Source organism: Bacillus sp. B25(2016b) (genome assembly GCF_001679765.1).
GTDB lineage: Bacteria > Bacillota > Bacilli > Bacillales > Bacillaceae_G > Bacillus_A > Bacillus_A thuringiensis_K.
The window spans coordinates 4,382,349-4,438,968 of record NZ_CP016285.1; the positions used below are offsets into that span (position 1 = coordinate 4,382,349).

Genomic DNA, 56,620 nt, shown 5'->3' on the forward strand with positions numbered 1-56,620 from the left:
TGTTGACCTTGGTGATGATGGTGTCCATGATGGCCGTGTTGACCTTGGTGATGATGGTGTCCATGATGACCGTGTTGATCTTGGTGATGATGGTGTCCATGATGGCCGTGTTGACCTTGGTGATGATGGTGTCCATGATGGCCGTGTTGACCTTGGTGATGATGGTGTCCATGATGACCGTGTTGACCTTGGTGATGATGGTGTCCATGATGGCCTTGATGGTGGTGATGTCCATGATGACCGTGAACAACTTGCGGATACCCACCTATTCCTCCAGCTACAACACCTATTCCTGGTACCGGAAATCCTGTCTGCACTCCTCCAACGAAAGAAGGAAATGTAGTTGGTGCTCCTACTGGAAATCCTGTCTGTACGCCAGCTACTGATGTTGGGAAGCTTCCTGTTACTGTAGGCATTCCAACCCCTGCTGTCGAAAAGCCTCCCATTGATGTAGGCATTCCAGTTTGCATGCCAGCTACCGATGTTGGAAATCCGCCCGAGCCTCCACCCATCCAGCTCGGAATTCCACCGTATGCTTGTTGGTCAGCTCCTCCCATTAACATCATTTGTTCATAACTACCCGATCCACCTCCGAAGAAGCCATGTGGTGCATTATTGTCCATCCCTTTCATTCCTTTCACCTCTTCTACTCAATTTAGCCTACCTTTTTTATCATATTTCCTATAGAAAAATAGGTGTTTGTCTGTATGGGAATTCCGCTCTTTTATTTGTACGTAATGGAATAATTAAAAACTTAGACTAATCTAATCCAGAGATGATTTTCTACACAAAAAAGCTCAGAGCCTAAATGCTCTGAGCTTTTATTTAGCGTTAATTAGTTTGCAACAACGTTAACAAGTTTTCCAGGAACAACAATTACTTTACGAACTGTTTTCCCTTCAATTTGGTCTTGAATTGCTTCAAGTGCAAGTTGTTCCATTTCTTCTTTTGATGCGTCTTTACTCATTGTTAGTTTCGCGCGAACTTTGCCCATGACTTGAACAACGATTTCAACTTCATCTTCTACAAGTTTAGACTCATCAAATGTTGGCCAGCTTGCATATGTGATTGTTTCATTGTATCCAAGTCTGCTCCATAGCTCTTCCCCGATGTGAGGTGCAACTGGTGCAATCATTTTTACGAAACCTTCTACATATTCTTTCGGAAGTGTTTCAGCTTTGTATGCATCGTTGATGAATACCATCATTTGAGAAATCGCTGTGTTAAAGCGAAGCTCTGCATAGTCTTCTGTTACTTTCTTCACTGTTTGGTGGTAAGCTTTTTCAAGCTCTTTATTTGGTGCATCCGTAATTTTCTCACTTAATTCACCGTTCTCTTGAACGAATAAACGCCATACACGGTCTAGGAAACGACGAGCTCCATCAAGGCCATTTTCAGACCAAGCGATTGAAGCATCTAATGGTCCCATGAACATTTCGTATAGACGAAGTGTATCTGCACCGTGGCTTGCTACGATATCATCAGGGTTTACAACGTTACCTTTTGATTTACTCATTTTCTCGTTGTTTTCACCTAGAATCATACCTTGGTTGAATAATTGTTGGAACGGCTCTTTCGTTGGAACTACACCGATGTCGTATAATACTTTGTGCCAGAAACGAGCATATAGTAAGTGAAGTACAGCGTGTTCTGCTCCGCCGATATAAATATCAACTGGAAGCCATTGTTTTACTTTTTCAGGATCTACAAGTGCTTCACTATTGTTTGGATCGATGTAACGTAAGTAATACCAGCAGCTACCAGCCCATTGTGGCATTGTATTTGTTTCACGACGACCTTTTTTACCAGTCTCAGGGTCAACAACATTTACCCACTCATCAATGTTAGCAAGTGGTGATTCACCTGTACCTGAAGGACGGATGTTTTCTGTTTTTGGAAGAACTAATGGTAATTCTTCTTCTTTCACAGCTGTCATTGTGCCATCTTCCCAGTGAATTACTGGAATTGGCTCACCCCAGTAACGTTGACGACTGAATAACCAGTCACGTAGACGGTACGTTACTTTTTGATTTCCTGCGCTTGTTACTTCAAGCCATTCAATCATTTTTGCGATTGCTTCTTCTTTATTTAAACCATCAAGGAATGCTGAGTTTACGTGTGCACCATCACCTGTGTACACTTCTTTCGTAATGTCTCCGCCTTTTACAACTTCCTTCATTGGAAGATTGAATACTGATGCGAATTCATAGTCACGCTCATCATGAGCTGGAACTGCCATTACAGCACCTGTTCCGTAAGTTGCAAGAACGTAGTCAGCGATCCAGATTGGTAATTTCTCACCGTTTACTGGGTTAACTGCGTAAGCACCAGTGAATACACCAGTTTTCTCTTTCGCAAGTTCTGTACGCTCTAGGTCACTCTTCATTTTTACAGCGTTAATGTAAGCTTCTACCGCTTCTTTTTGTTCTGCTGTTGTAATTTCTGCAACAAGTGCATGTTCCGGAGCAAGTACACAGTATGTTGCTCCAAATAGTGTATCAGGGCGTGTTGTGAAAACTGTGAACTTCTCATCTGTACCGTCGATGTTGAAATGTACTTCTGCACCTTCAGAGCGACCGATCCAGTTACGTTGCATATCTTTTAAGCTTTCAGGCCAATCAAGCTCATCTAGATCTTCTAATAGACGATCTCCGTAAGCTGTAATTTTTAACATCCACTGTCTCATCGGACGACGCTCAACTGGATGTCCACCGCGCTCACTCTTACCGTCAATGATCTCTTCGTTTGCAAGTACTGTACCAAGTGCTGGGCACCAGTTTACAGGTACTTCATCAACGTAAGCTAAGCCTTTTTCAAATAGTTTTAGGAAAATCCATTGTGTCCACTTGTAATAGTTTGGATCTGTTGTATTTACTTCACGGTCCCAATCGTAAGAGAAACCTAATGATTTAATTTGGTTACGGAACGTATTAATATTATGCTCTGTAAATTCAGCTGGGCTGTTTCCAGTATCAAGTGCATATTGCTCTGCTGGAAGACCGAATGCATCCCATCCCATTGGATGAAGAACATTATATCCTTGCATACGCTTCATACGAGATAAAATATCTGTCGCTGTATAACCTTCTGGATGTCCTACGTGTAGGCCTGCACCTGATGGATATGGGAACATATCTAGTGCATAAAATTTTGGTTTTTCTGTCTCATCTGGCGTACGGAATGTTTTATTCTCTTCCCAGTACCCTTGCCACTTCTTCTCAATTTCTTGATGATTAAAGCTCATGAGATACCCTCCTTGAAATTCTATTTATTTTCACCGCCCAAAATACAAAAAACCTCTCATCCCTAGAAAGGGACGAGAGGTTATAGATTCCCGCGGTACCACCCTAAATTAATGTACAAATATACATTCGCTTAGATCCGTAACGTGGATTAACGGCAATTGCTACTATTAGTTTCACAACTGCAACTCAAAGGCGAGTTCATAACGAAACGTGGATTGACTTGCACCGACCGTCAACTCTCTAAACCAGCTTCTATTACTACTACTCCTTCTCACTGTTATTACACATATAAGTTAAGTGAACTATCCTTCACCTAGTATCTCTTAAGAGCTTACTTAAAGCGAGGACTTCTCGGTTAATCGTTACTCTTAATAACTAACGAATTCATCTTAAGACAGCCGAGCTATCTCCCTTGTTCTAAAGGTTGTTTTATTTAAATATATTCTAAAACATGTTACATGTTCCGTCAAACTAAACTGCAATTTTTTCTTCAACTGTATCTTCTACTTTTACTCGTTTATCATAAATGCTCGTTGCTATAAGCGCTATTACAAGCATTACCATGATTGCTATAAACAATACTTCCATATTGTATAAATCCACAATTGCTCCGCCAACGACCGGCCCGAACATTTTCCCTACAGTCGCCGCACTGTTTACAACCCCTTGATAAAAACCTAATTTATCTTTTGGTGCAAGTATATTTGCAATCGTTGGAACCGCAGGCCATACAAATAACTCACCAATTGTTAATGTTACCATCGCAACGAGGAACATCGTAAATTGCTGCGCTTGGCTTAACACAATGAATGACGCCGCAAAAATGAAAATCCCAATCATAATTTGCTGTTTTAAAGAACGCTTCATCCAGCGAATTAGCATACTAACAAGTGGTTGCGCACAAACGATCATTGCTCCGTTTATCGTCCATAATAAACTATAATGACGAAGACTAATGTTTAATTCTTGCATATGTGTTGCAATTGCACCTTGCCACTGTACGTATGTAACCCAGCATAAAGCATATGCTACACACACGATAAGAAGTGCTTTAAATCCAGGTGTAAGTGACCAACCTTTTTTCGTTTCGACTTCTTTTTGTACTCCTGGCTTCTTCTTGTCTTCCATACCACGGAATCCAATAAAAGCAATTAAGAAGAAAACAAAGTATAAAATAAAGTTCGCTAAGAAAATATAATCAAAACGATACGAAGCAACTAATCCACCACACGCTGTTCCAATCGCAATACCAACGTTTTGTCCAACATACATCGCATTAAATGCTCGTCTTCCGCCCTCTGGCCAAACTGTACCGACCATCGCATACATCGATGGGAAGACCATTCCAGAACCGAAGCCGATTAACGCTAGCCACACAACGTATAAAGGCCAACCGTGGAAGAACACTAGACCTAAAATTGATACAAGTGTAATCACAATCCCTACTAAAGTTGATTTATAACCGCCCCATTTATCAAATAAAACACCGCCGAGCAAGTTTCCGATTACACCAGTAAGCGAGTTAATCATTAATACCATTCCGGCCACAGATAAAGATTTTCCTAAGTGATCATGCAAATAAATTGTATTAAAAGGCCATAAAAAAGAAGCACCCGTGACATTAATAATCATCCCAGCTACTAATAGCCATACTTTCCTTGGCATAGTTTCCCCTCCTATTCTATTTTTTTCGTTCATATATATAACAGTAAAATTGTAGTCGTTTTTAAATAGGAAGGCAACTGATTAATAGTTGATGAAATTCAGATAACGGTTCATCGGTAAATGAAATTATACTGATTGCTACTTGGATTATATCAGCGATTATTAGAATATATCGGCGCAACTACAAATATATCAGCTATTATTAAAATATATCGACTTACCGACAAAAAATGACAACAGTAACAATATATAAAAGGGTGGACTGCATGAAATTTTCATGCAGTCCACCCTTATTTGTACTATCCAGCTTCTTTTTCTCGCTTCGCACGTTCTTTAGCGCTCCATTTAAATATTTTATCTAGTAAAGAATATATTCTCCCAGATTCTTTCGTTAACAAAGGTCCTAACGATGCCAATATTAAAACATACAAGGCTGAGAATGGTTTAATCGTTGCCATTAAGCCACCCGCAATTCCAATATTCGCGACGATAATGGAAAACTCTCCGCGTGATACAAGTGTTAAACCAATATTCGTAGAAGCCTTATGCGATAATCCCGCTTTACGCCCCGCAACCATTCCAGCGGTAAAATTACCGATAAGAGTAATGAAAACTGCTCCTAATGCCAACCACACTGCTCCGCCAAGTGAAAATGGATCTATACTTAAACCGAAGCTGAAAAAGAATATAGCTCCAAAGAAATCACGAAACGGAACAACGAGCTGTTCAATTCGATCACTATGCTCTGTTTCAGAAAAAACGAGTCCTAGTAATAATGCTCCAATTGCCTCTGCAACATGAATCGTTTCTGAAAATCCTGCTACAAAGAACAAAATAGCGAATATTACAATAATAAAAATTTCATTGGACGAAATATCTAACATTTTATTTAAAAATCGTGTAGCTTTTCTAGCAACTATAAAGAATAATAACATATACCCTACTGCGATTAAAATAGATGTAAGAGCACCTACAAATGACGTTGCCCCTCCGAGTACTAACCCTGAAACCACTGATAAATATACCGCTAAAAAGATATCATCAAACATAATGATTCCTAAAATTAGCTCCGTCTCTTTATTACCAGATCTTCTTAAATCAACAATTACTTTCGCAACAATTGCACTCGATGAAATTGTTATGATCCCAGCAATAATTAATGTTTCTAATAAGGGGAAACCCATTATATATCCGTAAAGTAAACCTAATATAAAATTAAGCGATATATGAACAGTTCCTCCAAAAGCGATTGATTTTCCTGATTTAATTAATTTTTTAATTGAGAATTCTAAGCCTAAATAGAATAAGAGGAATATAACGCCAACACGGCCGAGGAAGGAAATAACTTCTCCGCTTTCAATAAATCTTAAATCGATAAGCCCTAAATCTGGGGCATGGGGACCCACTAGCATGCCGAGTATTATGAGAAACGGAATAATCGAGAACTTTAACTTTGCAGCGAGAATAGCTGCAAAAGCGACTAATACTAACGCAGTTCCAACTTCAAAGATTAAAGTATCCATCGATTATGAATCCCCTCCTACTGAAAGCAACTCATTAATAATTCTTTTTACTTCATGTCTCTCGCCTGATAATACGAGCATATCACCAGCTTCAATGATAGAATCTGGACCTGGATTAAAGAATTTCTTCATATTTTTTTTCAAAATGGCAATAATCGTTACGTTATATGTGTTTCGGACATGTAAACTACCAATTGTTTTTTGTACGACTGGTGCATTATTTTCCACCTTAAACCACTCAATTGATAATCCTTCAAAAGCCATTTCAATTGTATCTAAAGCTTGTGGTCTATATACCATTCCGCCCAATATAGCTGCAATTTGTCTCGCTTCGGAATCACGAAGAGAGACGCTTGAAATACTCTCCTCATGATCAGCATCAAAATGGTACATTTCTCTTCGGCCATCATCATGAATAACGATAACCATCTTTTCATTACCTTTTGTAATCACTTCAAACTTACATCCAATACCCGGCAGTTCACTCTCTCTAATATTCATATTTTCCGCCTCCTAATTTTTTTAGTTACGGCTTTTATAAATCGACATCAATCTCCGTTTTAAAGGGCTCATCCTTTGAGATACCTAAATACTTTAGCGTCTCTGATGGAGTCGCGTGATGGAAATGTTTTTGCAATAACGCAATCGCTATCCCTCTTTTGTACGCATGAAATCCAAACGTTTTTCGCATTGAATTTGTTCCGATCTTACCAACAACTCCAACTGCTTCTGCAGCATTATGAATTACACGATACGCTTGTTGGCGCGTAATTGAATTTGGCGTTTTATTAGATTGAAATACGTAATTTTCTCTTTTAACGCCAATAGATTGTACGTAATCTAAAAGCGCTTTTTTTACTTTTGTATTTAAATAAATATCTTGTTTAAATTTTTCATCTTTCACAGGAAGAGTATAAAACTCTTTAACAGTCCCATCTTCATTTAATACATCTTCAAATTTCATACTAAGTAGTTCTGTAATTTTTAATCCTGTGTTAATTCCCATAACAAATAAAAGATAATCTCGCTGGGAGTGCTCTTTTAAATATTTTTTCATAGCCTCAATTTGGCTTATATCTTTTAATGGCTCTACAACTTCCATACATGTATTCTCCTCATCTTATGAACGGTAATTTTTTCATTATGTTGTCCATTTTACCTTATCATGCTATGAGATTTCCATGTGTTATCCATTATTTTCACAATATACTCAGGTGGTTCTGAAAATTTTCAATGTGGAAACTTACGATTGTATAAATACGTTGCGGTAAAAAATGTGGGGATAAAAGTTCAATTTCTTTCTACAAATTGGATTCCTCCTTTCCCTATCCAGCTACTTCTACTTTTAGATTACGTTACTTATTTACATTATATTATATATTTCAGTAACGTCAAAGTATTTTTTCTGAAAATAAAAAAAAACGAGCAGTTTCGCTCGGTTTTTTTTATTAATCTTCCTTAGGAAGAACAATTCCTTTATACAATTGAACTGTAATGAAGTAATAAATCGTGTAAATAACTACGAAAATTACAATTGGCACCCAAATACGGAAGTACGGATCGATTAAAATAAATCCGAAAATATTCATACCAACTAATACGTGTGCAATACCTACAATTGCTGGGAATAGGAATACTAAGAATAACTCTTTATAAATTGATTTTGTTAATAATTCACGGCGCACCCCGATTTTACGAAGCATTTGATAACGCGTAATATCTTTTGATGCACCAGAAAGAATTTTAAACATAAGACAACTTGCCATCATTGCTAAGAAAGCAATTCCAAGGAAGAAGCCCATAAATACTGTTCCGCTCGCAACGCCATAGAACATGTCGTAAGCTCGATATTTACTATCTAATCTTTCAATTGCTATATTTTTATATTTATCTAGTTGCAACTCGTCAAGTTTTTTCCATTCTTTTATGTGTGCTTCAAAATCATCTGTTTTTCCAGTAAATACAATTCCTTCTTTACCATTTACAGTATCGTACATTTTTTGATCTACAATTTTAATTGCATGATCTTCATGTACATAGAATGGCTGGATTGTTCTAAAAGCCTCATCCCATTCTTCTGGAAGTGCTTTAGCATTCGCATCTTTTTCATTCATTTCTCTAGAAACTGCACCTACTGGCAGTTCTGCTGAAACTTTCTTCGTGTTCACTAAATCCTTCATCGATTTCATCTTTGCCATATCTCTTACTAAAGGACGATTTTTCTCTAAATCTTCTTTTACATAGTAAACATATTTATTATCAACTTTGTAACGATATTCATTTTTCTCTTTAAATGTAATACCGTCTAAAACTTTCTTTTCTTCAGCTGTTGGATTATGAACAACTGAATCGTAAATTACTAAACCATCAACCATTTTTATAACGTTATTTTTAAACGCCATACCACCTGAAATTGCACCGGCTCCAAGAGCAACTAACATCGCTACTGTTGCAAGTACCTTTGTTAGGCTATTAATACGGAAATTTAATTGTGCAAATGTAAAAGCGTTAAGTCCTTTTTCACTACGCTTTTTATTACCCTTTAACTTTTTAATAAAGACTGGGAGAAGTGATCCAAACAGCATGTAAGTACCAGCTGTTGTTGTAATTAATGCAATAATGATTCCCATTTCTCTTAGTTTTTCCATGTAAATCATTGATGCATAGCCCATTCCTAATAAAATAACCGCAAGGAATGCAACTACACCTGTCATTTTTCCTTTTACCGCAACACGTTCTGTTTGTGCATCTGCATGTACAAGTTGCAGTACAGAAATACGTGATAATTTAATACTGTTCATAATTGCGGATAATACAAATAGTGCAAAGAAGAAGATGCAAGTAACAGTCATTGATGGTAAATAAAATGCTTTATAGCCTTTACCAGCAAATTCTAATTGTTTCATTAATAGCTGTCCGATACCTTCTGCAAGGCCTACTCCAACTATAATACCAATCGCAAGAGACGCAGCACCTAGTACGATTGTTTCGATAAACATAAGTAATGTAACTTTATGCTTTTTTGCTCCTAACATCATATACATACCAAACTCTTTTTGACGAAGAGATAGTAAGAAAGAGTTCGCATATAAAATATAGAAGAACGTTATAATAGCTAGTAAAAATGAACCTGCTTGGAATACAAATCCAATTTGACCAATAGTAGAATTTTCCTTAAGGAAGGCCTCATTTAACGCTAATGTTTGGAACATATAAAAAATTGAAATGGACATGACAAGACCAACAAGTAAGACGATATAATCTTTCAGCTTACTTTTTAGCCCTGACATGGAAAGTTTAAATAACATGCTCTAGAACCTCCCTTCTTATGCTTTTTGTGTGCCTAAGTCTGCAAGCACGTCTAAAATTTCTTTATAAAACTCTTCACGTGTACCGCCTCGATGAATTTCTTTATATAGCTCACCATCTTGAATGAATAAAATACGCTGGCAGTAACTTGCACTATACGGATCATGTGTAACCATCATAATAGATACGCCTTGATCTTTATTTAAGTTTGTCATCGCATCAAGTAAACTCGCTGCATTTTTAGAATCAAGCGCTCCTGTTGGCTCGTCCCCTAAAATAATTGCAGGCTCATGCACTAAAGCACGCGCTGCTGCCGAACGTTGCTTTTGCCCACCAGATACTTCAGATGGGTACTTTTGAAGTATTTCTGTAATTCCTAACATATCCGCTACTTTCTCGACTTTTGGTCCAATGTTACGTGATGGAACACCTTGCAAGGAAAGTGGAAGTGCGATGTTTTCATAAATAGATAAGTTTTCTAATAAATTAAAATCTTGGAAGATGAATCCTAACTTTTGTGAACGGAAATCTGAAAGCTCACCTTGTTTCATTTTTGTAATATCCGTACCTGCAATTTCAACAACGCCGCCCGTTGCTTTATCCAGCGTTGAAATTACATTTAATAATGTCGTTTTACCAGAACCAGATGGTCCCATAATCCCTACAAACTCACCCTCTTGAATTGAGAATGAAACACCTTTTAACGCGTGTGATTGATTCTCACCTTTTTTACCGTACACTTTTTGAACGTTTTTCACGTCTACAACTGGTTTCGTCATATATATCCTCCTACGCTTGTTTTTCCATTACCTATTTTGCGCCTTTTGGCGATGAACTGCTATTTGTTAACATTACATTTACCTTACACTTTTGTAATATAAAAAAGGTGTGCTTGTAAGCTTGGCTTTTACTATTAGTTCGTTTTTTGACACAGTAAATCGATAAATGAAATTATATCGGCGCTTTTTCAAATATATCGACGATTCTCCCACTTTTATCAGCGATTTTCAAAATATATCGACTTACCGACAAAAACTGACAATACAAATAGGCTGTTCCGCAAAAGGAACAGCCCACTTCTTTCTTTATCCCGCTTTAATGGGCAGGAAGACCCCCACTGATTAAAGTTTCACTTTATTTCTTTAAAGGTGTTACCGTCCAATACGTAATAACACGCCAAATCCATTCTAGTGGACCCATCTTAAAGATTTTCATCCAAATCATACTAAATACAATTTGAATTGCATAAATTGCGATACACACATATAACGTCTGCATGTATGTTAAGTTTCCTGCAAAGTTAAATACACTACCGGCAATTAAAATCATTGCAGTTTGTCCAATATAATTTGTTAACGCCATACGTCCATAATATTTCAGTGGTGCTAACAATGTTTGAACTGGTTTTAATTGAAGTAATAAAATTAACGCTCCAACATAGAAAGCTGAAATGATTGGTCCCACTGTAACACCAATTTTTAAAAATTGGCTTGCAGCGTCCATTGTTCCATCTTCATTCATTAGTATCATATTTACAAATGGATCAGCAGGCACGTGCCCGTATTGATACCATACAGCTACGACACTTAAAACAAACATAACACCTGTAAAAATAGCGACTTTCTTTATGTTCTGCGTGAGATTTTCAAATACACGATATTGTCCTGCAGCAAGTCCTAATAAAATTAAGCCAAGTGGTAATAGTTCTTTAACACCCATTACACTAAAAACAATTGTTAAAATAAGACCAATAACTAAGTTCACTTGTTTTTTCGCTTTATAAAATGGCAAAACGATTAACCCGCAAATTGCATATAACGTTAATGCTTCTCCAGGCTGAAACATGTAATGAATCAAACCGAAAATAAATAGTGCCACTAAGCGGCGTAGAAATAGAATGTATCCATTCTTCCCCTTCGCAATTGCTCTAGAGATAAAGATATAGAATCCTACTCCAAATAAGAATGAGAAAATTGAGAAGAAACGACCTTCTACAAATAAGTATAGAAACCTTTGATAGCTGGCATCTACTGTATTAGGATCTGGAATTTTAATGTTAAGTAGTGCAAGAATATTTACTAAAATAATCCCCAGTAGTGCGAAGCCACGAATGTAATCTAACTCATCAATTCGTTTATTTGTAATATTGTTCCCCATAAAGCAACTCCTTGTCTAAAATGTAATCCTCCCTTACTCTACTGGAAATGTGATTTTACAACTATCGGCAAACCTTACAGCAATCTTACGTTATTGTCATATAACAAAATAAAACCAGGTCATATTTCGACCTGGTTTACTCTGATTGTTTCGATTTTTGCGGTTGTCCTTTTTTACTGTTACGCTGTTTTACTTGAACAATCGGATCAAGTTCATTTGAAAACTCTGCGTTATGTCCATTTTGCGTTTTTTGCTCTGGGTTATTTTGATCTGAACGTTTCGCCATTACATTCACTCCTTATTAGTGGGGTGTAATAATCATTTGATGTTGCAATTGGCGAATTGCCATACGTGCTCTATTTAACTGCTCACGTTGCTCATCATTCGCATGTTGTTGCATCGTTTGTAAATCGTTATATGCTTGTTCTAATTGTAACTGCGCATCCGAATACTCCATCGTATTGTAATGCTCTTGTCTCATGCCTTGGTCTAATTGTTCTTTCGCATATTCCACCGCTTGTTCCGCTTGTGTAATATACGATTCAAGTGATTGACGCTCTGCCATAATTGTCCCTCCTTGCTTCAATTCCCCTTTAGTGTGTCCCTTCCATCTAAACCTTATGAGTATGTTATAATGTATTTTGTTTCATTTTGACTCGGCTTAGGAGGGAAAATAATGAAGGTTCAAAACCCTTTTCCATATACAAACGACAATAAACGTTATCATACATGGAATTACCATTTACGAAATGAATTTGGTGAAAAAATCTTTAAAGTTTCATTAGATGCTGGCTTCGATTGCCCGAACCGTGATGGTACAGTTGCTTATGGCGGTTGTACATTTTGCAGTGCTGCTGGATCTGGTGACTTCGCTGGCAATCGCCGCGATGATGTTATAACGCAATATCATGAAATGAAAGAAAAAATGCGCTCAAAGTGGAAAGACGGAAAATGTATCGCTTATTTCCAGGCGTACACAAATACACATGCACCACTTGAAGTGTTAAAAGAAAAATTCGAACCGCTTCTAGCAGAAAAAGACGTTGTCGGTCTTTCTATCGCAACTCGTCCAGATTGTTTACCAGACGATGTTGTTGCATATTTAGCGGACTTAAATAAACGCACATACCTTTGGGTTGAACTCGGACTACAAACTGTTCATGAACGAACTGCAAACCTTATTAACCGCGCTCACGATTATCCGTCTTATGTGGAAGGTGTAAATAAATTACGCAAGCATGGTATTCGAGTTTGCTCTCATATTATTAACGGCCTTCCACTTGAAGATTACGACATGATGATGGAAACAGCTCGTGAAGTTGCGAAGCTTGATGTACAAGGAATTAAAATCCACTTACTTCACTTATTAAAAGGAACACCAATGGTGAAACAATATGAAAAAGGACAACTAGAATTCCTTTCTCTTGAGGATTACGTAAATCTCGTTGTTGACCAACTTGAAATTATTCCAGAAGACGTAATTGTGCACCGTATCACAGGTGACGGTCCACCTGATTTAATGATTGGTCCAATGTGGAGCTTAAATAAATGGGAAGTATTAAATTCCATCGATGCAGAATTTGTACGCCGCGGAAGCTGGCAAGGAAAATATGCAAATGAGGAGAAACAAAAATGAAATTAGAACGTGTATTACCGTTTGCTCGCACTCTCTTGCAAACGGCAGTAAAAGAAGGCGATTACGCTGTAGATGCAACTTTAGGAAACGGCCATGACACTTGCTTCCTAGCTGAAATCGTTGGCGATAACGGAAAAGTATTTGGATTTGATATTCAAAAAGAGGCGATTGAAAGCTCAACAACTCGTCTAAAAGAAAAAGAACTTTTCGAACGTACTGTTTTAGTTCATGATAGTCACGATACACTCCTATCCGTATTACCAGAAGGTGCAAAAGGAAAAGTAACAGGCGCAATTTTTAACTTAGGTTACCTTCCTGGCGGAGACAAACATATCGTCACAAAACCGAACTCAACAATTTCAGCAATTAAACAATTACTAGAAGTAATGACGCCTCAAGGTATCATCGTCCTTGTCATTTACCACGGACATCCAGAAGGACAAGTAGAACGCGACGCTGTTCTCAAATTCGCCGAAGAACTAGACCAAAAACAAGCTCACGTACTGCGATATGGCTTCATTAACCAGCAAAATAACCCACCATTTATTGTGGCGATTGAGAAACGATAAAGTGAAACTTTAATCAGTGGGGGGAATCCCCCACTGATCATTAGTTGAACCAATCGGGCATTTATGGGCAGTTTATCTCCCAACTAACTTCTTTGCTCCAGCCGAATTTTAAGGTGGGAGTTTTACTGCCCGTTAATGCGGGGTAATATATCAACGATTTCTCGGATATATCGATTGTTCGACAAAACGTAACAAAAAAGACGTGCATTCACTGCACGTCTTTTTATTATTTTCCTATATAATGGATATAAACATTCTTAAAGGAGACGAAACAATGATTGGAATACTAGCAGGAATGGGACCAAAATCGACTGGGCCATTCGTCGATACAGTTGTAGCAAATTGCCAAACAATATACGGAGCAAAGCATGATATGGAATTTCCTCATATGATGATTTATTCATGTCCAACACCGTTTTACATGGATCGCCCTATTGATCACGGAGCGATGAAAAAAGCGATTATTGACGGAGCACAAAAACTTGAAAGTACTGGCGTAAGCTTTATTGCCATGCCGTGTAATACGGCGCATCTTTATTTTGAAGAATTACAGCGTTCGCTTTCTATCCCGATTTTAAATATAGTCGATGAAACGTTACAAGCAATTCCTGAAAATACAAAAAGAGTCGCTCTTCTCGCAACAGAAGCAACTGTTCAAGCTAGGATTTACCAAGATGGGATTGCAAAGCGTAATATAGAATACATTCATCATGAAAAATGGCAGGAAAGCATTAATCAAATTATTACTTGCATTAAATCTGGAGAGATTGAAGAAGCTCGTGAATTGTGGAATACGCTCGTTTTACAACTGAGAGATGAAATAGATAATGCAATTATCGCATGTACTGATTTGAATGTTGTGGCTAGTGAGGATTTTGTTGATTCTTCTCAATGTCTTGCGAAAGCGGTTGTTAGGATGTACTTATCAAATATAAAGAGATCTTCATAAACATAGAAAACACTCCTTCTAAAATGTGTTCTATGTTTAATAAAAATCCCACAAACTTTTAACTTTCTTCACAATTCTTTCAAAGTAATCACACTTAATCTCGCTATATTAAAATGAGGAATTTATTCATATAGGGAAGGTTAGGGGAACTGAAAGTATGAAAGTAAATCGTTCGCTTCATTACATTTTTTGGCGTTGGCATTTTTATGCTGGGCTTTTTATTACGCCGCTTCTTATTACGTTGTCACTGAGTGGCATTGGGTATTTATTTCGGGAAGAGGTTGAAGATTTAATCTATAAAGATTTATATTTTGGGAAGAGCGCCCAAACAGAATCTATTTCGATGGCTGATTCTATTTCCTTAACAGAGAAAAAATATCCACATTATAGCGTGGCAAAAATTAGCGAGTTTAATGGGGATTATAATACGAGACTTACGATTGCAAATGAGTATACGGGACAACAAAAATATGTGTATTTAGATAGCAATAATCAAATTGTCGGAGATCAAAACGCAAGTGAAACGTTTGCCAATATAATGCGGGAATTACATAGTTCTCTTTTAGTTGGTGGCACTGTCATCAACTATACTGTAGAACTTGCGGCATGCTGGACAATATTCTTAATTGTGACTGGGTTGTACATGAGTATACGCCAATTCAAAAATACACCGGTATCCAATAAGCGAGAAAAAGCAAAACGACGTCATTCTATTATCGGTATTATATTTACAATTCCACTCGTTCTGCTAGTCGCATCTGGATTGCCATGGTCAGGATTTATGGGTAACCAAATTTATAAAATCGCATCGTCGAATGAATCGCTCGGATATCCGAAATTGTATATGGCGCCGCCTGAATCAAAGGTAAAAGAATTGCCATGGGCAACAAGAAAAGCAGCTCCTCCTGAATCGGATTCAAATGAACCGAAAGCTATTTCTGTCGATGAATTACAAAAAGGAATTGAAATAAAGAAGCCATACGTTATCTCACTACCAGCTGATCCGAAAGGCGTATTCACAGTTTCGAAATCAAGCGGTTCTGGTATTACAGGTATGCATGTTGCACCAAATGAAGAAATAACAGCTTACTTTAATCAATATAGCGGGGAACTCATTTCGAAAACAGACTATCGTGATTATGGATTACTTGCACAATGGTTCACTTACGGTATCCCGCTTCACGAAGGACATTTATTCGGATGGCCAAATAAAATATTATGCTTACTAACGACATTATCTTTATTACTTCTCATTTATTACGGAGTAAAAATGTGGTTAGCAAGAAAGCCGAAAGGAAAATTAGCAGCACCGCCAAAGCAAAGAGATAAGAAAAGCATATTCGTTTTCTTTATCATGATGGTTATACTAGGCGCTGTCATGCCTTTATTCGGACTATCTGTTTTAGTTATTTTTGCGATTGAACTTCTTATATATGTATTTTCAAAAATACGCTCATAGTAAAAAAGCATTTGTACTCCCTTGTACAAATGCTTTTTTATTTACTATTTTCTTTTTTTCTACCACTTATTAAAAAGACGATATCTACTATAATAATTACGCCAATTATTACCTGGGGCACATAATCCATCATAGTAGGACCACTTGGCCTATTCATCATCATATATATTCCAGTTACAAATGAAATGGAAAGTAGCACGAGTAATGTAACCTCAATATGGTCATATAGCTTTTGAAACAATCTCTTCATTTCCGCCACCACCTTTACCATATTATAACAAAGAAAACCACTCTACATGAGTGGTTTTCTTCATCACTGCGCCGTTTTCTTTCGGTACATCTTCCCGTTCCAATAGAAGAATCGTGAAGTGAGACCTCCGTATTTTACAATGCGCCGTGCCATTTTGTGCATATTCTTTTGTGCTGATACTTTTTGGTCTGATAAATAAATACCAAGTAATCCTCGGCTTATGAGACGATGAAACTTCGCATGAGGCAAATCACCAATGCTCTTCTCTGCTTCTTCTACAAAATGTTTCATACGATCTAATATCACTTGCTCGTTTTCGTAATAACTACAGAAATTTAAATCTCCGCCTATACGGTCTTCTTCTTGATCAATGAAATAATCAAGCAAAATATGAAGTCCTTGTACGTAAGGGAAGTATCCTTGTCTAATTTTCGCAATATCTTCATCATGTAATTCATCATGAAATGCATATGCGACAAGACAGAAAATTCCAAGTGTAGAACCGGCACATGCTGAAAATTCAAACCAACTCATCTCAGGTAAGTTTTCTTTATGTGCTTCAAACCAGTTTTTCAGGCGCGGCTCTCTTTCTTCTAATTTCACGTGTTTATGAATTTGCAAATCACAATAATAACAAGCAAGTTCATGAAGAACAGGAGCAATTTTGTCATAGTGCTTCGTTTTCTTTAAAACATCTTGGCATGTTTCAACAAGTTCATCTAAATAACCACCATCATCTTGATCATCACGATAACGATAATAATTACCGCCGCCTTCTACTTCAGGTGATAATGCCATTAACATCGATTCATGCAGTGCGGCAAAATCATTTGGATCAAGTGATGTACTGCGATCACATAAATTATCTAAATAGTCGCTGATCGTTTGATACGCTACGATAAAACGAATACATTCTTCTCGGTGTTCATTTGCTAGCAGAGCTAAAATGCCACCGCCCTCACAATGAAACGTTTTATGCTCAATACTTGCGATTGCCTGACTATGAAGCTCATCATTCGGAATATGGTAGGCACGCTCTTTCCACATCGCTAGCTCATGGTGTACAACCGGAAACACATCACGGTATACTTTCGCCATGAGCGTTATGGGATTACTCGGTACGTTCACTTCTTCCTTCATCTCCTCTATTAAATGTACAAATAATGATTTATTTGTTTGTTTTTACTATATTATTGACATGCATTTCAGTAAATGACTGAATATAACTCAAAATTTCATCACGCTCATACTCATTTAATAGCTCGTGATAACAATTCGGCCATTCTTTAAAAGCCTTATCACTTATTTTAACATTATCAAACCAAGTGCGGACACGTGTTTTATCTACAAGTTTATCCTCACAAGCTTGCATTAGCAAGAGCGGAACATCTGGAAAATCATCTATTTTTTTATGAGCAATTTCGATAGACTTAATCAATTCACTATACCAACGTACTGATACTTTGCGCAAGAACAATGAATCATTCTCCATCGCGTCTCTCACTTCATGATTACGAGTTGACATTTCCACTGTAAGATTCGTTGCAAATTGCAATTTTGGAGCGATAATATTTAATATTTTTGAGGCAGCTTGAAGCGGTGCTGAAGGTCCAGTCACTACCCCTAAACATGGCGAACTTAAAATAATGCCGTCTACATCTTCTCTCTTCGTTTCTTGCATCATACGAATGACGATAAGACCGCCCATACTATGACCGAATAGAAAAATAGGTAACCGATACTTTCTTGCCTCTTTCACCCACAATTTAACTTCCTCTATGTATTCATCAAACGAATCAATATGTCCTCTATTTCTTGAAGTCGTTCCATGTGACGGAAGGTCCCCCATCACGACGTGGTAGCCGATATGATTCCACATTTCTGCAACAGCCTCGTAACGTCCGTGATATTCCATCGCGCCGTGCACAATAATGATTACAGCCTTTGCTTCCTCCGCTTCATAATTCCACATACGGACCTCCTCCATTTCACTCTTTTTCATAATTTGATACACTGAAACTAGTCTCTAGGAAAGGAAGGCTTTACATGATATATCCTTACAAAGAAAAAAATCCGAAAATTGCGAGTAGTGCTTTTATCGCTGATTATGTTACCATTACAGGCGATGTTTCCATTGGTGAAGAATCAAGTATCTGGTTTAATACAGTCATACGCGGTGATGTGTCACCAACAATCATTGGAGACCGAGTAAATGTACAAGACCAATGTACACTTCACCAAAGCCCGCAGTATCCTCTTATTTTAGAAGACGATGTTACCGTTGGGCATCAAGTTATTTTACATAGCTGTCATATTAAACAAGATGCTTTAATTGGAATGGGATCTATTATATTAGATGGTGCTGAAATTGGCGAAGGAGCCTTCATCGGTGCTGGAAGCCTCGTTTCACAAGGAAAGAAAATCCCGCCAAACACGTTAGCTTTCGGTCGCCCAGCGAAAGTCATTCGTGAGTTAACGGAGGAAGACCGTAAAGACATGGAGCGAATTCGCACACAATATGTTGAAAAAGGTCAGTATTATAAATCATTACAGAAGTAACTTTTCCAGCTGCCATTAAAGTGGCAGCATTTTTTATAAAAACTAACTTTTTCTTTACAAAACATTATTACTCCCTCAATAAAATCTTATTAAAATAAAAGCTAATATCTCCATATATATGTAAGCAAGGGAGGAGAATTTTCATGAAGGCCAGTGGACTGTATAAAATAGAATGTTACATTTTCAAAGGAATTAACCGATACTTTGATCAAAAAACATTAAATATCTTTTTCAGCAATATTACTCATATAGGTGGTGCTACTTTCTCAATCGCACTCACACTGTTCTTTTTATTTTTTGCAAAAGGGACTTTGCATCAAACTGCAATCGCATCTGCTATTTCTTTAACAATTAGCCATATTCCTGTACAAATATTAAAAAGATGTTATCCACGAAAACGTCCTTATTTAACAATTCAGGATGCGAAATATCCAGTCCACCCATTAAAAGACCACTCTTTCCCGTCTGGTCATACAACAGCCGTTTTCTCTGTCCTTATTCCATTTATTTGTTATAATCCAAGTTTATTTGTTTTTTTATTACCGTTAGCATTATGCGTCGGTATTTCTCGCATTTATTTAGGACTTCACTATCCGTCAGATGTATTCGTCGGTATGTGCCTTGGCACTTGCTCTGGCATCATCTCTTTTTATCAATTCATCCCACTTTTCACATAAAGGAGTGATATGATGAGAGTCGCCATTTTTACCGATACTTTTACGCCACAAGTTAACGGGGTTGCGAAAACGTTAGAGCGAATAACACAATATTTTCAGAAAGAACAGATCGCCTATTCTGTTTTCGCCCCTCAGCATACAGCTGAAGATAATTTCGTGGCCAATGTGAACAAGATGAGAAGTATCCCGTTAACAATATTATATCCAGAATGTCGCTTTTCTTTTCCTACTCCGCGCATTAAACGAGAACTTCTTTCCTTTAAGCCTGACATTATTCACATTGCTACACCTTTCAACATGGGACTTTGTGGATTATATTATGCAAAAAAGTTAAACATCCCAGTTGTCGGTTCTTATCATACTGATTTCGATGCTTATTTACGCTATTACAAAATCGAATTTCTCTCTAATATGCTTTGGAACTATTTAAAATGGTTTCATAGTCATATGCAAAAAAATTTCGTTCCTTCTTTTGAAACGTTACACCAACTAAAAAATAAAGGCTTTCAGGCCCTATCCATTTGGGGACGTGGTGTAGATTGCACACTCTTTCATCCATCTTACAATACAGACCTATTCCGAAAAAAATATAATATTACAGCGAAGTATGTCCTTTCCTACGTTGGACGGATTGCCCCTGAAAAAGATATTGATACGTTGCAACACCTTATCGTCAAAACAGCCCATACTCGAAATGACATTCATTGGCTCATCGCAGGAGACGGTCCTCTAGCAACAAATTTACGTGAAGCTGTTCCGAAAGCAAATGTCACTTTTACTGGATATTTACAAGGTAAAGATTTAGCTGAAGTATATGCTTGTTCTAACATCATGATATTTCCATCTGCTACTGAAACGTTCGGAAATGTCGTACTCGAATCACTTGCATGCGGTACACCTGTCATCGGTGCAAATAGTGGTGGGGTTAAAAATATTATTGCAGATGGAAAAACAGGAATTCTTTGCCCGCCCAAACATGCGGATTCATTTCTATCATCCATCCATTCTTTATTGCGAAATGAAGAGCAGCTTATACAAATGGGCATAGCTGCTTCGTCTTATGCTAAAACAAAAAGCTGGGATGAGATTTTCCGTGGGTTACTTGACCAATATGAAGAAGTCCTTCAGCACACCGCATCAGAATTACTCGCTTAAACAGAAGAACTCCCTTCAACTAGACGAAGGGAGTTTATTACACAGTTATAAATTTTAGTTTCATAAATGATACATAAGGTTAAACATTGTTTTATTTCTATATTCATTATATCAAAAATAAACATAACTAAACAGACTTGTAATAAAAACCCATAAAAATTAATATATAGTTATACACTATTTTAACTGTATAGTGATTTTAAGAAATTCCCCTTAAAATCAACTTACTCACATACCTTTATACAGTAATTGTTCCCCAATTTCTGTATACAAAAAAACCTTTCATTCATTTGAAAGGTCTTTTTGAGCCTGCACATATTCTTCTTTCGTATTCACATTTATAAACCAATCCGCATTCGCTTGTACATCTTCACCAACAATATACTTCACATTACATTGTGATAAAAGCTGGCCCATACTTCTTTTTTCTTCCTGAAGCAAAGCATAAATCTTTTCTTTCACTCGATTATGATACGCTGCAAGTAACGGTTGTTTCCTTCCATTAATAATAGGTACAACCGCATCATATTCATTGCTCGTTTGCTCTAATAAAATGGTAAACCACTCATGCGAAACATTTGGCGCATCGCAAGGCATAATAGCGTACCAATCTGCTTCTATGTATTCCATACCTGATACAATGCCGGCCAGCGGTCCATTCCCTTTATAATGCGGGATATCTTCTATAACAGGAACTTGTACGAATTGCTCTACTCGCTCTTTTATATCAGTATGGCTAATTACTACAATGTCTTGCAAAGTATTTCCCATCACTTTCACAATATGCTCAACAAAAGTAGTTCCCTTCCAAATTGCTAACGCTTTCGGCTCACCAAATCTACTCGACATACCGCCCGCTAATACAATTCCAGCACACTTACTCATTGGCGATGCAGCTCAAATGTAATATGGCCTAATTCCGGTAAAATTAATTTATTCATCGCAAGTCGAACCGCTCCGCTAGACCCCGGCATCGAGAAAACTACTTTGCGCCCAATTGTACCACCAATCGCTCTACTTAACATTGCGCTGCTTCCGATATCTTCTAAATAACTAATCATACGGAACAGCTCACCAAATCCAACAATTTCTTTATCTAATAACGCTGATACTGCTTCAATTGTGACATCGCGTTTCGTAATACCAGTACCGCCATTTGTTAATACAACATCTACATCTTCCTTATGATAACCAGCTAACACTGCTTGCTGAATACTTTCTTTATCATCTTTTACAATTTCATAAGAAGTTACTTTATGTCCCGCTTCTTTTAACAATTCATGTAATAGTTGTCCGCTCTTATCTGTTTCTTCCGTACGTGTATCGGAAATCGTAACAATCTTGCAACGCACTTCTTTTGGAGCTTGTTTTTTATGTTCAGTTACACTCATTTTTTATCTTTCCTTTCTTAAAGACTTTTCTTCATTTTATCATACATACCTTTACACAATTATGTATGAAGCCAATCATGCGCCATGATACAATATAAGTATACTAACCCACAAAAAGGAAAGTGCAATTTCTTATACTCCTAGACTACACATCTTTAGCTACTCTTTATATTTTCTACATAATAGAATTCAATTTTAAAACTTGTACTAAAAAATAGATTGGAGGTCTACATAGTATGGAACTTTATAAAAAATTAACAACAACATTCATCCTCTTATTCGTCGCTTCCATCACTGTCGGCTTTTCCTTAAAAGGCGCAATTCCATACGCTACATTAGTAAGCATTATATTCGCGACACTATTTTTACTAAGTAGTGCCTTTTGCGCAAGTAAAGCACGTCAAATGAAAGGTTGATTACATATGTTCAAGAAGAAACCAATCCTTTGTAAATCATGTGAAAAAGAAATACAAACGTATGAAAAAGCGTGGATTCATATGCCATTTCCGGCAAATGGTATGACTAATATAAGAAAGTATATTGAACTAGAAGGACACATTTATTGTAGCTCGTGTATTGAAATAATGAACAAAAACTAGTAAATACAAAAGGTGGGCTTATATTGTTTGAATCAAACCGTATCCAGTTACGAAAGTTTTCCGAAGATGATATTCTAACGTATTATAAATGGCATAATGATATAGACGTTATGAGTTCAACTACCCTTAACCTTGATAAATATTCCTTACAAGATACAGAAAAACTTTGCCAGCAATTTATTCATTCTTCAAACTCTAAAAGCTATATCATTGAAGAAAAAGCTACGCATCTTCCAATTGGTATTACTTCTTTAATTCATATTGATTCGTATAATCGAAACGCTGAATGCATTATTGATATTGGTAAAAAGGATTACTGGGGGCAAGGTTATGGGAAGGAAGCTTTCACTTTATTATTGAATTATGCATTTTTAGAATTAAATTTACATCGCCTTTCTTTACGAGTATTTTCTTTCAACGAGAGAGCAATTAAATTATATAAATCACTCGGTTTTCAACATGAAGGAACTTGTAAAGAAGCTATATTCCGCAACGGCACTTGGCATGACATTGAACTCTTCGCTTTATTCCAACGTAATTATAAATAAAAAAAGCTTTGCGCTCACTGCGCAAAGCTTTTTTTCATATATTATAGACCAGCTTGCTCTTTTAAAGCTGCAGCTTTGTCTGTACGTTCCCATGATAGATCTACATCAGTACGTCCGAAGTGGCCGTAAGCTGCTGTTTGTTTGTAAATTGGGCGACGTAAGTCTAGCATTTTAATAATACCAGCTGGGCGAAGATCGAAGTTGTTACGAACTAGTTCTACTAATACGTCTTCAGATACTTTACCAGTGCCGAATGTATCAACTGAAATTGATACTGGTTGTGCTACACCAATTGCGTATGCAAGTTGTACTTCTGCTTTTTCAGCAAGACCAGCTGCTACGATGTTTTTCGCAACATAACGAGCTGCATATGCTGCAGAACGGTCAACTTTCGTTGCATCTTTACCAGAGAATGCACCGCCACCGTGACGAGCGTATCCACCGTAAGTATCAACGATGATTTTACGTCCTGTTAAACCAGCATCACCTTGTGGTCCACCAATTACGAAGCGGCCAGTTGGGTTAATGAAGAATTTCGTTTCTCCATCGATTAATTCTGCTGGTACTACAGCTTTAATTACGTGCTCTTTTAAGTCGCGATCGATTTCTTCCCATGTAACATCTGGGTGATGTTGTGTAGAAATTACGATAGTATCAACACGTACTGGTTTACCATTTTCATCATACTCAACTGTAACTTGCGTTTTTCCATCCGGACGTAGGTATGATAACGTATCATCTTTACGTACTTCAGTTAAACGGCGAGCTAATTTGTGAGCAAGCGAGATTGGAAGTGGCATTAACTCTTGTGTTTCATTACATGCGAAACCAAACATTAAACCTTGGTCTCCTGCACCAATTGCCTCAATCTCAGCGTCAGTCATTTGACCTTCGCGTGCTTCTAGCGCTTGGTCAACACCCATAGCGATGTCAGCAGATTGCTCATCGATAGATGTTAAAACTGCACAAGTTTCTGCATCGAATCCGTATTTTGCGCGTGTGTAACCAATGCCTTGAATTGTTTCACGAACGATTTTTGGAATATCTACGTAAGTAGAAGTCGTAATTTCCCCCGCTACCAATACTAAACCAGTTGTTACAGTTGTTTCACAAGCTACACGTGCATTTGCGTCTTTTGATAAGATCGCATCTAAAATTGAATCAGAAATTTGGTCACAAATTTTATCTGGATGTCCTTCAGTTACAGACTCAGATGTGAACAGATGACGTTTTTTTGTCATGTGGTAAACCTCCCTACAGTAATTGTATATATTGTACGGAACTCATCCTTAATTTGCCACAGATTGCGACATACATTTATTCTCCCACACAAGCATACAGAAAAACCTTTCCTACTTTATATAGAGGAAAGGTTTAATTTGCTACTTGCATACTGCTTTTTGCCCTTCGCTCTTATCGTTCGAGACCTGTAGCCTCGCACAGGTTTTAGCACCTATTCACCTGCATTTATCAATACAAGTGAGGTTGCTGGGCTTCATCGGGCCTGTCCCTCCGCCAGCTCGGGATAAGAGAGTATCCGTCCCAACCTATACTAAAGAAATGATATTCATTTGTCAATTAATATTCACATTTTCGTGAAAGTTTTTCTCAATGCGCCTAAAATGAAATATTAATAAGGAAATAATGTATTCACACAAACAAAAAGAAATAAATAGTATACATTATTTATATAATTGTGTTATACTCTTGTTGGGGATTACGAGAAATATTTCATTAAATGAAAAGGATGGTATATAAATATGAGTACTGTGAATGTCCAAATTGGTTTACATGAATTATTGAACGGAAGCAATGCACAGATTCAACTAAGTGTTCCGCAATTAGTGGAAAAAGTATTAATGCGAAATGAAGGGAAATTAACTTCTACTGGTGCCGTTTCTGCTTCAACAGGAAAATATACAGGACGTTCTCCTAAAGATAAATTTATTGTGAAAGAAGCATCGGTTGCTGACAAAATTGCTTGGGGAGCTGTAAACCAACCGATTTCTGAAGAACATTTTAATAAATTATATACTAAAGTTTTAGAATACTTAAAAGAAAAAGAAGAGTTATTCGTCTTCAAAGGATTTGCAGGCGCTGACCGCAATTACCGCCTACCAATTCAAGTTATTAATGAATATGCATGGCACAATTTATTTGTACATCAATTATTCATTCGTCCAACTGAAGAAGAATTAACAACTCATGAGTCAGGGTTCACAATTGTTTCTGCACCGAACTTCAAAGCTGATCCAGCTGTTGACGGTACAAACTCTGAAGCATTCATTATGGTTTCATTCGAAAAACGTATTGTACTAATTGGTGGTACAGAATACGCTGGAGAAATGAAAAAATCAATCTTCTCTATTATGAATTTCTTACTACCTGAACAAGATATTCTTTCTATGCATTGCTCTGCAAACGTAGGTGAAGAAGGTGACGTAGCACTATTTTTCGGTTTATCTGGAACAGGTAAAACAACTTTATCTGCTGATCCAAACCGTAAATTAATTGGTGATGATGAGCACGGTTGGTCTGATAACGGTGTATTCAATATTGAAGGCGGTTGCTACGCAAAATGTGTAAACCTTTCTCACGAGAAAGAACCACAAATTTTCGATGCAATCAAATTTGGATCTGTTTTAGAAAACGTTATCATTAATGACCAAACGCGTATCGCAGACTACAACGATACTACTTTAACAGAAAATACTCGTGCTGCATACCCTATGCATGCGATCGACAATATCGTACTGCCAAGTGTTGCTGGACACCCAAATACCATCATTTTCTTAACTGCTGATGCATCTGGCGTATTGCCTCCAATCAGTAAGTTATCAAAAGAACAAGCTATGTATCATTTCTTAAGTGGTTACACTAGTAAACTAGCAGGAACAGAGCGCGGTGTTACATCTCCGCAAGCTACATTCTCAACTTGCTTCGGTTCACCATTCTTACCACTTGATGCATCTCGCTACGCTGAAATGCTTGGTGAAAAAATCGAGAAACACGATGCGAAAGTATTCTTAGTAAACACTGGCTGGACTGGTGGCGAATACGGCATTGGTAAACGTATGAACTTAGGTTACACTCGTGCAATGATTCAAGCAGCATTAAGCGGCGAACTTGCAAAAACTGAAACAGCTAAACATGACATCTTCGGTCTTGAAGTTCCACTTCACGTACCAGGTGTACCTGACGAAGTGTTAATGCCTGAACAAACTTGGGCTGATAAAGCTGCTTACAAATCAAAAGCAATCGAGCTTGCAAATGAATTCAAAGAGAACTTCAAAAAGTTCGAAAGCGTTTCTGAAGATATTATTAACTTAGGCGGCCCAATCGCTTAAATTAAAAATTTCTGTTGGAATAACCCTTTACTCATATGAATAAGTGTCGTGTAAACGTAAAGTTTCGCGTACTCACCGACAAAACCCAATGCGGCTTAACGGTTACACACACTTACATAAAAAAGAAGCTTACGTGAAAACGTAAGCTTCTTTCTATATCTTATATAAAGTGAAACGTTAATCTCTTGATCTGTGACTTAAATCATAAAATGGCATGCCAACATCTATAATTTTACAGAAAATTCACTTTATATTTATTCGTTTTTAGTTTTTTTATGATACAATTTACATATACAGGAAAGGGTGAGACCTATGAAAAATTTTTCTCGTACAGGAAAAATTTTATTCAGTTATGGAGCGATTCAAGTTTTTTGGGGACTTGTAATGCTTAACGTTAATTTATTTGAGCATACAAGTGAAACGATAAAATATATTATTCTAATTACCGGAATAGTTTGCTGTCTTATATCCAACTTTTTTAAAGAAGCTAAGAGTCATACTAATACGTAATTTCATGTTAACTTATTGGAAGCAGAAACCTGTATTTTATGTAAAGTTATGCTTCCTGCTGTACTATCCATCACTGAATCACTTATCCCAGAGTAAACCCATTTCAACAGAGACAAATCATGGCTTCGAACATATAAATTATATCCCTACTCACTACATCTCTCGGGTTTCACATCACATGGGGCTAAAAAAGGCCCTGACCGCTTCTATCCGTGGCTGGATCATCTATTCCATCTAAAAAGAATTCTTTTATCTTTTTATCTTTTTTAGCTCTTTGTTAGTTCTTTCTCATCTTTCATGCTATAGTAACCTAAATTCACAACGATTAAGAAATAACCACCCATAATCCCTACTGCAAACGCCCACATAACCATGTGGTGCTCAATTTCGTACATAATAATAGCACCCAAAATGGCAGCTGCAAAACGGTTAAACATACCGAGTGTCGGTGCTTTCGTCTTCTTTACAATACTATCTCCAAGCTTCTCAATTCTTCTCCCTAAAAGCCAAACGCAATACATACTTACAATAAGCCCAATTCCAGCGCCTAAAAAGTGTGCTGAAAACGGTGTTAACATCCATCCTAGTAACAAAATACCTAGTATATAATACGATTGGATTTTAAATGATCTTAGTGACATACTAATCATGCTGTACCTCTCTTCATTCGTTCTTATCTATCCAACAAAAAATTTCTTTCAAATTCATATTCCTTAAATCCATTTCATTTAAATTAAAAACAACATAAACAGTATGTTTATGTTGTTTAAATGTTTTTAGAAAATAATATTATACAAGATTTCAAACATCATATTCTCATATTTTGTGACGGTTTTTCAAACTTTTTTCGTCCATTTATGAAAAAAATGATATCAATCTATGAACATACGGATATGATGTAATAAGCACACAAATAAAGGGGGCGTCTAATGATTTATTTTTTAATGGCTCTCATTCACCTCATTATCCCTGCACTTATTGGACTTTCATTGTATTGGTACACGAAAAATCATAGCATTTTTTACGCTGTCCTCGGTGTTCTTCTTCCAGGTATTATTCTTATTACACTCTTCCGTATTCCATTTTTAAACTTAATTCCACTTATTACTGCTATCTTATTTCTCATCTTCTTACCAAAAATAAAAAAATAGGAAAGCAGATCATAGGTGATCTGTTTTCCTATTTTGATATAGGTTCCCCTGCAATAGAATGAACTTTTCCTTTCTGGGATTTCACAAACCATAGACCGACAAAAATGATAATTCCACCGATGATCTGTTGAAACGATACATATTCATTTGCCCAGAAAGCTGCAAATAAAACAGCTACAAGCGGCGTTATATACATATATACCATCGTATGTGACGCTCCAATTTTTTGAACACCAACATACCACATTACTAGACCAAATACTGTTACAAAGAAAATAGAATATAGTAAAGCAAATAGTGTCATTCCGTGAATAATGTGAAATGGCATGACAAACACATGCGGACCACTTAACAATAATAGCGGAATCGCACCCACTAGCGCAGACCATGCTGTAACACGTAATGCTGAATATTTTTTAATTAATGGTCCTGCTAAAACAGGATAAAGCCCCCAGCATATTGATGTAATAAGTCCAATTCCATTGCCATAAAAAGAACTAGTAAGTGAATGCCCTGCTACTAAAACTAATGCTGCACCAACAAAAGCAATCATAGAACCGATTAACTTTCGAGAAGAAAAATTTTCTTGTTTCAGAAAAATCGCAAATACAGTTGTAAAAATAGGTGATATAGAAATGAGTAAAGAGGCATTTGTAGCGGATGTATATTTGACAGTTTCCATAAATAGCGTTTGATACAGTACAATACCTACAACGCTAACGATGATTAATCTAGGTATATCCTTTCGCTCCATATAAACCGACTTTTCAATAAAAAAGGTAAGGAGTAACAGAAGCGGTGCCGCCGCCATCATACGAAGTGCAGTAAACTCAATTGCTGTAAATTCTAAAAGTCCATACTTCGCAATTGTATAGTTAATCCCCCAAATAATAACAACACTTAAAATTAATAACTCAATTCCCCATCTTCTCATGCGTATCCCCTCCGCAAAGAAGATTATACAGAAAATTCAATCACATGTACATTTCATTATGTGAAAAAATCTTCGTATTGTCAGGAGAGGTGTGCGTTATTTGGTGTATGAATTTATATCGGCGATTTTTCGAATATATCGGCGCAACTCGAATTATATCAGCGATTTTTTAAATATATCGACTTATCAACAAAAAACGACAATAATAGCAACTTATACAATAAAAAAAGGTGGTTCCAACATACATTTTGGACCACCTTTCCTTTACTACACTCGAACATGTAACTTCATATTCGGATTATAAAATTGGCTCGGACTCTTCAGCTGAAAAGTTCCTCCACCTTCATGCCAATCAACCGTTAACTTATCGTCCATAAATACAAGCTTTGTACGATCAGCGATAAAATTCATTGTGCTTGATTCAATATCCACATCGCGCTCATCTTTCTCTGCTACAGCTACTAAATCGATGATTCCGCTCATGACACAACCGCAACCCTCATTATCGTAAAATAACTTTATATATTTCGCTTCACTTGGAATCGTATCCATAATCTTTTTATATGCTGCTTCTGTTACAGTAACGTACATATGTTAATCTTCATCCTCTCTTCTCTTATCATTCATATATTGTATCACCATTTTTCTTAAAAGTTATATACAGAAAATTAAGACTAATATACAATGTATGTGATAAAGTTTCAGCAATCGAGCTTTTATGAGTAGTTCATGCAGGAGAAAGGATGTTTACTATCTGTGTTCAAACTACAACGCTATCCTATGTTATTAGGTCTATTTAGTATTTTCTTCATTTCTAGCGGAAGGCTATTACAGCATGTACTTCCCTATTCTCCTTCTATTAGCTGGATTCTAGGTTTTATTTGTTTCTTATCCGCTTCTTATTTTGCTACGAAGAATATAAACAACTCATAAAGCAAGAATCATCTTAAGGAGGATTATTAAACATGCCAGCCTTAAAAAAAATAGAGCAATCACTCGATCACTTATTTCAAATTGAAAAATACGGAAAAGATAGTGCCTTTAGTCGATTTATACCAGCCGTATATGATCCTATCAAATTTCCTTGGCAACAATTTTTTGAAGCAAATTTTGTAGATTTATTTAACGGCCTTATGATGCACGGATCTGAACATGTAACCAAAGTATTTTTAGCTGTATTCCCTACAGATGACGTTCTTGAAACATTCATTTCACAATCCACACCCGGTGATTTACTCTTTATGCACCATCCCCTTGTAATGGAGTGCGGTGATCCAATTGGAAGATCCGGTCGAGGTTTCATACCAATTCCTGAAAAATATTTGCAAGAAATAAAAGAAAAACAACTTTCTATATATACATGTCACGTACCAATGGATTTTCATCAAACGCATGGAACGAGTATTTCAATTGCAAAAGCATTAAACGCTACTGTAGTGGACGACTTTGCATATGGAGGTCCAGAACAAGAACCAGTTGGCCTTATTTGTGAAATAGATGAAACATCAACAGAAGCACTCCAAAAACATCTAAAAAAACTCTTCCAGATTCCTTACACAGACTTCGAAGGTAAACGACATGATTCCATCAAAAAAATCGCAATTATCGCTGGATGTGGCGATGTTGTATCTTTAATGAAGGAAGCAGAAGAAAAAGGTGCTGAAGCATATATTACAGGAGAAATCCATTGCCATATCGACAATGATTACGGCCGATATAAATACTCACTCATTATGGATTATGTAAAAGAAACGAATATGTCTCTAATTGGTGTGTCACACTCTGCCTCTGAATATTTAGTGAAAGAGACATTGATGTATGATTGGTTTAAAGAGAATTTTGATGTGGATGTTATTTTGCTTCCACAGGAAAAATGGTGGCTCTAACACTATCATTTTTTTAATTTATATACACAATACAATCGATCACAGAAAAATAGATAAAGTGAAACCTTAATCAGTGGGGGGTCTTCATCCCCCACTGATTATCATCCCTCACCAATCGGACTGCCCGGCAAATAGCTGAATAAATGAGAACGCACATGTACCAACGTAAATGCTTTCGTTGTGCCAGAAAACGAACCTACCAGTATTATAGCTGGAAACCTATTTTTGAGGGAGAATACAACCTCTCTTTATATTCATGCCGCAAGTGCTGTATGTTCTATTTTTCTAATTACTGATATATAGCAATTCATTTCATAAAAAAAGACCCGAGATTCGGGTCAACAAATAGAAATATAAATGAACTACAACAAATAACAGACAAAGCCATTATATATTTTTCATAGTAAAACATCCATTATTTTCTTTTTTCACTATCAATATATTATTTTTCGTTATCGTCCTCTTTTTTAGAACGTCTACCTAAGAAGAACACAAAAACATCACTTCCAAATAAGTGATGTTTTTTGTAGTTAATGCAGTGGTAACATAACCTCAACCGTCGTTCCAACCCCAACTTCACTTTCAAAACTCATTTTACCATTGTGATCTTTAATAATTTTTTCTGTAACTACTAAACCTAGACCAGTTCCTGTTTCTTTCGTTGTATAAAAGGCTTCATTTAACTTTGGAATTTTATCTTTCGGAATACCACATCCCTCATCTTTCACTTGAACGATGATTCCATCTTTTACAGTAACTTTAATCGTAATTGTTCCGCCAACTGACATTGCTTCAATTGCATTTTTGATTAAATTAAAAAAGACTTGTTTTAATCGTTTTTCATCACATGTAATTGACGGTAAGTCTTTACTGTAAATACCTTGTATGTGAACTCCTTGTTTTAAAGCAGGCTTTTCCATAACTCGAATAACATAAGAGATAATTTCTTGTACGTTATGAGTTTCTGATTCTAGTGATTTAGATTTCTCAAATCCACTAAGTTCTGTAGCAATTATATGGATCCGATCTACTTCTTGTTTCATAATATCACTATAAATTTTATCTTCCGGATGCTTGTCTGCTTGTTTATTCACAAGTTTTTTTAAGTTTGCTAAAGGTCTTCTAATCTTATAACCAATAACCGTTGCCATCTTTCCAACAGCTGCTAGTTTTTCTGTCTGTTTTATTTCTTTGTCCATCATTTCAAGCGTTCGAACGTAAGACTGAACCCTCAAAAATATAATCCAACATATGATAGTAAATACACTATATAATGCCATTGGGATTAAAACGAGAGAAGATTGAATAATGATTCCTGTAAGAGCGTACTTCCCAACAAGTATCGCTGGAACTAACCAGAAATATCTTTTATTCACAAAGATTGGTGCGAACAAAATAAAAAATACTTCTACTATATTTCCACCGTCAAATTCCGCATCGCTACCATAATAAATCATAATGTTATGGATACAATCTAATACATTATAGCCAATTAGAATAATATACTTTACCGGAAAAACATTCTTCCATTTCATAAAGTATATTCCAATGCAAAACAATACTACCATCAAAAAGTAAAGCCATAAACCTAAACCATCTTCAAACTTTCCTACACCTTCTTGCTCTCCCGCGATTAAAGGTACGATAAATTCATAGGCAAGATCATACACAAAAAATATAATAAAAAATAAACTTAAAAATACTTTCAACGCCTTTATTTCTTCATTTTTAAATATATAGCCTTTATTCATATGGTAACTCCTAGCTTTTCTTCCACTTGGATTTCAGTATTTCCACACTTCCTTGGCAAAGTAATGTCTATTCTCGTTCCAGTATTTCTTTCACTTGAAATATGTAGCTCACCAAGGTGCTCGGTGACAATTCGATTCGCTACTGTAAGACCCAGACCAATTTTATCTTGTTTCGTTGTATAAAAGGCCTCTGTAACACGGGCTAAGTTTTCTTGCTTAATACCATGACCATTATCAATTAAGCTGATCATTACATACTCTTTTCCTTTATTCTCTAATCGTAAATGTAATATGCCACCTTGCTCCATTGCTTCTAAAGCGTTTTTTATTGTATATAAAAAGACTCCTCTTATTTTTCGTTCATCGCATTCAACTTCTATTGTTTTTTCTTCCACATTAGAAATAAGCTGCACATTTAATTCATTCATTTTTTCGCGAAGAGTTGTTGTTGCTTGTAATACAATCTTTCCTAGATCATGTTTCTTATAAATAGAAGGCTTGCATGTAGCAACTTCCATCAACTCGCTTATCATATTATTCATATTTTCTATTTCAAAAATCATACGTTTATAAACAGGATCCTCTTCATGCTTCTCTCTTTGTAATTGCGTAAATCCTTTTAATGAAGCGAGTGGATTTTTAATTTCATGTCCAACCGTCGCTGCCATTTTTCCGATTACTGCTAATTTTTGTGATTCACTAGCAATCGCAATACTTTCCTTTACAGCTGAAAGATATTGTAAAAATCGGTTTAAAATGATATATGCAACTATTAACATAAGGGTATACATAATAAGGAACATAAATGCTTTTATTTCCTCTAATCCAAATAAATAAATTAAATATTTTCCTACAATAGAGGAAAGCAAAAACACATAAAATTTTTTATTTAAAAATATGGGTACAAAGAAAATGAGAATAATCTCTATTATATTTGTCGCATCAAACGCCGCCTTATTATAAAAAATATACGAAATTATATTAGCGATTTCTATCCCTATGTATGCAAATATCCATGCATATTTAACAAGGTTTGCCTTTTCTTTTTTTAGTAAATATATATTCACGCACAGTATTGCTACTCCGCAAATAACTTGCCATATTATGTTGTATCCCTTATCCATTATTGATTTATCTTCTAATACGATTGCATAAAAAATTTGATATGCAATAACAATGACATATAACACCCATAAAAGGATTTTTGCATTCCTTTCTTCTTCTTTATATGATAGAAAACTTTCTTTCACTTCAACACCCCTTCAAAATAACATCTCAAAGAATACCATTTATTATAATAAATGATTTTCACAGACAAACAAAGATAAATCGAACATTTGAGGAAAATCGTACCAAAAACGCAATATATTTAGACTATATACAGAGCATAAAATCTATGATCATTAATACGTATATTATGGAGGATGTTTTATATAGACGGCCCAAAAAGTAAAACAAAGCTTTTAGAATGGAACCTATTGATAGAACAGGGGGAGTTTTATGTTTGTTACGGTCGAGAAAGATGTGCATATTTTTGTGCAAGACGTTAATCCTGGTCCAGGTAGTAAGACTGTTTTCTTCGTTCACGGATGGCCTTTAAATCATCAAATGTATCAATATCAACTCAATGTTTTACCAGAGCATGGCTTTCGCTGTATCGCCATGGATATACGAGGAAATGGGCAATCTGATAAGCCATGGACTGGTTACACGTATGATCGATTAGCCGATGATATCGCAATTGTTCTAGAAGCACTCCAAGTAGAGAACGCTACGTTAGTCGGTTTCTCAGTTGGTGGTGCTCTTTCTATTCGCTATATGTCTCGCTATAATGGGCGCCGCATTTCTAAGCTCGCATTAATTGACGCTGTCTCCCCCTCTTTCGTTAAAAATCAAGAGTCCCCTTACGGTGTACCGAAAGAACAAGCAGATGCCCTTATTAATCAAATGTATGCTAATTTACCAAAATTTTTAAATGATGTATCTTTGTCCTTTTTCAATAGAAACTTAGGAGCTGCAACCCTTGAATGGTTTTCTTATCTCGGTATGCAGTCCGCTTCTTATGCCCTTATCAAAATTTTACAAGCAGCTGCAAATGAAGATGTAACGAAAGATTTAAATAAAATTAACGTTCCAACAAAAATCTTCCACGGCGTTCACGACCAACTAATTCCTTACAAAAGCGCTGAGCTTACGCAACAACGAATTAAAAATTCTCAGTTACATGCTCTTACAAATAGTGGTCATGGTTCACCAATCGATCAAGCGAATGAATTAAATAAAGAACTGATAAAATTTTTACATGCATAACAACTGCAATACAAGAATGAAAGTTAATATGATCGATTTTTTACAAAACATAAAATTCACAAATTTCTCACAAAAATACAAATAAAACGATTACATTTTCAAATATACTAAATGTACAAGTAATACTCCCTAAACCCAGCTTGTCTGGTTACCCCGTTAAATACTATGAAAAAAGAACTTGTATCGTTATACAAGTTCTTTTTGTTTCTTTTATTTAAAGAGGATATCTTTACTATATTGATTTCCGACGAGTAAATCATATTGGAGCATTTTATATTGCTCTAACATTTCTTTTTGTTTCTTTGTTAAATCATTGATTACTTCTCCATTTTTATCAACTTTTAATTCATCTCTAAGCACTGGTATTTCCTTGTAAAGTTCCAATAAAAATTGATAAAATGAGGATTTATTTAATCCTGCATAATCAAAAATAAGATTAGAAAAATGAATTGGACTTACTAAACCTAAATTATCATTTGGCATATCAAAGTTTGCATACATTAATAGCGGCGTTTGCGCCATCGCTAAACGTTCACTTGGTGTTTTTTCATTCGTTATATACCCATTTTCTTTATAAAAAGATTTATTGGTTCCTAATGACGGAAGATGATCTCCAAAGAATACTAATAATGTAGGTCTATCTAAATTATCTAGTTGCTCAATTAAATATTGAAGTGCCTCATCTGAACGTCTTAATCCTTCTGTATACGTCTCTAATTCTCCCTTTGATTCTTCATTTTCTAGGCCGCTAATTTCTATTAGGTTTTCACCAAATCGGCCTTCTGTAAACGGAAAATGATTTTGCATCGTAACAGCATGAATAAATGTAGGTTGTTTTTGTTTCTCTAACTCAGCAATTATCTCTTTACTCATCGCTAAATCACTAATATAATCTCCATCAATATCCACATTTTCCATCGTATCCTCTGCATTGAACTTATCAAATCCTAACACCTTATATACATCATCACGTTTAAAGAATGTGCGACCAAATGAATGAATTGCACTTGTGTAATAACCTTCTTTTTTCAACGCCGTAGGGATTGATGGAATTTCTTTCTTATTTGTAATAACTTGCTGATATGGTATAGAACCTGGCTTTAACAAACTCATTGAATAACTTGTTAATGCCTCAAATTCAACGTTCGCCGTATTTCCCCCAAATGTAGGAGAAATAGTTTGTCCACCAGGAAAGTTTTCTATATAATGATGTAAATTTGGTACAGGATCTTCACTAAAAGAAAGGTTGGTTATTTTCGTGGGATCCCAAAACGATTCACTCATTACAAAAATAATATTCGGTTTCTCTTTTTTCTTTTGATTCCCTATATTTCCACTATATTGTTTTTTTATATCGTTTGCTATTTGAAGCATATTTTCATTAGAATAATTTTTTGGTTTTTCCATAACTGTTGTATCTAAATTGCTAATAAACCCAAGTACAAAACCATTTGAAGCATAGTTTTCATTTTGATTCCACAAAACAAAATCTACACCTGATTTTTGAAATACTTTATTCATAAATGTATTCGTAAAATTACCATACGCATATAGAACAAAAATAGATCCTACTACTAATAAGGCTCTTATTCCTAGATGAATCTTTACATTTTGAATATACCTTCTCATATATATCCCTGCTACAATACAAACTACGACACTTACGATAATGATAAACATATAACTCCAGCTAAAATAGTCCATCACCATCGGTATAACTGATTGCATATGCGTAATTTGTGTGAAATCAGAAGGATATAACGGATCACCTCTGAAAATAAGCTTCAAATAATTCACAATACATAAAATGACTAACGTACAGCTCGTTAAAACCATACTTAGAAAAACCTTACCTATTAAATTATATACAAGAATATATATTACATAAATTACTACAAAACTTAATATAAACTGCATATTATAAAAGTAAATCCAATTCATTGCCTCTATGAAACTCATATTAACTTGCATGACAATATAAAATAACGCTACTGTATGAGCTAGCAAAAATAATATAAAATGCACTCGCAGGGATGCTCTAAGTATAGACATCTCTTTTTTATTGAAATGCGTAATATAAAACGTTATGCCCCATATGAAAATCATCATAACACTTAAAACAAGCTTTTGATTTAAATGATCTTTCATCATGTCTAAATTAAAAACCTTTAAAATTATAAACAGCATAGTTATTACTAATAAAGTCACCATACTACTTATAATGCTAGAAATTAATATATTTCTTTTTGGAAGATGAAAAAGTGTAGAACCATACTTCAATTCATTCCCTCGTTTCTATGTATTAATTTCACCCCGCATCGAAAAAACTATTTCTATTAAAATAACATATATTACATATTTCGTCTGCATACTTGCTTCTATCATGGATGTATTTTCTTAATATTCCCTTAATAAATAGTTAAATTTTGGCATACAAATTACTCATTATTGAAAAACCTAATTTCAATATTCTACTTTATGATATAATAACTATGTTTTGGAAATCCTTAATACTATTAAAGATTTCACATGAAAATACGAAAGAATTAATAAAAAAGGAGTTGCTCATTTTTGCTTACTAAGTTTAAGAGTTTGCCTAAAGCGGTATATGCAATTTTGGCGCTTTCTTTCCTGTTGCACGTTTTTTGTTTAGTAAAACAGCCAGGACTAGATGGAGAGTTAGTCAAAGTAACATATGGTGCAAATGATGCATTTAACTATTCGTTAACAGCTGAACAACTATTAAAACATGGTGTATTTGGTTATGTGTATTTAGAACCTAGTGAGGTTCCAGGGAAAAATGCATATATCACACCAGGTCAGCCATTACTATTAGCTGGCGCTATGATTATTTCTGATATTACATCCATTCCTTACTATTACGTAGCAACTGTTATTAACATGATCATGAACCTTTGTACAGTACTATTAGTATTCTTAATAGGAAAAGAATTGTTCGAAAAAAACATTTATGGAATTGTTGCAAGTATTTTATATGCTATTTATCCAAGTAACTATACATACTTCCGTACATTGCTAACAGAAGTTCCATCCATATTCTTATTGGCGTTATGTGTATATGTATTTGTTCTCGCATGGAAATACAATAAAACGAAATTCCATATATGGTTTGGAATTGTCGTTTCAATTTTACTTATGTTCCGTCCAAATCCAGCTCCAATGATGCTCATTCCTGTTCTTGTTGTGTTATTTACATATGGATTTAAAGACTCCATTCGAATCGGATTGTTATGGTTTATCGGACCGTTCTTGATTATTGGCGCATGGGTTGTTCGTAACTATTTAGCGCTCAACCAATTTATTTTATTCTCAACCCAAGGTGCAGATCCACTGATTGCCGGTGCAGATCCATTTAATAAAATTGGCTATGAAAATATAGTAAATGAAATGAGAGCTAAAGGCTTAGATGACAAAGGTGCATACGCAAAAGAATTAATCAAGAATGGATTTAAGACGGACTTCACTTATTGGTTCTCTTGGTTCACTGTCGGTAAAACAATTGAGTTATTCAAAACAGCTCCTGCTGTAGACCAATACCGTATTCATAACTTTATGCAACTATGTCATAGAGTGTTTATCATCGGTACATTCTTGAGCAGCTTCTGCCTCATGCTAAATTCATTTAAACATAAACGCGTTATGATGCTAGTAGCAAGTTCTATTATTTACATTATCTTCTCAAACTTATTCTTAGCAATTAACCGCTACGGATTTTTCATTAATCCTCTTATGTGCTTAATTCTTGCATACGGATTAATTCACATTGTGCAGAAGCTTCCATTCTTCCGCACTAACCAAGCATAATAAGAAAGAGGTCGGCCACAGATGGCCGACCTCTTTCTTATTATCCAACACTTTGCACACGGCCAATTTGTACATTCTGTAATCGTACTTTAATTCCGTATGTATGTGTTTCTGTATTTGTCAAAATCTCTTTCACAACACCAGATACTGTTTTACTTATAAATGCAAGTTTTTGATAACTATTACTATAACGAAAAGAGAAAATGATTAGCATGTATATTATATAAAAGGAAGCAGCCATATTTTCCATACGATACATACGAGTACTATAATTACAAAATCAAAAAAATCTAATCTTGGACCTTTTTTCATATTCATATGTAAACACATATGAAACCATTTTATTTTTGTATATTTATGGATGTTTTTCTTTGCAAATCGGTAAATAAGTATTTGCATGATAAAAAATCCGGCTACAAAAATAAATAATACGATGAGAAATCCAATCACAAAATTCTTCCTATTTTTGTAGCGTTTTTTCTACTATCCGATTTTTCAAAACCCACTCTTCAAACTGGGCACTTCCAAATTCCCAGCTAAGATCGCGAGCATGTACAGAAAAAACGTAATGACCAGCATATTCATCCATAAACCTACCTAACTCTACATCGTCTTTCTGAATACCGTATACTCCAAAATTAAAAAACACATCCCATACGTCTTCATTCTTCCTCTTATAAGCAATCGATTCCATATCACATTCTGTTCCGAAATAATCAAGATGTAAATGTACGCTATCCTCATATTCGTACTCCATTTTATCACCCCTTATATTTGTACTTCTTTATCACCAGAAAAATTCCTTCTGTCTACACTCACATATGGGCACTTACCTACATATCATGCTTGTAGAGTGACTTCTAGGAGGTGTTATATAGTGAAAAAATTAATAGCTGTTTTTTGTATCACGTTACTAGCTGTTTTCACATTTACTGCTTGCAGTAGTAAAAAAGAAGGTACAAAAGAACAAACTCAAAATGTTCGAGTCGGCGAAGTTACCCACTCTCTCTTCTATGCCCCGTTATATGTCGGGATTGAAAAAGGATTTTTTAAAGATGAAGGATTAAATGTTGACCTCCAAACAACAGCGGGCGGAGATAAAACGATGACGGCCCTATTATCTGGCGGGATTGATATTGCTCTCGTCGGTTCTGAAACATCTATTTACGTTCATCAACAAGGCGCAAAAGACCCGATTATTAACTTCGCACAACTTACACAAACAGATGGAACATTTTTAGTTTCGCGTAAAAAATTAGACTCTTTTAATTGGAATGACGTAAAAGGTGTTACGTTTTTAGGACAGCGTAAAGGCGGCATGCCACAAATGGTTGGAGAATACGTTTTAAAGAAAAATGGCATTGATCCTCACAAAGACACAAACTTAATTCAAAACATCGAATTTGCTAATATTGCAAATGCCTTTGCATCTGGTACTGGAGAGTTTGTACAGCTCTTTGAACCGACTGCAAGTATACTTGAGAAAGAAGGTAAAGGTTATATCGTCGCTTCATTCGGAAATGAATCTGGTACTGTTCCTTATACAACGTTCATGGCGAAAGAAAGTTTCTTAAAGAAAGATAAAGCTGCTGCTGAAAAGTTCACACGTGCGCTCTATAAAGCACAGCAATGGGTTGATACACATAGCCCAGAAGAGATTGCTAATGTTGTTTCCCCGCTATTTAAAGACACTTCAAAAGACATTACAGTAAAAGTAATTGAACGATATAAAAAGCAACATTCTTATGCGACAAATCCACTATTAGATGCGGAAGAATGGAAACAGCTCCAAACGATTATGAAAGACGCTGGTGAATTACAAAAAGAAGTCCCACATGAAGCGCTCGTCAATACAAAAATTGCCGAAAGCGTTATTAAGAAATAGAGGCGAATTGTATGAGTTTTTTACAAATACGTAACGTTTCTCACTGCTTTTTTGCAAAAGAGAATGCCAAACTTATTCTCGAAGATATGAGCTTACAAGTGGAAGAAGGCGAATTTATTTCTATACTCGGCCCAAGTGGTTGCGGTAAAACAACGCTCCTCTCAATCATTGCTGGACTACTTGATCCAATTGACGGTATCGTCTTTTTAGATGGTGAACCGATTACAACGAAAACTTCATCTATGGGATATATGTTGCAGCAAGATTACTTATTCCCGTGGAAAACTATTGAAGAAAATATTATGCTTGGACTTCATATTCGAAAGATTTATGATGAACAGATGAAAAAACATACTTTAAATCTTTTAAAACAAGTCGGTCTACATGGGGTAGAAGGACAATATCCTCGTGAATTATCCGGCGGTATGCGTCAACGTGCCGCTCTCGTTCGAACGTTAGCGACTAATCCGAAAATTTTATTACTAGATGAACCATTCTCCGCACTCGATTATCAAACGAAGTTAAAACTAGAAGAACTCGTTTTCAATTTACTAAATAAATATAAGAAAACATCATTACTTGTTACTCACGATATTGAAGAAGCGATTGCGATGAGTGATCGTATTTATTTACTGCAAGCGAATCCTGGAAAAATCGCGAAAACCTTTATCGTCCCGGAAAGTATTCGTTCTTTATCACCATTAGAAGCACGCCATCACTACGATTTCCCAGCCCTCTTTCAAGATATATGGAAGGAGCTGGAACGACTTGGATAATATAAAACAACTACATGAAAAATTTCGAAAGAAAGAACGCAGGCGTGCTTGGATTGCTCGCTCACTACAGCTTTTACTACTTATTCTTTTCTTTGCACTATGGGAAATAGCTAGCAAAAAAGAATGGATCGATCCTTTACTCTTTAGCTCTCCTTCGAGTATTTGGGATCTCTTCTTAACGAAATGGATCGACGGTTCACTTTGGGTCCACATATGGACGACATTGCTGGAAACAGGATTAGGCTTCATTCTTGGAACGGTACTCGGTGCTATTATTGCCACGTTTCTTTGGTGGATGCCACTTCTAGCCCGCGTACTTGATCCTTACCTCGTCGTCCTAAATGCAATGCCAAAAGTTGCACTCGGTCCAATCATCATCGTTATTTTCGGTCCAAACATTTCATCTTCTATCGCAATGGGAGTAATCATTTCCATCATCATTACCATTCTCGTTATTTACAGTGCATTTCAAGAAGTCGATTCTAACTATATAAAAGTAATGAACACATTTGGCGCAAATAAATGGCAATGTTATAAGCAAGTCGTCCTCCCTGCCTCCTTTCCAGCAATTATCTCAACGTTAAAAGTAAATGTTGGTCTATCCTGGGTCGGTGTTATTTTCGGTGAACTTCTCGTTTCCAAACAAGGACTTGGCTACTTAATTAGCTACGGATTCCAAGTCTTTAACTTCACACTCGTTTTACTTAGCGTACTACTCACATGTGTTCTCGCAACTCTTATGTATGTATTTGTCGAGGCATTTGAAAAAATTCTAATTGGAACAAGAAAAAGAAGCTGACTCAAAACAGTGCGCTATAGTCAGCTTCTTTCTTTTACCTTTTATCACACATTTTCGTTTCATTTGTAATGTTTCCATCCGCAACCGTAACTGTATGAAAACAGTCTTTCACACGTACTGTAACGACATTATCTTTTCGATCTATCACATGATAATCATTAAACTTTTCATTCAAAGCACTACGAATTTGCTCCCCTTCAAAAATCGGAAAACCGTGAGACATTACCCAAATGAGACCAGCAACAGCAAGAATCGTTTTCATACGTTTCATTACCTCCTCGAGAGTAAACTTATAGTCCCTACAACACGCGCATTATAATTGTGTCTAAATTGTGACATTTTTATACTAATTCTATTTTATACCGCCAGTTCCTTCTTCTTTTAAATAAAAATACATAATTTTCAATTTTATCAACATAAGAAAAAACGCAAAGAATTTTTAATTCTTTGCGTTTTGCTTTAACGAAACTATATCGAACACATAACTCACATTAATCTGCACTTTGTTGTTCTATCGTTTTCGAAACATCATCTAATCCTGACAGCACTTCCGCTCTCATTTTTACAAGTTCAGGAAACTGATAGAAGAAAGCAATTTTCTTATATTTTAACTCTGTACCTTCTTTCACCTTTTTTGAATCTTGTAAAATGAACGCTGTAAATGTATCTGCGATATCTTCCGTTACATTTGTTGTTCCATACAGCGATACAAAATCATCATGCTTTTCTTTATAAAATTCAACTTGTGCCTCTTCACTTTCTTCTACTTTCTTTTCTGTCCACTCTTGCTCAATTGGTTTCCAAAATTCATTATAAAATTGGTTAATATACGAACTTTTTCTCACACATCCATTCTTCACGAACAGCGTTTTACATTTATTTCGATATGATGAAATGTCTTTCTCTTCATCAAACGCCTCTAAATACTTTCTATCCACTGGTACTTGTTTATGTCCAATCGTTAATACGTGAGCCGTTTCATGAATTAATGTTTTCATCACTTCATCTATATTCACCCCAGAATCAAGCACGTCTAAACTAAGCACCCAATCTCTCGGGTCATCCATACTTGGCATGACATGAGCAACAACGCCGTCATAACCATCCGTTATTAGATCAAACCCTGTTATATTCTCACGATATTTCACTGGAATGAGAGTGCGATACATGTCCCATAAAGTTTCATGATACTCTCTATCTTGCCGCTGGCTTAACAAATCATCTTTTGCTTCTTCGTCATCTGCAAAAGCTTTATTCAATCTTTTACGATCTAATTTCTCAAAATAAGGATCTACAATTTCATCATCATCGATATAATAAGAAGCTAAAAAAAAGTAATTATCATCCTCTTCTTTTTTCTGTTCCGCCTCTTTCATATTCATACTTTCATACTCTTCTATGTCATAATCCTCTACTTTTTCAAGTTCTGAAAGTCCCTCTATCTTTTTATATACTTTTTGTAATGTTTTATCTCCTATTTGCGTGCACTCTTCTTCTGTTTTACAAATTTCTTTTTCTTTCGTAACCTCGAGAGCACTATCGCATCCTGCAACTAAACTGCTTGCTATAATACAACATACTAACTTGCCATATAGTTCCTTCATACAATCCCCCATTACTCCATTCTACAAAATATCATAATCATTTTTTTGCGAATATGCGATAATTAATTATAAAAACTGCAAGGAGGCTTCTCATGATTCGTGCAATCTTATTCGACTTAGATGGAACACTATTAGATCGGCGCCAATCTTTAGAACAATTTATTTGTGAGCAATATAATCGCTTCTCCTCACATTTGATGAGTATAGACAAATCAAAGTATTGTTCTAGATTTCTCGAACTCGATAATAATGGCTATACGTGGAAAGATAAAGTATATGCTACTCTCCTTTCCGAATATAACATTACTACTTTAACGCACGAGCAACTGCTGCACGACTACATTACAAACTTCCAACATCATTGTATTCCTTTCAAAAACACGCATGAACTACTTCAACAGTTAAAACAGCGAGACATTAAAATTGGTATTATTACAAACGGTTTTACTGATTTTCAGATGAGCAACCTTCGAGCACTACATATACATACGTATGCAAACACCATTCTCGTTTCAGAAGCTGAAGGAATTAAAAAACCTCATCCTGAAATTTTCGAACGTGCTTTGCAAAGACTAGATGTTAAGGCAGAAGAATGTCTTTATGTTGGAGATCATCCAGAAAACGATGTGCTTGGTTCTGAACAAGTAGGGATTCTTGGTGTTTGGAAAAAAAATTCGTTTTGGAGTGATTTTAAGCATTCACGTATCGTAGATGATTTGTTGGAGGTGCTTTCGTTTTTAGAGGTGGAGATTAATCAGCCCTCACCAATCGGGCTTTTACGGACAAATAACGGGATAAAAACACAATAATAGTAATTAAATTATATCAATGATTTTCACAACATATCGATTTACTGAAAAAAAATAAAAATAATAATAGGAGGTGTTGTTCAAAAACGCCTTCTATTATTATTCATACACTGTAAACTGTGGTTTACTCGGATGCTCTTTTACTAGCGCATCATCTGGAAACTTTGAAACTTTTTGATATAAGGCAATGTCACCGATACAACCTGCTGTTAGTAGAATTCCTAAAAATGAGAGTAGCTCCAGATTCATAACTAATCCCAATACAATTGGCAAAATTCCAGTTGGTAAAAATGGAAGCATTAACACTTTCTTCATTTGCTTTACTGTAACTGCCTGTTTAGAATGAGCATATGCAACACCTAATTTCCAATTAACGCCCCATTTTAGTTCACTCCACGGAACACCTCCGATATAGCGAAAGCCAATTAAATGTATCGCTTCATGAATACAAACGAGAACAATTATTGCTATAATAAAAAGAAACATCGTTAATAATGTAACTTCAACTTGAACCCCACCTGAAAGAAATATATGTAAATAACCAATTCCAAACGCCAAAGCAATTATTATAAAAAATAAAGAAAAGTTTAATTTAACCATCGAAACAGTAACAGTCGTTTCTTTTCTTTTATCCATCTTCCCCCTCCTAAAATGTAAATATATCTTTACAAAATTGTATAATATACCCAAAATAATATAAAGATATATTTACATTTATTCTTACATACAAAAAAAGAAACCGGCTACTTTACTTCGTAAAACAGCCGATTTCTTCTATATGTTTCATCGTACGCGCTAATACGTCATCGCGCATTATAAAGCTAAATTTTCTATTCGTTTTAATGTTGTCAGGAATGTCTTTTAATAAAACAGACCCTTTCGTTTCTTCGTAATGCGTATGTTCTTCTACCGCACTAATTGTTGCAAAATAAATGTTTTTAATGATTATTTTGTCTTTTCCAGATACTTTGTATTGTCCTAAGTAAGTTAAATCAGAAACTATGCCGCCGGTTTCTTCATGAACCTCTCGAACTGCCGCTTCTTCCGGTGTTTCCCCTAGTTCTACTTTACCACCTGGAAATTCAAGACCGCGACGTAAATGATGCGTTAATAACCATTGATCCCCGTACCGGCATACAACCCAAACATGCTTTGGCTCAGGAGAAAATGGATAACGTTCAAACGATAATTGTACAGTGTTGTGGTAATAATCTTTAAATTTGTACATGCCATTACTCCCCTATTGATGGTTACAAGTTTTTCCTACCACAAATTGTAGCATATTCTCGCTTTTCTGCATAATATTATCCAATTACAATCCATTGATTATTCCCATTTGCGCGACTAATTCTTTCGTCTCATGATTTCCTAAATCGTAAATCATTCTATATGCTTTTTGTAGTTGTTCATCATATCGGTCATTATTTGAATCGTGATGATACTCAACAAATGGAACGTGAGAGCGTACAAATGAACCTAAATCTTCTACATATGCTTGATCGAAGTGCTCTCTTAATTCCGTAATTTCCTCATCATTTGCATAAATTTCAAAATCATACGTATCCGCCGTCTTCACTTGTGAAATTTGACCATTTCCTATTGATATATAATATGTTTTTTTCGTTTCCATGTAACACCCTTCTTTCATCCTTTTATTTTCTATTGTTTTCATCAATTACAAAATTATGTAAAATAAAGAAAAGGAGGGGTTTTATGTTCAAAATATTAATTATCGGTATTATCATCGTCCTAATCATCCTCGTACTCTCCATCATGACAATTAATAAAGGCTATGCTTATAAACATTCCGTCGATAAACTAGAAGATAATCCTTATACAAAAAAGAATAAGGAAAATTCCTAATATGCTTCGTATACTCCGCATCACAATCGCACTCACTGTGTTCGTTATGTCGGCAATTGGATTATATACAGGTCAAAATAATTTTCTACCTCTTTCACAATTTCTATTAGGGGCTTTAATGTTTCTCATCGCATTTGAACAAATAAAGAAAAAGGAGTCAGCAACTGGGCTTATTTGTATTATTTCCGGTGCTTTCATTTGGATTGTTCTCATCATTAGCTATATAAAATAAAAGGAGGTACATGCATGCTAAAAGGAGTACGGATTACTTTATCACTTATTGCTTTATGTATAGCAATCTATAGTTTCTTTACTAGTAATAGAGAAATTATGCCTTATATGTTCATCTTTTTAGGGATGATGGCTTTCGTTATTAGTATAGAGGAAATCTTAAAACAGCAAAAAGGTGGTAGTATACTTGCTCTGTTAGCAGGAGCTGGTGCTTTATTTCTTGGCTTCTCAGAAATATTTCGATAAATAGTCTCTTTAAAGGAGGTATACAATGCTAACTGGATTACGCTATTTTTTCATGCTTCTCACACTCTCTCTTTGCACTTATTCTCTTGCTACCGACAACTTCACACTTCTCCCATACATGCAATTTGCTCTCAGTTGTTTCTTTATTCTTCTAGGAATTAATGAACTGAAATCCGGAAGAAAATCAATGGGTATCTCGCATTTTTTCGTTTCTAGTCTTATGCTCTTCATTGTAATATCGAACTACTTTCACTAAAGATAACATGTAATTTCCAATCACCTACTGACCATTACCTCTCACTAATTTGGATTTTTTAAACAGTTAATAAATTGGAGGATACTATGCTAACAAACCTTCGAATCTTACTATCTGCTATTGCTTTTATTCTTGCTTTTTTTAGTCTTTTTACACGAATTTCTATTCTTTTCTCTTATGTATTTATCCTTTTAAGCATCACATTTATTCTTTCGGGAGTTGCTGAAATACAACAAAAGCAAAAATCGAAAGCTATCTTTTGTTTTATAGTTGGGATAATCACTTTCTTCGTTGAGATTTCTGACATACTTCCATAAAAAAGAAGAGCTTGTGTGCTCTTCTTTAACTCACTACTTTCAATCCAATAATCGTCCCCATAATCCCAACAATACAAATAATCCGAAAAGCGTTTTTAGGTTCTTGAAAAAATAAAATACCGACAACTGCTGCCCCGAGCGTTCCGATTCCAGTCCAAACTGCATATGCGATCGATAACTGAATTTCTTGAAGCGCCATCGTTAAAAATTGAAAACTAATAATAAAACCACCTATTAAAATAATATTATTCGTCCAACTATTATTTTTTGCTACTTTCTTTATCCCAATTACACCGACAATTTCAAAGAGCCCAGCTATAATTAAATAGATCCATGCCACTTTATTTCACCTCTTCCTTATTCCCACTAAATTTCAATCCGATAATAAATAGTGCCAATAAGCAAACGAGGAAAACTTTGATGAGCGAAAATGGTTCTTTGAAATATAAAATATCTACCAATATCGTTCCAACTGTACCAATCCCAGTAAATACTGCATATGCCGTACCAATTGGAATTTTTTTAGTTGCTTCAATTAGTAGTTGAAAGCTCACTAAAATTGCAATGAGTGTCAAAATACTCATTGAATTTGTTTTTAATCCTGTCGCCCAATATATTTCAATTAAGCCCCCAAATACTAAATACATCCACGCCCTATTTATGCTAATTTCCTTTTTCTTTTTCACTTCTTCTTTTATCTCTTCTCTTGTTTCTTGTTTCGAAGAATTACGCTTCTTTTTCGGAAAAAGAATGTAAGACATCGCCCATATAAAATGAATAATAAGCACTGATGTCCAGACACTTGTAATCGTATTAATCGTTTCATTTTTATAAAATCCAATTTGTTTATTTAAAATCCACTCTTTCATATGAAGGAAATAGGAACCGCTTGGCAACTCTTGAGCTGGTACAAGCCCTACTATAAAAATAAATAGAAGCTGTGCAAAAATGAAAATCCCCAGATGCTTATAAAAATATTGCCTCTCCATCCACGCATGCTTAATTCCATATAGCTTCTCTTTTCCCGCGCCAGTCATTTACCCTCCTCCTTTTTTAAATAACAATCTATCATCTTTTCTATATAATTCATCGTTTCTAAATCAAGTCCGTATACTCTTGCAATCTCTCCCTCTTCAGGTTTAATTAAATCCCAATACTTATTTATTAATTGTTCATCTTCATGAAATACGTGCATTGAAAAAGCCACTACCCTTTCCGCTAACATTTGAATTTCCGGTGAATCTACTGGTTCATTTATACGCTGACGAATTTCTCTTAATACTTGTAACCATTCTTTTGTTCTTTCATCGTTTTCTTCAAGTGTTGGTAAATCCTCTATAACCTTCTGTTCTTCCTCCGTAAAATATTTTTGTCGGAAATTTTCTCTCTGCTCAATTCCCTGTACTGATTTTATGAATAACATTAAATCTTCTGTTTTAAGCTCTCCTGTTAATTCAATGGAATGAAATGCTGTATATAATAGTTTTTCTAAGTCCTTTAATCTTTTTACTTCCGCTTGTATTGTTTGAATTTCATTTTGAATTGCACTTTTCCATCTTTCTTCTGAATTCCCCTTTTCCTCTTTTAACACTTTTTTTATTTCTGAAAGCTTAAAACCAAGCTTTTTAAACGTTGTTATTTGTTGCAATGTAATTACATCATCTTTTGAATAGTAACGATATCCTGACTCAGCAACGTACGACGGTTTTAATAATCCAATTTCCTCATAATATCTAAGTGTTCTCGTCGTTACATTCGTTTCTTTTGAAATTTCACCAATGCTATACTTATCCATCGTTTCCTCCTCACGCCTTATTTATCTTCACTATAAACTTTGACGTATACGTTAAAGTCAATACTCCATTCACACAAAAAACTCCTGTTTTTCAAACAGGAGCTCTCATTAATATATTCACCTACTGCCTTTCATTTCTTAAAAATGCTCATAAGTGAAACTCATTGTTTTTCTATAAAACCTGTACTTTTCTCTTTTACAAATAAAAAAACTGCCCTTTAACAGGCAGTTTTTCTTTATCCAAACACTTTCTCAAGTTCAACTTTATCTTGGCTTAACCAGAAGTTCATTAAGCGTTGTGCTCCTTCTAAGTCGTGAAGCTTCGCTTGACCACATTGTGTTTCATTTGCAGCTGGAATTTCTGTAATTTGAACCGCATCTTTTAATGTTAGTTCTAATAAATCAATAATTTCTCGTACTGTCGGTGTTCCGCTTACTACAAGATAATATCCTGTTTGGCAGCCCATCGGTGAAATATCGATAATATCAAAGTGCGGATAACGATCAATATATTTACGTAAATTAAATGCTAATAAATGCTCTAACGTATGAATAACATCTGGTTTCATTGCTTGTTTATTCGGTTGGCAGAAACGAATATCAAATTTATTTACAATACCGTCACTACCTACATTGTGAACTCCGCAATGTCTTACATAAGGTGCCTTTACAATCGTATGATCTAATTCAAAGCTTTCTACTGATGGCATACAACATCTCTCCCGCTTTTAATTTAATTCCGTTATATCCAATATGATATAACGGAAATGCACATTAGTAAAGTATTATGTACAGTCGTGCTATAATACTTTAAGACTATGCTGAAAAGGAGACCATTATGAAACAGATTTTTATTGGGATTATACGCTTTTATCAAAAGTTCATTTCTCCGATGACACCACCAACTTGCCGCTTTTATCCGACTTGTTCTCATTACGGATTAGAGGCGTTTCAAAAACATGGTGCCCTCAAAGGCTTTTGGCTTACTTGTAAGCGTATATTAAAATGTCACCCTTTCCACCCGGGAGGATTTGATCCTGTCCCAGATAAAAAGGATGACAAAGTAAATTCTTAATTGTCGTAACCATTCACAACTAAATCTAATTTTCCTGTATCAGGATCTATAACAAGACCGTGAACAGGTACTTCTTCTGGAAGTAATGGATGGTTGCGAAGTATCGATACGCTATGCTCTACACTTTCTTCTACACTAGAGAACCCTTGTAGGAATCTTTCTAAATCGATTCCAGAATAACGGAGTGTATCTAATTTCTCATTTGTTATACCCCGCTCTTTCATCTTCTCAATTGTACTGCTTGCTTGAATTTTTGCCATACCGCAATCGTGGTGACCAACTACACAAACTTCATCAGCACCAAGTTCATATACAGCAACTAAAATACTACGCATAATACTTCCGAATGGATGTGAGATAACAGCTCCTGCTACTTTAATAATTTTCACATCACCGTTACGCATATTCATTGCTTTTGGTAATAATTCAACAAGACGAGTATCCATACAAGAGATAATTACCATTTTTTTATTCGGGAATTTTCCCGTTTCATACTCTTCGTATCTTTTCTCTTCAACAAATTTTTCATTGTATTGTAAAATCTCTTCTAATGACTTCATAGTAAAGAACCGATACGATAAACTTAACTAAATCTATACAATTCAATCAAATTTACACAAGTTAGTGCTTCATCGTGTTCTCGCAGCCCCAAAGGGACGAGGGGTATAACACTCCACACGAGGCAGTATCGTTACCTCCTATTATCAAGCATTTATTTTACCCATCTTGATAAATTTATCGACGCATTTACATCCCTATCGTGATGGCTATTGCATGAAGCACAACACCATTCACGAATCTTTAAACTCCACTGTCCTTCTGGTTGAACTGAATGGTCGTATTTTACGCCGCAATATGAGCAAATCTTACTTGAAGCGAACCATTTATCAGCTTTTACATACTCAATGCCGTACTTCTCACACTTGTATGATAAACATTGAAAGAAGAAGTGTAATTTTTGAAATGAAAATGCTTTCGATAGTTTTTTGTTTTTTAACAGGTTAGAAATAGATAAGTCTTCCACAACAATCCTCATTGGTTTGGTTTTCACCAATTTAGCTGTTGCTTGATGGATATGGTTATTTCGGATATTCGTAATTTTCCTAGATAACCGCAGGTGCTCAGCTTTCGCTTTTTCATATCCGGTAGATTGAATTTTCACACCTTTTTTAAATCTCCTAGACATATCTCTTTGCGCTGACTTTTTCCTTTTCAAAAGTTTTTTAACCTTGGCATCTTTGTTTATATTTCGTTCTTTCGTACCATTAGAAGCTACAAACAGCTCTTTTAAACCAACATCCACACCAATCGACTCATCGGTTAGTTCTTGTGATTCAAAGTCTTCTTGGAACCCTACACTAATCCACCAGTGACGACCGTCAAAGGTAACTCTTGGATTGGATGGTTTTTTGTTTCTTGGTAGTTGTTGGCTTGTTTTCACTTCTCCAATAGACTGAATATGAACTACTTTCTTTCCTATAATCAGTCTTTCATAATTGGCATAAAATCCTTGGATTAAATCTTTTTTGGATTTATAAGAAGTGTGAGAACCATTTTTGTACTTTTTGAACGAATTTTTTCTCGCCGTATCAAAATCTTTTGAAGCCTGTTTGGGAACTTGTGCATTGATGTCATTTAACCACTCATATCTCTTTCGCTTCTTGATCTTTGTAAATCGTTTCTGTAAAGCTAACTGTGAAACAGATTTTCCAAATAGCTTATAATATCTATCACTCATTCTTTTACAATAGTTATAAGCAAATCTTGCAGCACCAGCATGGTTTCTAAGCACTTTTTCTTGTTCAGGCGTTGGGATTAGTCTAACTTTCTTCGCCAATATCATCAGAAGTCTACTCCTTTACTGTGCGATTATTCAGGCACTCACCTTTCAGATAATGAAAGATTTGTTCTTCTGAATCGTAGCGTGTTCCACCAGCATTCTCCTGAGACTACTCGGATGCAAACCTGTTAATTCTGATACTTGACTAACTCGTAAAAATTTCATTATTATTCTTACCTCATTGAATCTAACATAGCACATACGTTCGATATATTCAATGAGGTTTGATAGATTTAATTAAATGTATCTCGTTCAACTAAGGGCGCAATTCCTTAGCCAGTTCTCTTATGAACTTCTCATGTTTTCACATGAGCGCAGACTATATGTTTATCTCTTTAGAGATAGAGGATTTTTCCATCACCATAGGCTTGTGATGTACTCTCGTCAGTTACACGAGATAGTCGTTGAACGTTCATCTTATCCATTTTGACTTAGATGATTCGATGCGGAAGACCCATTGTTCTAGTGTTTAGGATTTAACCTTGCACCATCTGATTGATTTTTTCTGCTTTCGCAACATTCACGCTCGCTATTTCTAGCCACGTTGTAGTTCAATCAGCTTTAGGGATTGCCCGCAGTTAACCCTCACTACTAGCCAATCACTTGACTAGCAGGGCTTACTGATATATTTAATTAACTTTAGTTATAATTGGTTAAATAAATCGTAACAGTTAGTTACCCTCTTTTCTCTCATTTACATTACTTATATAGTGTACCAAAATATGAAAAACTCAAAAAGGATATCGCTTTATAGTAAAAATAAGATATTTTCAGATAATCGACATAATTCTTTCAAAATATACACACAGCTTTGTAACAAGTCTCACATACTTTAAACGTATTTTCACTATAAACTGATTGTAGATAATGTAAAAAAGGAGTGAATATTTATTATGTCCGACGTTCTGTTACTGAGTCGTTTTCAATTTGCAATTACTATTTTTTATCACTTTTTATTTGTACCTTTGACAATCGGACTTGTTATTTTGGTAGCATGTATGGAGACTCAATACGCCCGCACATTGAATCCAACATACCGCAAAATGGCAAATTTCTGGGGTAAATTATTTACAATTAACTTCGTAATGGGGATTATAACCGGGATTACGATGGAATTCCAATTTGGAACAAACTGGTCTGAGTACTCCAAATATATGGGAGATATTTTCGGATCACCTCTCGCAATCGAAGCACTTGTTGCCTTCTTCTTAGAATCTACTTTCATGGGAATATGGTTATTCGGTAAAGACAAAATTTCACCAAAGTTTCGTGCCTTCTGTATGTGGATGGTTGCACTTGGAACAAATATTTCCGCCCTTTGGATTATTACAGCAAATGGTTTTATGCAAAACCCTGTTGGCTATGTAGTACGTAACGGTCGCGCTGAATTAAATGATTTCTGGGCACTCGTTACGAATCCATACGCTTGGAATATGTTCTTTCATACTGTAGTTGGTTGTTATATCGTAGGTTCTTTCTTCGTTATGGCAATTAGTGCCTATCACTTATTACGTAAAAATGAAGTAGAATTCTTCAAAAAATCATTTAAGTTTGGTTTAATGTTAGGCTTATTCGCCGCAACAATTACACCGTTTATGGGACATCAATCTGGTGTATCAGCAGCTAAATATCAACCCGCAAAAGGAGCTGCGATGGAAGCAGTTTGGGAAACTGGAAAAGGACAAGGCTTCTCAATTTTTCAAATTCCTGATTTGAAAAATGAAAAGAACTTGGAATTCCTTACGATTCCAAAACTCGGAAGCTTCTTCTATACAAACTCATTTGATGGCGAAATTGTCGGTTTAAAAGATATTCCGAAAGATGAACGTCCAAATGTTAACCTCGTGTATTATAGCTTCCGCTTAATGGTTGCACTTGGTATGTTCTTTATGGCATTAACTTGGTACGGCTTCTATTTAAACCGAAAAGGAAAACTAGAAAACTCAAAACGCTATTTAAAAATTACAATATGGTCTGTCTTACTTCCTTATATTGCGATTAATGCAGGATGGATTGTCGCTGAAGTAGGTCGTCAACCATGGACAGTATATAAACTAATGCGTACAGCGGAATCTGTATCGCCTATATCAGTTCCACAAATTTGGTTCTCATTAATTAGTTTAATTTTGTTCTACACTTTACTTTTAATCGCAGACGTATACTTAATGCTGAAGTTCGCGAAAAAAGGACCTGCAGCATTAGAAGAACCTGCTACTGAGGGAGGTGTAGCCCATGTCTCATGATATGCTTGCAATCATCTGGTTCGGTTTATGGGGCGTGATTTGGACAGTTTACTTCATTCTTGACGGGTATGCACTTGGTAACGGAATGATTTTTCCCTTCGTTACGAAAGACCGACAAGAACGAAATCAATTACAAGAAGCAATTGGCCCGTTCTGGGGCGGTAATGAAGTATGGTTGATTACAGCTGGTGGCGCAACATTTGCTGCCTTCCCAGTCACATATGCTAATATGTTTAGCTATTTATATACACCATTATTCTTAGTATTACTTGCACTGTTTGCTCGTGCCGCTGGACTAGAATTCATGCATAAAGATGATTCACCAATTTGGCAAAAAACTTGTAAATGGGCATTTGCAATTGGCAGTTTCCTAATCGCCTTCTTATTCGGTGTTACATTCGCTAATCTTTATTATGGACTACAAATCGGAAAAAATGGCTATGAAGGAAATTTGCTTAGCTTATTAAACCATTACGGTATATTAGGTGGTCTTTTCTTCACTGCTATATTTGTCGTATCCGGTGCCCTTTGGGTCATGATTAAAACGACTGGTGAAGTATCTGATCGTGCTTATAAAATCGCAAGACCGTTTTCAATGGCAGCTGCTATCATTTTAGCTATCTTCTATGTAGCAACTGCTAATCGGACAAACTTATTCCAAAACTTTACGGAATATCCGGTACTATTCATTCTTCCAGTACTTGCAATGTTAATGAGTGTACTCGCACTTATTATGGTGTACAAACATAAAATTGGCCTTGCATTCACATTCATTTGCCTAACAATCGTAATGTTTATGACAACTGGCTTTGCAGGTATGTTCCCAAGAATGTTACCATCTCGTATTAACGATGCATACAGTACAACGTTATACAACGCAGCTGGTAGTCAATTAAACTTAAAAATTATGTTCTTCGTTGCAATGGTCATGGTACCAATCGTTATTGGATATCAGCTTTGGAGCTACAGTATCTTTAAAAATAAAATTCATAAAGACTCTGCTAAAGGGTATCACTAAGGTAAAAAAAGACACTTCATTTGAAGTGTCTTTTTTATACGTATGATTTTCGATAAGATGTTATATTTCTAATCTAACAACTATACTACAGAAGAATCATTAACAGCTCACAGCTAGATTGTAGCACAGGACAAGTTCATCATTTTATGCAACTTTGCATATCACACTATAAAGTAAACTGTATTCCCTGATCATTCGCATCATTATCCCATACATCAGCTGTACTAATCCCGCTAAATGTTTGTACTTTCATTCCTGTATTTGATGATCCCGATCCATTATAAGCCTTCGTCTTTTCAATCGGCTGTACGTTATATTTGTCACCTACATTAATTGTTCCATTGCAATTTTCAATAATAACACCTTCCACAACTGCCGGCATTTTGTCACCCACTTTCATTTCTTTACTTTTATTTTATGAAAATCGCCTAGAAAAATAGCATGTTTTAATAAGAAAA

The 56,620-nt window shown here is 35.6% G+C and carries 64 protein-coding genes, 1 pseudogene, 1 riboswitch and 1 other annotated feature; of the genes and pseudogenes, 27 read left to right on the plus strand and 38 right to left on the minus strand.

Features of this window, described 5'->3' with window-relative positions; all coding sequences use genetic code 11:
• The 11 genes from BAQ53_RS26685 to BAQ53_RS22510 form a co-directional block, all read right to left on the minus strand.
• Nucleotides 1–632: hypothetical protein (locus BAQ53_RS26685; RefSeq protein WP_481747212.1), on the minus strand; the 632-nt coding region annotated here is incomplete at its 3' end.
• A gap of 203 nt (nt 633–835) precedes the next feature.
• Nucleotides 836–3,244: a leucine--tRNA ligase gene (leuS, locus tag BAQ53_RS22465; RefSeq protein ID WP_000009467.1), complete on the minus strand. Its 2,409-nt coding sequence runs from the start codon at nt 3,242–3,244 to the stop codon at nt 836–838.
• Nucleotides 3,245–3,309: 65 nt separating this feature from the next.
• Nucleotides 3,310–3,529 (minus strand) — a binding site (T-box leader).
• Between the two features lie 187 nt (nt 3,530–3,716).
• Nucleotides 3,717–4,910 (minus strand): MDR family MFS transporter, encoded by a 1,194-nt coding sequence (locus BAQ53_RS22470; RefSeq protein WP_089148204.1) that lies wholly within the window; start codon nt 4,908–4,910, stop codon nt 3,717–3,719.
• A gap of 299 nt (nt 4,911–5,209) precedes the next feature.
• Nucleotides 5,210–6,433, minus strand: a complete 1,224-nt coding sequence (locus tag BAQ53_RS22475) for a cation:proton antiporter (protein ID WP_000380170.1) — start codon at nt 6,431–6,433, stop codon at nt 5,210–5,212.
• A 3-nt stretch (nt 6,434–6,436) separates the two neighbouring features.
• Nucleotides 6,437–6,934, minus strand: a complete 498-nt coding sequence (locus tag BAQ53_RS22480; RefSeq protein ID WP_001026053.1) for a cation:proton antiporter regulatory subunit — start codon at nt 6,932–6,934, stop codon at nt 6,437–6,439.
• 34 nt (nt 6,935–6,968) lie between these two features.
• Nucleotides 6,969–7,535 carry a tyrosine-type recombinase/integrase gene (locus BAQ53_RS22485; RefSeq protein ID WP_000454232.1) on the minus strand — a complete coding sequence of 189 codons (567 nt, stop codon included), beginning with the start codon at nt 7,533–7,535 and terminating at the stop codon, nt 6,969–6,971.
• 346 nt (nt 7,536–7,881) lie between these two features.
• Entirely contained in the window at nt 7,882–9,741 is a 1,860-nt protein-coding gene (locus tag BAQ53_RS22490) for an FtsX-like permease family protein (RefSeq protein WP_000897755.1), read from the minus strand.
• 18 nt (nt 9,742–9,759) lie between these two features.
• Nucleotides 9,760–10,521: an ABC transporter ATP-binding protein gene (locus tag BAQ53_RS22495; protein WP_000165843.1), complete on the minus strand. Its 762-nt coding sequence runs from the start codon at nt 10,519–10,521 to the stop codon at nt 9,760–9,762.
• Nucleotides 10,522–10,876: 355 nt separating this feature from the next.
• Nucleotides 10,877–11,899: a DUF418 domain-containing protein gene (locus BAQ53_RS22500; protein WP_046946157.1), complete on the minus strand. Its 1,023-nt coding sequence runs from the start codon at nt 11,897–11,899 to the stop codon at nt 10,877–10,879.
• A gap of 136 nt (nt 11,900–12,035) precedes the next feature.
• Nucleotides 12,036–12,185: a hypothetical protein gene (locus BAQ53_RS22505; RefSeq protein WP_001129340.1), complete on the minus strand. Its 150-nt coding sequence runs from the start codon at nt 12,183–12,185 to the stop codon at nt 12,036–12,038.
• 15 nt (nt 12,186–12,200) lie between these two features.
• Nucleotides 12,201–12,464, minus strand: coding sequence for a YtzC family protein (locus BAQ53_RS22510; protein WP_000840869.1), 264 nt, complete (start codon nt 12,462–12,464; stop codon nt 12,201–12,203).
• 111 nt (nt 12,465–12,575) lie between these two features.
• Here BAQ53_RS22510 and mnmL point away from each other — a divergent pair, with 111 nt between their 5' ends.
• The 4 genes from mnmL to BAQ53_RS22530 all read left to right on the plus strand — a co-directional run bounded on the left by mnmL (nt 12,576) and on the right by BAQ53_RS22530 (nt 16,512).
• Nucleotides 12,576–13,535, plus strand: a complete 960-nt coding sequence (mnmL, locus tag BAQ53_RS22515) for a tRNA modification radical SAM protein MnmL/YtqA (protein WP_000868042.1) — start codon at nt 12,576–12,578, stop codon at nt 13,533–13,535.
• Nucleotides 13,532–14,104, plus strand: a complete 573-nt coding sequence (gene mnmM, locus BAQ53_RS22520; protein ID WP_208906260.1) for a tRNA 5-(aminomethyl)-2-thiouridylate-methyltransferase MnmM — start codon at nt 13,532–13,534, stop codon at nt 14,102–14,104. Before mnmL ends, mnmM begins: the two co-directional genes overlap by 4 nt.
• 274 nt (nt 14,105–14,378) lie before the next feature.
• Nucleotides 14,379–15,053: an aspartate/glutamate racemase family protein gene (locus BAQ53_RS22525; RefSeq protein WP_208906261.1), complete on the plus strand. Its 675-nt coding sequence runs from the start codon at nt 14,379–14,381 to the stop codon at nt 15,051–15,053.
• Nucleotides 15,054–15,210: 157 nt separating this feature from the next.
• On the plus strand, nt 15,211–16,512 hold the full coding sequence (locus BAQ53_RS22530) for a PepSY-associated TM helix domain-containing protein (RefSeq protein WP_000867843.1): 1,302 nt from the start codon (nt 15,211–15,213) through the stop codon (nt 16,510–16,512).
• A gap of 37 nt (nt 16,513–16,549) precedes the next feature.
• Here the strand turns inward: BAQ53_RS22530 and BAQ53_RS22535 are convergent, their stop codons facing one another.
• From BAQ53_RS22535 to BAQ53_RS22545, 3 genes are all read right to left on the minus strand, one after another.
• On the minus strand, nt 16,550–16,762 hold the full coding sequence (locus BAQ53_RS22535) for a hypothetical protein (RefSeq protein WP_000825350.1): 213 nt from the start codon (nt 16,760–16,762) through the stop codon (nt 16,550–16,552).
• A gap of 63 nt (nt 16,763–16,825) precedes the next feature.
• On the minus strand, nt 16,826–17,890 hold the full coding sequence (locus BAQ53_RS22540) for a tetraprenyl-beta-curcumene synthase family protein (protein WP_001102462.1): 1,065 nt from the start codon (nt 17,888–17,890) through the stop codon (nt 16,826–16,828).
• Between the two features lie 40 nt (nt 17,891–17,930).
• Nucleotides 17,931–18,734, minus strand: a complete 804-nt coding sequence (locus BAQ53_RS22545) for an alpha/beta hydrolase (protein WP_000267406.1) — start codon at nt 18,732–18,734, stop codon at nt 17,931–17,933.
• Between the two features lie 74 nt (nt 18,735–18,808).
• On the opposite strand from BAQ53_RS22545, the gene BAQ53_RS22550 reads away from it, so the two are divergent.
• From BAQ53_RS22550 to BAQ53_RS22560, 3 genes are all read left to right on the plus strand, one after another.
• Entirely contained in the window at nt 18,809–19,321 is a 513-nt protein-coding gene (locus tag BAQ53_RS22550) for a gamma carbonic anhydrase (RefSeq protein WP_000640201.1), read from the plus strand.
• A 143-nt stretch (nt 19,322–19,464) separates the two neighbouring features.
• Nucleotides 19,465–19,998: a phosphatase PAP2 family protein gene (locus BAQ53_RS22555; protein WP_000647632.1), complete on the plus strand. Its 534-nt coding sequence runs from the start codon at nt 19,465–19,467 to the stop codon at nt 19,996–19,998.
• A 12-nt stretch (nt 19,999–20,010) separates the two neighbouring features.
• Complete coding sequence (locus tag BAQ53_RS22560) at nt 20,011–21,153, plus strand: glycosyltransferase family 4 protein (RefSeq protein WP_001261598.1); 1,143 nt, start codon at nt 20,011–20,013, stop codon at nt 21,151–21,153.
• A 282-nt stretch (nt 21,154–21,435) separates the two neighbouring features.
• Here BAQ53_RS22560 and BAQ53_RS22565 read toward each other — a convergent pair whose 3' ends face one another.
• Together BAQ53_RS22565 and BAQ53_RS22570 are read right to left on the minus strand one after the other, a co-directional pair.
• Nucleotides 21,436–22,038 (minus strand): molybdenum cofactor guanylyltransferase, encoded by a 603-nt coding sequence (locus BAQ53_RS22565; protein ID WP_000030830.1) that lies wholly within the window; start codon nt 22,036–22,038, stop codon nt 21,436–21,438.
• Nucleotides 22,035–22,544, minus strand: a complete 510-nt coding sequence (locus tag BAQ53_RS22570; RefSeq protein WP_000117124.1) for a MogA/MoaB family molybdenum cofactor biosynthesis protein — start codon at nt 22,542–22,544, stop codon at nt 22,035–22,037. The genes BAQ53_RS22565 and BAQ53_RS22570 overlap by 4 nt, the downstream gene beginning before the upstream one ends.
• A gap of 236 nt (nt 22,545–22,780) precedes the next feature.
• Here BAQ53_RS22570 and BAQ53_RS22575 point away from each other — a divergent pair, with 236 nt between their 5' ends.
• The 3 genes from BAQ53_RS22575 to BAQ53_RS22585 are packed head-to-tail and all read left to right on the plus strand — an operon-like array spanning nt 22,781 to nt 23,691.
• The gene (locus BAQ53_RS22575; RefSeq protein WP_000424808.1) at nt 22,781–22,960 is read left to right on the plus strand and encodes a hypothetical protein; all 180 of its coding nucleotides are present in this window, start codon (nt 22,781–22,783) and stop codon (nt 22,958–22,960) included.
• Between the two features lie 6 nt (nt 22,961–22,966).
• Nucleotides 22,967–23,143 carry a hypothetical protein gene (locus tag BAQ53_RS22580; protein WP_000473607.1) on the plus strand — a complete coding sequence of 59 codons (177 nt, stop codon included), beginning with the start codon at nt 22,967–22,969 and terminating at the stop codon, nt 23,141–23,143.
• 23 nt (nt 23,144–23,166) lie between these two features.
• The gene (locus BAQ53_RS22585; RefSeq protein ID WP_000464117.1) at nt 23,167–23,691 is read left to right on the plus strand and encodes a GNAT family N-acetyltransferase; all 525 of its coding nucleotides are present in this window, start codon (nt 23,167–23,169) and stop codon (nt 23,689–23,691) included.
• A gap of 41 nt (nt 23,692–23,732) precedes the next feature.
• On the opposite strand, the gene metK is transcribed toward BAQ53_RS22585, so the two are convergent.
• Complete coding sequence (metK, locus tag BAQ53_RS22590; RefSeq protein ID WP_000163115.1) at nt 23,733–24,932, minus strand: methionine adenosyltransferase; 1,200 nt, start codon at nt 24,930–24,932, stop codon at nt 23,733–23,735.
• Between the two features lie 169 nt (nt 24,933–25,101).
• A riboswitch (SAM riboswitch) is annotated at nt 25,102–25,223 on the minus strand.
• Between the two features lie 228 nt (nt 25,224–25,451).
• On the opposite strand from metK, the gene pckA reads away from it, so the two are divergent.
• Nucleotides 25,452–27,038, plus strand: coding sequence for a phosphoenolpyruvate carboxykinase (ATP) (gene pckA / locus BAQ53_RS22595; protein WP_208906262.1), 1,587 nt, complete (start codon nt 25,452–25,454; stop codon nt 27,036–27,038).
• Nucleotides 27,039–27,350: 312 nt separating this feature from the next.
• On the plus strand, nt 27,351–27,548 hold the full coding sequence (locus BAQ53_RS22600; RefSeq protein WP_000788123.1) for a hypothetical protein: 198 nt from the start codon (nt 27,351–27,353) through the stop codon (nt 27,546–27,548).
• 266 nt (nt 27,549–27,814) lie between these two features.
• Here BAQ53_RS22600 and BAQ53_RS22605 read toward each other — a convergent pair whose 3' ends face one another.
• The gene (locus BAQ53_RS22605) at nt 27,815–28,198 is read right to left on the minus strand and encodes an ATP synthase subunit I (RefSeq protein ID WP_000624926.1); all 384 of its coding nucleotides are present in this window, start codon (nt 28,196–28,198) and stop codon (nt 27,815–27,817) included.
• A gap of 279 nt (nt 28,199–28,477) precedes the next feature.
• Here BAQ53_RS22605 and BAQ53_RS22610 point away from each other — a divergent pair, with 279 nt between their 5' ends.
• Complete coding sequence (locus tag BAQ53_RS22610; RefSeq protein ID WP_000639042.1) at nt 28,478–28,699, plus strand: hypothetical protein; 222 nt, start codon at nt 28,478–28,480, stop codon at nt 28,697–28,699.
• Nucleotides 28,700–28,727: 28 nt separating this feature from the next.
• Here the strand turns inward: BAQ53_RS22610 and BAQ53_RS22615 are convergent, their stop codons facing one another.
• Together BAQ53_RS22615 and BAQ53_RS22620 are read right to left on the minus strand one after the other, a co-directional pair.
• Nucleotides 28,728–29,633 (minus strand): DMT family transporter, encoded by a 906-nt coding sequence (locus tag BAQ53_RS22615; protein ID WP_151522822.1) that lies wholly within the window; start codon nt 29,631–29,633, stop codon nt 28,728–28,730.
• A 267-nt stretch (nt 29,634–29,900) separates the two neighbouring features.
• Nucleotides 29,901–30,224 carry an iron-sulfur cluster biosynthesis family protein gene (locus BAQ53_RS22620; RefSeq protein WP_000289570.1) on the minus strand — a complete coding sequence of 108 codons (324 nt, stop codon included), beginning with the start codon at nt 30,222–30,224 and terminating at the stop codon, nt 29,901–29,903.
• Nucleotides 30,225–30,598: 374 nt separating this feature from the next.
• On the opposite strand from BAQ53_RS22620, the gene BAQ53_RS22625 reads away from it, so the two are divergent.
• Nucleotides 30,599–31,519 (plus strand): Nif3-like dinuclear metal center hexameric protein, encoded by a 921-nt coding sequence (locus tag BAQ53_RS22625; RefSeq protein ID WP_001111116.1) that lies wholly within the window; start codon nt 30,599–30,601, stop codon nt 31,517–31,519.
• A gap of 530 nt (nt 31,520–32,049) precedes the next feature.
• Here the strand turns inward: BAQ53_RS22625 and BAQ53_RS22630 are convergent.
• On the minus strand, nt 32,050–33,270 hold the full coding sequence (locus tag BAQ53_RS22630; protein ID WP_151522821.1) for an ATP-binding protein: 1,221 nt from the start codon (nt 33,268–33,270) through the stop codon (nt 32,050–32,052).
• Complete coding sequence (locus tag BAQ53_RS22635; protein WP_151522820.1) at nt 33,267–34,520, minus strand: ATP-binding protein; 1,254 nt, start codon at nt 34,518–34,520, stop codon at nt 33,267–33,269. The genes BAQ53_RS22630 and BAQ53_RS22635 overlap by 4 nt, the downstream gene beginning before the upstream one ends.
• Nucleotides 34,521–34,770: 250 nt before the next feature.
• Between BAQ53_RS22635 and BAQ53_RS22640 the strand changes: the two genes are divergently transcribed.
• Nucleotides 34,771–35,580, plus strand: a complete 810-nt coding sequence (locus BAQ53_RS22640; protein WP_000498280.1) for an alpha/beta fold hydrolase — start codon at nt 34,771–34,773, stop codon at nt 35,578–35,580.
• A 210-nt stretch (nt 35,581–35,790) separates the two neighbouring features.
• On the opposite strand, the gene BAQ53_RS22645 is transcribed toward BAQ53_RS22640, so the two are convergent.
• The gene (locus BAQ53_RS22645) at nt 35,791–37,860 is read right to left on the minus strand and encodes an LTA synthase family protein (RefSeq protein ID WP_208906263.1); all 2,070 of its coding nucleotides are present in this window, start codon (nt 37,858–37,860) and stop codon (nt 35,791–35,793) included.
• A gap of 291 nt (nt 37,861–38,151) precedes the next feature.
• Here BAQ53_RS22645 and BAQ53_RS22650 point away from each other — a divergent pair, with 291 nt between their 5' ends.
• Nucleotides 38,152–39,405 (plus strand): glycosyltransferase family 39 protein, encoded by a 1,254-nt coding sequence (locus BAQ53_RS22650; protein WP_000956216.1) that lies wholly within the window; start codon nt 38,152–38,154, stop codon nt 39,403–39,405.
• A gap of 40 nt (nt 39,406–39,445) precedes the next feature.
• On the opposite strand, the pseudogene BAQ53_RS26325 reads toward BAQ53_RS22650, so the two are convergent.
• The 3 genes and pseudogenes from BAQ53_RS26325 to BAQ53_RS22665 all read right to left on the minus strand — a co-directional run.
• Nucleotides 39,446–39,562: pseudogene (locus tag BAQ53_RS26325) on the minus strand (DUF2196 domain-containing protein); the annotation flags it as partial.
• A 62-nt stretch (nt 39,563–39,624) separates the two neighbouring features.
• The gene (locus BAQ53_RS22660; RefSeq protein ID WP_000578989.1) at nt 39,625–39,855 is read right to left on the minus strand and encodes a hypothetical protein; all 231 of its coding nucleotides are present in this window, start codon (nt 39,853–39,855) and stop codon (nt 39,625–39,627) included.
• A gap of 10 nt (nt 39,856–39,865) precedes the next feature.
• Nucleotides 39,866–40,162 carry a DUF3986 family protein gene (locus BAQ53_RS22665; protein WP_208906264.1) on the minus strand — a complete coding sequence of 99 codons (297 nt, stop codon included), beginning with the start codon at nt 40,160–40,162 and terminating at the stop codon, nt 39,866–39,868.
• 120 nt (nt 40,163–40,282) lie between these two features.
• On the opposite strand from BAQ53_RS22665, the gene BAQ53_RS22670 reads away from it, so the two are divergent.
• Genes BAQ53_RS22670 through BAQ53_RS22680 form a run of 3 tightly spaced genes read left to right on the plus strand, consistent with a single transcriptional unit; the run spans nt 40,283 to nt 42,865 of the window.
• Nucleotides 40,283–41,290, plus strand: coding sequence for an ABC transporter substrate-binding protein (locus BAQ53_RS22670; protein ID WP_000733222.1), 1,008 nt, complete (start codon nt 40,283–40,285; stop codon nt 41,288–41,290).
• Between the two features lie 11 nt (nt 41,291–41,301).
• On the plus strand, nt 41,302–42,066 hold the full coding sequence (locus BAQ53_RS22675; protein ID WP_000009031.1) for an ABC transporter ATP-binding protein: 765 nt from the start codon (nt 41,302–41,304) through the stop codon (nt 42,064–42,066).
• Nucleotides 42,059–42,865 carry an ABC transporter permease gene (locus BAQ53_RS22680; protein ID WP_000368762.1) on the plus strand — a complete coding sequence of 269 codons (807 nt, stop codon included), beginning with the start codon at nt 42,059–42,061 and terminating at the stop codon, nt 42,863–42,865. The genes BAQ53_RS22675 and BAQ53_RS22680 overlap by 8 nt, the downstream gene beginning before the upstream one ends.
• Before the next feature lie 34 nt (nt 42,866–42,899).
• Here the strand turns inward: BAQ53_RS22680 and BAQ53_RS22685 are convergent, their stop codons facing one another.
• Together BAQ53_RS22685 and BAQ53_RS22690 are read right to left on the minus strand one after the other, a co-directional pair.
• Nucleotides 42,900–43,127: a hypothetical protein gene (locus tag BAQ53_RS22685; protein WP_000849112.1), complete on the minus strand. Its 228-nt coding sequence runs from the start codon at nt 43,125–43,127 to the stop codon at nt 42,900–42,902.
• A gap of 229 nt (nt 43,128–43,356) precedes the next feature.
• Nucleotides 43,357–44,469: a regulator of G-protein signaling domain-containing protein gene (locus tag BAQ53_RS22690; RefSeq protein ID WP_151522816.1), complete on the minus strand. Its 1,113-nt coding sequence runs from the start codon at nt 44,467–44,469 to the stop codon at nt 43,357–43,359.
• Between the two features lie 92 nt (nt 44,470–44,561).
• Between BAQ53_RS22690 and BAQ53_RS22695 the strand changes: the two genes are divergently transcribed.
• Nucleotides 44,562–45,278, plus strand: coding sequence for an HAD family hydrolase (locus BAQ53_RS22695; RefSeq protein WP_151522815.1), 717 nt, complete (start codon nt 44,562–44,564; stop codon nt 45,276–45,278).
• A 99-nt stretch (nt 45,279–45,377) separates the two neighbouring features.
• Here the strand turns inward: BAQ53_RS22695 and BAQ53_RS22700 are convergent, their stop codons facing one another.
• The 3 genes from BAQ53_RS22700 to BAQ53_RS22710 all read right to left on the minus strand — a co-directional run bounded on the left by BAQ53_RS22700 (nt 45,378) and on the right by BAQ53_RS22710 (nt 46,908).
• The gene (locus tag BAQ53_RS22700; RefSeq protein WP_151522814.1) at nt 45,378–45,914 is read right to left on the minus strand and encodes a DUF3267 domain-containing protein; all 537 of its coding nucleotides are present in this window, start codon (nt 45,912–45,914) and stop codon (nt 45,378–45,380) included.
• A 112-nt stretch (nt 45,915–46,026) separates the two neighbouring features.
• On the minus strand, nt 46,027–46,506 hold the full coding sequence (gene mutTA / locus BAQ53_RS22705) for an antimutator 8-oxo-(dGTP/GTP)ase (RefSeq protein WP_000276385.1): 480 nt from the start codon (nt 46,504–46,506) through the stop codon (nt 46,027–46,029).
• An 84-nt stretch (nt 46,507–46,590) separates the two neighbouring features.
• The gene (locus BAQ53_RS22710; protein WP_151522813.1) at nt 46,591–46,908 is read right to left on the minus strand and encodes a hydrolase; all 318 of its coding nucleotides are present in this window, start codon (nt 46,906–46,908) and stop codon (nt 46,591–46,593) included.
• 83 nt (nt 46,909–46,991) lie between these two features.
• On the opposite strand from BAQ53_RS22710, the gene ytzI reads away from it, so the two are divergent.
• The 4 genes from ytzI to BAQ53_RS22730 all read left to right on the plus strand — a co-directional run bounded on the left by ytzI (nt 46,992) and on the right by BAQ53_RS22730 (nt 48,191).
• Nucleotides 46,992–47,141: a YtzI protein gene (gene ytzI, locus BAQ53_RS22715; protein ID WP_000472791.1), complete on the plus strand. Its 150-nt coding sequence runs from the start codon at nt 46,992–46,994 to the stop codon at nt 47,139–47,141.
• Between the two features lies 1 nt (nt 47,142).
• Entirely contained in the window at nt 47,143–47,373 is a 231-nt protein-coding gene (locus BAQ53_RS22720) for a DUF3953 domain-containing protein (RefSeq protein WP_151522812.1), read from the plus strand.
• Between the two features lie 14 nt (nt 47,374–47,387).
• Nucleotides 47,388–47,618 (plus strand): DUF3953 domain-containing protein, encoded by a 231-nt coding sequence (locus tag BAQ53_RS22725; RefSeq protein ID WP_000912056.1) that lies wholly within the window; start codon nt 47,388–47,390, stop codon nt 47,616–47,618.
• A 342-nt stretch (nt 47,619–47,960) separates the two neighbouring features.
• Nucleotides 47,961–48,191 carry a DUF3953 domain-containing protein gene (locus tag BAQ53_RS22730; protein WP_000957184.1) on the plus strand — a complete coding sequence of 77 codons (231 nt, stop codon included), beginning with the start codon at nt 47,961–47,963 and terminating at the stop codon, nt 48,189–48,191.
• A gap of 25 nt (nt 48,192–48,216) precedes the next feature.
• Here the strand turns inward: BAQ53_RS22730 and BAQ53_RS22735 are convergent, their stop codons facing one another.
• From BAQ53_RS22735 to luxS, 4 genes are all read right to left on the minus strand, one after another.
• Nucleotides 48,217–48,531, minus strand: coding sequence for a DMT family transporter (locus BAQ53_RS22735; RefSeq protein ID WP_000312334.1), 315 nt, complete (start codon nt 48,529–48,531; stop codon nt 48,217–48,219).
• Between the two features lies 1 nt (nt 48,532).
• Entirely contained in the window at nt 48,533–49,228 is a 696-nt protein-coding gene (locus tag BAQ53_RS22740) for a DMT family transporter (RefSeq protein WP_208906265.1), read from the minus strand.
• The gene (locus BAQ53_RS22745; protein WP_000362242.1) at nt 49,225–49,986 is read right to left on the minus strand and encodes a MerR family transcriptional regulator; all 762 of its coding nucleotides are present in this window, start codon (nt 49,984–49,986) and stop codon (nt 49,225–49,227) included. The genes BAQ53_RS22740 and BAQ53_RS22745 overlap by 4 nt, the downstream gene beginning before the upstream one ends.
• Nucleotides 49,987–50,222: 236 nt before the next feature.
• Nucleotides 50,223–50,696 (minus strand): S-ribosylhomocysteine lyase LuxS, encoded by a 474-nt coding sequence (gene luxS / locus BAQ53_RS22750; protein ID WP_208906266.1) that lies wholly within the window; start codon nt 50,694–50,696, stop codon nt 50,223–50,225.
• Nucleotides 50,697–50,824: 128 nt separating this feature from the next.
• Between luxS and yidD the strand changes: the two genes are divergently transcribed.
• Nucleotides 50,825–51,061, plus strand: coding sequence for a membrane protein insertion efficiency factor YidD (gene yidD / locus BAQ53_RS22755; protein ID WP_000809334.1), 237 nt, complete (start codon nt 50,825–50,827; stop codon nt 51,059–51,061).
• On the opposite strand, the gene BAQ53_RS22760 is transcribed toward yidD, so the two are convergent.
• The gene (locus BAQ53_RS22760) at nt 51,058–51,621 is read right to left on the minus strand and encodes a beta-class carbonic anhydrase (RefSeq protein ID WP_000838173.1); all 564 of its coding nucleotides are present in this window, start codon (nt 51,619–51,621) and stop codon (nt 51,058–51,060) included. The genes yidD and BAQ53_RS22760 overlap by 4 nt on opposite strands.
• 152 nt (nt 51,622–51,773) lie before the next feature.
• Nucleotides 51,774–52,904 (minus strand): RNA-guided endonuclease InsQ/TnpB family protein, encoded by a 1,131-nt coding sequence (locus BAQ53_RS22765; protein ID WP_061884693.1) that lies wholly within the window; start codon nt 52,902–52,904, stop codon nt 51,774–51,776.
• A gap of 890 nt (nt 52,905–53,794) precedes the next feature.
• Between BAQ53_RS22765 and cydA the strand changes: the two genes are divergently transcribed.
• Complete coding sequence (gene cydA, locus BAQ53_RS22770; RefSeq protein WP_208906267.1) at nt 53,795–55,144, plus strand: cytochrome ubiquinol oxidase subunit I; 1,350 nt, start codon at nt 53,795–53,797, stop codon at nt 55,142–55,144.
• The gene (gene cydB, locus BAQ53_RS22775) at nt 55,134–56,162 is read left to right on the plus strand and encodes a cytochrome d ubiquinol oxidase subunit II (RefSeq protein ID WP_208906268.1); all 1,029 of its coding nucleotides are present in this window, start codon (nt 55,134–55,136) and stop codon (nt 56,160–56,162) included. The genes cydA and cydB overlap by 11 nt, the downstream gene beginning before the upstream one ends.
• A gap of 166 nt (nt 56,163–56,328) precedes the next feature.
• Here the strand turns inward: cydB and BAQ53_RS22780 are convergent, their stop codons facing one another.
• Nucleotides 56,329–56,562 (minus strand): spore germination protein, encoded by a 234-nt coding sequence (locus BAQ53_RS22780; protein WP_002001299.1) that lies wholly within the window; start codon nt 56,560–56,562, stop codon nt 56,329–56,331.
• Between the last annotated feature and the right edge of the window lie 58 nt (nt 56,563–56,620).

What these genes read in the sequence shown, in the direction of transcription:
- leuS (WP_000009467.1), bottom strand. Translation starts at nt 3,244, where the DNA reads ATGAGCTTTAATCATCAAGAAATTGAGAAGAAGTGGCAAGGGTACTGG.
- BAQ53_RS22470 (WP_089148204.1), bottom strand. Translation starts at nt 4,910, where the DNA reads ATGCCAAGGAAAGTATGGCTATTAGTAGCTGGGATGATTATTAATGTC.
- BAQ53_RS22475 (WP_000380170.1), bottom strand. Translation starts at nt 6,433, where the DNA reads ATGGATACTTTAATCTTTGAAGTTGGAACTGCGTTAGTATTAGTCGCT.
- BAQ53_RS22480 (WP_001026053.1), bottom strand. Translation starts at nt 6,934, where the DNA reads ATGAATATTAGAGAGAGTGAACTGCCGGGTATTGGATGTAAGTTTGAA.
- BAQ53_RS22485 (WP_000454232.1), bottom strand. Translation starts at nt 7,535, where the DNA reads ATGGAAGTTGTAGAGCCATTAAAAGATATAAGCCAAATTGAGGCTATG.
- BAQ53_RS22490 (WP_000897755.1), bottom strand. Translation starts at nt 9,741, where the DNA reads ATGTTATTTAAACTTTCCATGTCAGGGCTAAAAAGTAAGCTGAAAGAT.
- BAQ53_RS22495 (WP_000165843.1), bottom strand. Translation starts at nt 10,521, where the DNA reads ATGACGAAACCAGTTGTAGACGTGAAAAACGTTCAAAAAGTGTACGGT.
- BAQ53_RS22500 (WP_046946157.1), bottom strand. Translation starts at nt 11,899, where the DNA reads ATGGGGAACAATATTACAAATAAACGAATTGATGAGTTAGATTACATT.
- BAQ53_RS22505 (WP_001129340.1), bottom strand. Translation starts at nt 12,185, where the DNA reads ATGGCGAAACGTTCAGATCAAAATAACCCAGAGCAAAAAACGCAAAAT.
- BAQ53_RS22510 (WP_000840869.1), bottom strand. Translation starts at nt 12,464, where the DNA reads ATGGCAGAGCGTCAATCACTTGAATCGTATATTACACAAGCGGAACAA.
- mnmL (WP_000868042.1), top strand. Translation starts at nt 12,576, where the DNA reads ATGAAGGTTCAAAACCCTTTTCCATATACAAACGACAATAAACGTTAT.
- mnmM (WP_208906260.1), top strand. Translation starts at nt 13,532, where the DNA reads ATGAAATTAGAACGTGTATTACCGTTTGCTCGCACTCTCTTGCAAACG.
- BAQ53_RS22525 (WP_208906261.1), top strand. Translation starts at nt 14,379, where the DNA reads ATGATTGGAATACTAGCAGGAATGGGACCAAAATCGACTGGGCCATTC.
- BAQ53_RS22530 (WP_000867843.1), top strand. Translation starts at nt 15,211, where the DNA reads ATGAAAGTAAATCGTTCGCTTCATTACATTTTTTGGCGTTGGCATTTT.
- BAQ53_RS22535 (WP_000825350.1), bottom strand. Translation starts at nt 16,762, where the DNA reads ATGAAGAGATTGTTTCAAAAGCTATATGACCATATTGAGGTTACATTA.
- BAQ53_RS22545 (WP_000267406.1), bottom strand. Translation starts at nt 18,734, where the DNA reads ATGTGGAATTATGAAGCGGAGGAAGCAAAGGCTGTAATCATTATTGTG.
- BAQ53_RS22550 (WP_000640201.1), top strand. Translation starts at nt 18,809, where the DNA reads ATGATATATCCTTACAAAGAAAAAAATCCGAAAATTGCGAGTAGTGCT.
- BAQ53_RS22555 (WP_000647632.1), top strand. Translation starts at nt 19,465, where the DNA reads ATGAAGGCCAGTGGACTGTATAAAATAGAATGTTACATTTTCAAAGGA.
- BAQ53_RS22560 (WP_001261598.1), top strand. Translation starts at nt 20,011, where the DNA reads ATGAGAGTCGCCATTTTTACCGATACTTTTACGCCACAAGTTAACGGG.
- BAQ53_RS22565 (WP_000030830.1), bottom strand. Translation starts at nt 22,038, where the DNA reads ATGAGTAAGTGTGCTGGAATTGTATTAGCGGGCGGTATGTCGAGTAGA.
- BAQ53_RS22570 (WP_000117124.1), bottom strand. Translation starts at nt 22,544, where the DNA reads ATGAGTGTAACTGAACATAAAAAACAAGCTCCAAAAGAAGTGCGTTGC.
- BAQ53_RS22575 (WP_000424808.1), top strand. Translation starts at nt 22,781, where the DNA reads ATGGAACTTTATAAAAAATTAACAACAACATTCATCCTCTTATTCGTC.
- BAQ53_RS22580 (WP_000473607.1), top strand. Translation starts at nt 22,967, where the DNA reads ATGTTCAAGAAGAAACCAATCCTTTGTAAATCATGTGAAAAAGAAATA.
- metK (WP_000163115.1), bottom strand. Translation starts at nt 24,932, where the DNA reads ATGACAAAAAAACGTCATCTGTTCACATCTGAGTCTGTAACTGAAGGA.
- pckA (WP_208906262.1), top strand. Translation starts at nt 25,452, where the DNA reads ATGAGTACTGTGAATGTCCAAATTGGTTTACATGAATTATTGAACGGA.
- BAQ53_RS22600 (WP_000788123.1), top strand. Translation starts at nt 27,351, where the DNA reads ATGAAAAATTTTTCTCGTACAGGAAAAATTTTATTCAGTTATGGAGCG.
- BAQ53_RS22605 (WP_000624926.1), bottom strand. Translation starts at nt 28,198, where the DNA reads ATGATTAGTATGTCACTAAGATCATTTAAAATCCAATCGTATTATATA.
- BAQ53_RS22610 (WP_000639042.1), top strand. Translation starts at nt 28,478, where the DNA reads ATGATTTATTTTTTAATGGCTCTCATTCACCTCATTATCCCTGCACTT.
- BAQ53_RS22615 (WP_151522822.1), bottom strand. Translation starts at nt 29,633, where the DNA reads ATGAGAAGATGGGGAATTGAGTTATTAATTTTAAGTGTTGTTATTATT.
- BAQ53_RS22620 (WP_000289570.1), bottom strand. Translation starts at nt 30,224, where the DNA reads ATGTACGTTACTGTAACAGAAGCAGCATATAAAAAGATTATGGATACG.
- BAQ53_RS22625 (WP_001111116.1), top strand. Translation starts at nt 30,599, where the DNA reads ATGCCAGCCTTAAAAAAAATAGAGCAATCACTCGATCACTTATTTCAA.
- BAQ53_RS22630 (WP_151522821.1), bottom strand. Translation starts at nt 33,270, where the DNA reads ATGAATAAAGGCTATATATTTAAAAATGAAGAAATAAAGGCGTTGAAA.
- BAQ53_RS22640 (WP_000498280.1), top strand. Translation starts at nt 34,771, where the DNA reads ATGTTTGTTACGGTCGAGAAAGATGTGCATATTTTTGTGCAAGACGTT.
- BAQ53_RS22665 (WP_208906264.1), bottom strand. Translation starts at nt 40,162, where the DNA reads ATGGAGTACGAATATGAGGATAGCGTACATTTACATCTTGATTATTTC.
- BAQ53_RS22675 (WP_000009031.1), top strand. Translation starts at nt 41,302, where the DNA reads ATGAGTTTTTTACAAATACGTAACGTTTCTCACTGCTTTTTTGCAAAA.
- BAQ53_RS22685 (WP_000849112.1), bottom strand. Translation starts at nt 43,127, where the DNA reads ATGAAAACGATTCTTGCTGTTGCTGGTCTCATTTGGGTAATGTCTCAC.
- BAQ53_RS22690 (WP_151522816.1), bottom strand. Translation starts at nt 44,469, where the DNA reads ATGAAGGAACTATATGGCAAGTTAGTATGTTGTATTATAGCAAGCAGT.
- BAQ53_RS22695 (WP_151522815.1), top strand. Translation starts at nt 44,562, where the DNA reads ATGATTCGTGCAATCTTATTCGACTTAGATGGAACACTATTAGATCGG.
- BAQ53_RS22700 (WP_151522814.1), bottom strand. Translation starts at nt 45,914, where the DNA reads ATGGATAAAAGAAAAGAAACGACTGTTACTGTTTCGATGGTTAAATTA.
- mutTA (WP_000276385.1), bottom strand. Translation starts at nt 46,506, where the DNA reads ATGTACAAATTTAAAGATTATTACCACAACACTGTACAATTATCGTTT.
- BAQ53_RS22710 (WP_151522813.1), bottom strand. Translation starts at nt 46,908, where the DNA reads ATGGAAACGAAAAAAACATATTATATATCAATAGGAAATGGTCAAATT.
- ytzI (WP_000472791.1), top strand. Translation starts at nt 46,992, where the DNA reads ATGTTCAAAATATTAATTATCGGTATTATCATCGTCCTAATCATCCTC.
- BAQ53_RS22720 (WP_151522812.1), top strand. Translation starts at nt 47,143, where the DNA reads ATGCTTCGTATACTCCGCATCACAATCGCACTCACTGTGTTCGTTATG.
- BAQ53_RS22725 (WP_000912056.1), top strand. Translation starts at nt 47,388, where the DNA reads ATGCTAAAAGGAGTACGGATTACTTTATCACTTATTGCTTTATGTATA.
- BAQ53_RS22730 (WP_000957184.1), top strand. Translation starts at nt 47,961, where the DNA reads ATGCTAACAAACCTTCGAATCTTACTATCTGCTATTGCTTTTATTCTT.
- BAQ53_RS22740 (WP_208906265.1), bottom strand. Translation starts at nt 49,228, where the DNA reads ATGACTGGCGCGGGAAAAGAGAAGCTATATGGAATTAAGCATGCGTGG.
- BAQ53_RS22745 (WP_000362242.1), bottom strand. Translation starts at nt 49,986, where the DNA reads ATGGATAAGTATAGCATTGGTGAAATTTCAAAAGAAACGAATGTAACG.
- luxS (WP_208906266.1), bottom strand. Translation starts at nt 50,696, where the DNA reads ATGCCATCAGTAGAAAGCTTTGAATTAGATCATACGATTGTAAAGGCA.
- yidD (WP_000809334.1), top strand. Translation starts at nt 50,825, where the DNA reads ATGAAACAGATTTTTATTGGGATTATACGCTTTTATCAAAAGTTCATT.
- BAQ53_RS22760 (WP_000838173.1), bottom strand. Translation starts at nt 51,621, where the DNA reads ATGAAGTCATTAGAAGAGATTTTACAATACAATGAAAAATTTGTTGAA.
- BAQ53_RS22765 (WP_061884693.1), bottom strand. Translation starts at nt 52,904, where the DNA reads ATGATATTGGCGAAGAAAGTTAGACTAATCCCAACGCCTGAACAAGAA.
- cydA (WP_208906267.1), top strand. Translation starts at nt 53,795, where the DNA reads ATGTCCGACGTTCTGTTACTGAGTCGTTTTCAATTTGCAATTACTATT.
- cydB (WP_208906268.1), top strand. Translation starts at nt 55,134, where the DNA reads ATGTCTCATGATATGCTTGCAATCATCTGGTTCGGTTTATGGGGCGTG.
- BAQ53_RS22780 (WP_002001299.1), bottom strand. Translation starts at nt 56,562, where the DNA reads ATGAAAGTGGGTGACAAAATGCCGGCAGTTGTGGAAGGTGTTATTATT.